The following is a 57671-nucleotide window of genomic DNA, read 5'->3' on the forward strand; positions in this document are numbered from 1 at the left end:
AGCCCGCACAGCAGAACCATTCTGCGCACGCGAACGCTCAGCCTCGCGGCGAGCGCACTCGTGCTCTACCTGTACCAGCAGTATCTGACGGCACCCGATGACCCGATTGTCACCACTCAGGACATGATCGACCACATGCTGGCCTACAAGCGGCCCGAGGACACCGACGAAGGTAACTTCCACAACAAGATTCGAGCGGCGATCAAAGCACTGGGCGAAGCGGCGATCATCAAACAAGTTCCGGGCACCAACCGCTACGTGATCTACGGCGTGATCACCTCCCTTCTCACCTCCGACCGGATCGAAGCATTGGAGCAACGCTACCGCGCGATCGCATATGCCGAACCATTGCAGGACGCTGACGGCGAGGAGGCGCACGGTGCCTGATCTGCACTCCGCGACAAAGGCCAACACCGCCGGGCGGACCTCCCCGTCCGCCGGTGGGCCACACCACCCGCGCCGCGCGATCCATCTCGGCCAGTACCGTCTGGCCCGGCTGCAGATCGCCAATTGGGGAACCTTCGATGGGTACAAGGACCTGCCTGTTGACGAGCGCGGTGTGTTGTTCACCGGTCCGTCCGGGTCAGGCAAGTCGTCGCTGATGGATGCACACTCTGTGGTTCTGCTACCCACGCACGACCAGCGGTTCAACGCTTCGGCAGATCTGACCGCTCGCGGAGCCAAGCAAGCAACCCGCTCACTTGCCGATTACGTCAGAGGCGCGTGGTCGGAAACCAACGACGAGCACGAGCAATCCCAGGTTCGCTATCTGCGTGCCGGGAAATCGACCTGGTCCGGAATCGCGGCCACCTACGCCGACGGACTCGGTTCCATCACCACGGCAGTAGTCGTCAAATGGTTCGCAGGCGGCGAGGTCGACGGCGGCTCATTGAAAACCATGCACCAGCTCCACCAAGGAGACTTCGACCTGCGGGTGATGGAACAGTGGGCTGCACGCGGCTACGACCTGGCCTGGTACAAGAACAATTACCCGGACACCCACTTCGATACCCAAACCCGCTACACCCTTGAGCTGGCCAAACGGATCGGCCTCGGTACTTCCAAGACCGCGCTGTCTCTGCTGGGCAAGGCAAAAGCGATGAAGAACGTCGGAGATCTCAATCTGTTCATCCGCGAAAACATGCTGGACGAGCCGCCGACCTTTCAGGCAGCGCAGAAAATGGTCAATGCGTTCATACCGCTCAATGAGGCATACAACACCGCAAAACGCGCATTCGACCAGGAACAAGTACTCCGGGAAGTTCCTGAGAACTGGCAGAACTACCAGGCGGCCATCCGCCTGCACAGCCGAGCCGAGTCGCTGTCAGGCATCTCGATGGAGCACTACCTGCGCGGGGTCTACCTGCGGGCCGTCGAAGACGGACTCGACCGCATCGACGATGCCGTGCGGGATACAGATCTCGAACTCGGTAAGCAAACGACCCGCCACGACGACGCGCTCGAGACCTACAAGGCGCTCGACCGGGAGCTCGATCAGAAAGGGGCAGGTCTGCGAGATCTCGAATCGACCCTCAATTTGAGGCGGTCCGAAGCCGAATCGGTTCGGAAGGCACACACCGCGTATACCGCGCTGGTAGGCCAGATCGGGCGACCTGCGCCCGAGTGCCCCGAGGATTTTGCAGCACTCCACGACGAACTCGGCGATATCGCTGACCGGGCACAGGACGAGCTGGACATCAAGAAGCCTCAGCTCCATACGCTTTATGCGGCAGCTGGAGAAGCGAACAACGCATTCCAGGCCCGGAGTGACGAGTTGGCGGCGCTGCGCTCAGCGCGCACGCTGATCCCGGAGCAGCATCGCGCTCGACGCGAGTTGATCGCTCGAGGCGCGGGTGTCTCGACCGATGCCCTGCCGTATGCTGCCGAGTTGATCGACATCGCCGACGGCGAAGAGCTGTGGCGACCGGCCGCGGAGAGGGTGCTACGAAACTTCGGCCTCCGTCTCTTGGTACCCGAAGAACACCAGGATTCGGTCAAACGGTTCATCGATGAGCACGATCTGCGCAGCCTGGTCGAATACCACGTCGTTCCTAATGCGACAACTGTGCCCGCTCGCGTCGAGGCCGACTCCTTGGCGGCGAAACTCACCGTCGACCTCTCTCACCCGTTTACCGGGTGGCTCACTGCACAGCTCGCGCAAAAGTTCGACCATATCTGCGTCGACAACGCACGCGACCTGGACGAATACCCGCGGGCGGTGACCATCCGCGGCACCGTGAAACTGCCGGGAGGCCACTATCGCAAAGACGATCGGGCCGCGGTGACCAGCCCTACCTCCTACATTCTTGGTGGAAACGTCGCCGCGAAACGTCAAGCCCTCGAAGATGAAGTCGCTGCTCTCGAGGAGAAGGCGACACGAACAGCTCACGATGCCGACCAGTTCAACCGCACCGTTACTTCGCTTACAGCCACACGCGAGGCCGCGCGGTCGCTCACCGCATACACCAACTGGAGCGAGATCGATCACCGATCCGCCAGCATGCGAGTCGCAGACCTCAAGCAGCGTATCGAAGAGTTCAAAGCCGACAACATCGGCCTGCATGCATTGCAGAAGCGTCGTGACGACGCCGAGGACCGCTGGAGGAAACTCGTTGCGGCCTGTGCCGCACTTCAGAACAAGCTCAATGAGAACAATGAGCAACAAGAGAAGCTCATCGCGATACTCGATCAGGAACAGCTCAAACCTCACACCATCGACGACCCCGAGGACCGCGCCTACCTGGACGAAATACTCGCTGCCGTCGAAGTTCCGGCAACTGTCGACTCGATGCCACAGGTTCGCAGCGCCTTCCGCAAGGAACTCGAACACCGCCGCGAGAATGCGAACAGCCAACGCATCCTCGCCCACTCGAAGATCAAGGCAGCGATCGCCCGATTCCTCGAGCAATGGCCGGACAGCGCACCCGACATCAGCGGCGACGTCGCGCACAGCGGTGGCGATTTCGCACAGCTACACGCCGACATCGTCGAGCGAAAGCTGCCGGAGGCGATGGACAACTTCCAGCGCATGATCAGCGAGAACATGGTGCCGTCCATCAGCCTGCTGCACGGCACCATCGAAAAGGCCACCAACGACATCAGAACGCGCATCGACATGGTCAACGCCGGCCTCAAACGCGTGGAATTCGACCCCGGAACCCACCTCCAAATCGTACGCAAGACAAACGAACCCGCTGAGGCGAAGGAGTTCCGCAACCAAGTCGATACCCTGTTGAGGGACGCAGCAACCACTCGCGGTGATCGCAGCCGTTTGATACAGCAAGTACACAGAATCCGCGACCTGATGGCACGCTTCACCGGGACCGACACTGAAGCACGACGCTGGCGAACCAACGTACTCGACGTCCGCAACAGCTTCACCTTCTACGGCCGTGAAGAAAACAACAACGGAGAGACCACCAAGGCATATCGCAACACCGCCTCCAACTCCGGCGGCGAACAAGAAAAACTGGTTGCCTTCTGTCTCGCAGCCGCATTGAGCTACAACCTCGCAGACCGTGACTCCGACGGACGACCAACCTTCGCGCCGCTCATGCTCGACGAAGCATTCAGCAAATCCGACGAGACCTTCGCACAGCAAGCATTGGCAGCGTTCGAGGAGTTCGGCTTCCAACTGATCATGGCTGCGCCGATTCGGATGTCCGGGATCGTCGAACCATTCATCGGGCAAGCCGTGCTCGTCGACAAACATGTCACCGCAACAGAAGCTTGCTCGACCGCGCAAATCGCTACCTTCGGCGAACTCCTCACACGCAGGATGAGCGAGCAGTACGAGGCGGCCCGTGAGTCCGCGTGAACACCGCAAGTCCCGGAAAGGTTGAGCGATGCGCCATCCCGATGACATCGAGCGCGACATACGAGAGCGATTCGACCGCGACTACCCCGATTGGGCCCGCGGAAAAGGATCGTGGCCGCTTCGAATCAACCTGAAGCCACCGACCAGAGCCGAACGATCCGAGAACCCCGTCGCATGCCATGCCTGGGCCGACGACTGGGCACGCTACAGCGGACCTGGGGTACTCGACTATGCCAATGCCCGCTTCCCCACCGGCATCCACAGCATGCCCAAGACACTGACGTTCAGCTCACCCGGAGCGGCTGCCACCGCCGTTCCCGACACGCAGGCGATATGGCGCCGCTGCGGCACGCGGCTGACCGAACTCGCACGGACCTTTCCCGGGGCACAATTCGACCGCATCATCCGCCGTCTCACTGACCTACCCGACCAGGACTATGAATGTCTGTCCTCGACCGCACGCTGGATTGCCGATAACCCCACCTCCGGCATGCTGCTCCGCCAGCTGCCGATCGAAGGAATCAACACCAAATGGCTCGCCCGCCACGCCACACTGCTGCTGGCACTCCTCGGTGATGAACAACCCCGCGAGGACCTCGAGTACGAACCATCCGACGAGCAGAACGCAGACGACGACGCTCCGGTGTCCCGACGCATCCAACTACACCAACGCCTCGGATTGCGCATCCCGCCCTACCTTGTACAGGTCGCGGTCATCGATCCCGTACTCCGTCAACAGCTCGCCGGTATGCGGCATTTCGCCGCCGGTGTCGATGACCTCAACCAATGGCCTCGAACGCCGGACACCGTCGTGATCCTCGAAAACAAGGAAACCGGCTACGCGATCACCGATGACCACCCTGGAACTGTTGTGCTTCACGGCGCGGGGTTCAGCGTCGCTCACTATGCCCGAATCGCATGGGTCCGTTCGGCACGTAAGGTGATCTACTGGGGCGACATAGATCTACCGGGCCTTGCGTTCATCAGTGACCTGCGAGGACTCGGTGTTCGCGCCGACACCGTACACATGGATCTCGCAACTCTCGACCGGTTCCGCCACCTCGCCGTCGAAGGGGCGACTGCGACGCGGATCGATTTACCGCACCTCACCAACTCGGAACGGCGCCTCTATGAACATCTCCTCGACCACGCAGCCAACCACCAAACGGGCCTACTCCTCGAACAGGAACGTATCGCGTGGGATCACGCATACGAAGTTCTTGCCGATGCCATCCGATCGTGAGGGCGATTCCCGATCTCGCGATTCACTCCTTGAACCGCCCTGGACTGGGTGGGGTCTCCAAGGGACCCAGGCGGTTCAGATCGCTCGGTGCCGTATCCCGGGTCGACGACAACTACCCGGCGCCCCCGGCTACACCGGGTCCGGCCTTCGGGGAAAGTTCGCCCTGCCCGACCAGCGCCGTGACGGCGGATTTCATCGTGTTGTGTCCAGGAGATCACTGCTGACATTGTCGGATTGGCAGGGCGACGGGTTGCCTTGAGTGCTGCGGTGATGTCGCCGGGTAGTGCGGAACCAGGTACTGCGTGCCTTGTGTCCGGGTAGGCGGCCTGCCCTGAGTTGCTGTTCGTACCAGCGGCGCGACTTCCGCACTGCGCGTGCACCAACGGAAACGGGATAGGTCGGCTCATGCGGCAGAGGTGGCGCCGACTGTGCCCGCCTTGGCGTGGTCAGCTCCGGGTCATTGTCCACAATGCACTCCGGCGGCAGGGTGATGTCGTGGCAGTGCCGCCCGCAGACTGCCGGGGCGGGCTGAGCGCGGCGGCGTGGCTGCCACACATCACATTTCGGAAGTCAGACATGGAAGATTCCTCTCATTCATTATGTGCAATTCCGTGGCGTTGTATAGCAAATCGCGGCGGCGAAGGCCCCAAGCGGTCAGTTTATGGTCCGGCCCGAACGCGACGCGAGCTTATGGATGGCGTGCCATTAGATAGCTGGAAGGCGATCTAGGCGGGCGCAGACGGTGGCGGCGGGGTCGGGATCGTCGGCTTGAGACGTGTGTGGTTCTCACGGCGGATCCGAAGGCTATGGGCGTGTCGCTTCGGCGTGTCGCGAACCTGTCAACGGGTGATGTATCGCGGGTCCGGAGTAGGGCTTTCGGATCGCGGTGACGAGCAACACGTGCTCGGTTTGGGTGACGTTAGAGATGCTGAGGCTGTACGACACGGGGTCTCCAGATGCGGGGTCTCGGAGGTGTAGTAGGTCGGCGGTGTCGCGGCCGTAGGCGACGCGGAGGCTCGAGATCCACAAGTCGACGAACTCTGGGATATGTCCCAGGACCTGGATGAAGTGCAGGGCTTGCGCTGAGTCACGGTATCGGCCGAGGATGGGTTTGCTCGAAGCGACCGCGTGGGTGGCCTCGCTGGGCCAGTCGAGGAAGACGTCTCTGGCGGCCGGGCTGAACAGCCAGGCAGCGATCAGCCCGGTTTCCGTCAGTCCTGGCACCGCAGCTCGAAAGGATTCGTTGCAGGCCAGCAGGTTCCAGAACGGATCGAGGTAGGCGGCCAAGACGCCGCGTTCATCGAGGTCGCGCAGATGAGCGATCGCGTCCGTCTTCTCGCGCACGCACTGACGCAGGTAGTCGGTTGGCGGAAGTTCGTCGGCGGGGGCCCGAAGTTCGCGTAGGTGCCGCGCCATCAACGGGTCGACCTCGTAGCCGGCGATTATCCGATCGACTGTTTGGAGGGTGGGTGGACGGCCTTCCTCGATCTGCTGGAGGCGGGATCTGGAGATTCCGAGGCGAGGGAAGGCGTTGGTAAGAGACAGCTTCCGATCCTCGCGGATCAGTCGGCAGGTGCTGCCGAAGGTCGGGATGGCGACCAGTGGTCTGGGTCTTCTGATGATTGGTGATCGGCGTGTGGGATTCTGGCCCATGCCAGTTCCCCCCTTTTCCAATTGTCTTCCGTCACAGGACTAGTAGCGATACGATAAGCGGTTACCCCCGGGATGATGCTTCGTTCCTACCAGACCAGGTAGCGCCCCGGCAAGGGCTTTCGGTCCCGTAGCTCGCCCAGCGATAGCTGGCCCAGACGCACGTCGCGCATGCCCACCTCGCCTGTTTCGGCTGGTGCTCGTAGGGGCGTACCGAAAAATCGGTACGACAGTTGGCTCGTCAAATCATCGGCAAACGCCCTGGATACGGCGTGTATCGCTGTGATGAAAGGAAACGTACCGATTAATCGGTACGCCAGAACCCTAGCGCTCCAACACCTTTCGTGGTTTGGATAGAAGAGCAAGTCCGAACCGCCTGAAAGGAAACTATTTTGGATCCCTTCGTGATTCTCGGTTGGGTGAACGCCGGTTTGTCGGTGCTGTCAAACGGCCTGGCCGTGGCAGCGCAGGCGCTGGCGCTCGCTCTGCCCTTCATCTGACGCAAGCACCCTGAGAAGTGTTCTCCCAGAGGCAAAGTCGCCTCTGGGAGCCGCAAATACCGCGCGGCCCTCGCGCATTCACCGATTCCAAAACCCCAATTCCTCCCTATGATGAAAAGGGATTATTTCGCATGCCCAAATACGGAAAGTCGAGCGCCAGTCGCGTGCTGCTGGCCGGTGCGGTTCCGATGGCCATGGTGATCGCCGCGGCCGGAGCGGCCAGCGCCGCCACCGACACCGCAGCGGTGATCGCCGACCAGCCCGGGGTGACCGGGCCCGCGCAGCCCGGTACGACGCCGCCCCCGGCGCCACCCGCCCCGCCGGTACCGGAACCGGAACCCGCGCCGCAACCACCACCGCCGCCGGTCGTCTACTACTCCCAGCCGCCGCAGGTCCGCAACGAAGCCCCCTCACGCCCGGCCCCGCCGCCGGACGCGCCGGTCGAGCCGATCCGGATCGAGGAACTGCACCTGCCCGAGCCGGTGCCGCCGGTCGCGCCGATCGAAGCGCCGGAGAACACCATCCGCATCGGCCAATGGCAGACCCCACGCCCCGAATGGGTCCCCCCGCACTGCGCGGAGGTCATCAACGACGCCGCCGCGGCTGCCGAGGCGCAGGTCGCGACCGCACTGGACTCGATCGGCATCCCGGCGGGGCGCTCGGACCGAGTCAGCGGCGCCACCCTCGCCGGCGCCGGGATCGGCGGCGCGGCAGGCGCGACCCTGGCCGGGGTACCCGTAGGCACCGCCGGCGCGGTCGTAGGCGGCTTGATCGGCGGAACTATCGGCGGAATTGCCGGAGCCGCGCTCGGCACCTTCGTCCCGGTACCGGTGATCGGGACCGTCACTTCAGGGGTTGCCGGGACTGCGATCGGTGCCGCCGCCGGTGCCGCTGCCGGTGCCGCGGTCATCGGTGTCCCGGCCGCAGCGGTCGGTGCGGTCGCCGGTGGCACTGTCGGTGCGGGGTTCGGTGCCGGAGTAGGGGTCGGCCAGCCATGAACACCTCGACCAACGCCCGCGCCCGCGCTGCTGCGGCTGCCGCTGCGGTGATGGCCGCCGTCGGCCTGGCCGCGGCGACGACCAGCACCGGCCCTGTTTCGGCGGTGCCGATTGGGCCGGGCTGCCCGGCACTGTATGTGCTGGGAATTCAAGGCACCGGCCAGTCGTCGCCGACTGCGGATCCGTTGGCTGACACCGGTGTGGTCGGTGCTTTGATCGCGCCGGTGTTGTCGGCAGCGCCGGGGTTGGTGCAGCGCAGCTACATCCCTTATGGCGCCGGATTCGGCGGCGCGGTCCCCGGCGGCGGGCCAGACCCGTATGTGGCGTCGGTGAGCGACGCGCGCGCCCAGCTAGATGCCGCCGTCACCCAGATCGCCGAACAATGCCCCGCGACGATGATCGCCGGGATCGGCTATTCCCAAGGTGCACAAGCGATGTCGTCCTTCGCCGCTGACGTCGGCGCCGGAGTCGGACCAGTCGAACCCGACCGTATCGCCGGTATCGCGTTGTACGCGCACGCCGACCGCGCGATCGGTGCTCCGATCTTCCCGGGCCGCCCTGGTCAGACGGTGCCCGACCCCGTACCGGGGACCAGCGGGGTCGCGGTGTCGGCGGTGCAGATCACCAACCCGCCCGCCGCGGGTGGCGGTATCGCCGACGGTGCGACCAGCTACGGCGCGTTGACGGGGCGGGTGGCCGACATCTGTGTGGATGGGGACCTGGCCTGCTCGGCGCCGGACCGTGCCGCGCTGCTGCGTGTGGGGGCCGAGATCGCCGCCCAAGCCGACCTGCGCGACCCGATCGCCGCGATCGGCTCCCTCAACGCGCTGCTCCACGCAGCGCTCGGTGATGCGTGGACCACGGTGATACTCAACGACTTTCAGGTCGGTAGCGGCAACGTCGACTACGCCCCGCAGCTGCCGCTGGCTGGGCGGTTGATCGACGCCGCCGACCCCCGCACCCACTCCCGGTGACGTTGGTGCGGCGGCGGCGCGATGGAACGAGGTCACCGCCACCGTCGCCGCGAACCCGCTCGGGTTGCTGCCCAAACTCGCCGGACAGCTCGGCGCGGCGTGGGGACAGCTGGTCGCCGACAACGCCGACCTCGTCAATCCGGCGATCTGGCTGCGCTACGCCGACACCGTCGCCCGCCACAACGGCTACGCCCTGACCGGACAACTCAACTCCGGCGTCGCGTGGATGGTCGCCGCCGCTCACGACATCGCAGGAACCCGCCGATGACCAACCCAACCGAACCCCTCCCAGTCAACGAGGTCGACGACTTCTTCACCGGCAGCCAGATCGGCTTCGACCCCCGTCCCGGCGACATTCTGCGCCGCCGCAGCATCGAACTCACCGACATGGACGAAGCCGGACGAGCGTGGCAGCTCGTTTACGCCACCCGTACTGGTTTCTCCGCACCCATCCCCGCCTCCGGCACGGTCATCACCCCCGTGAGCGCCGAACGGGGCGGTCCCGGTCCAATGCTGGTGTACTGCCCGTCGTTTCACGGTCTCGGCGGAGGCTGCGCACCCTCGCGCCTCTTGGCCGACGGCGCCGAACCCGAAGCGGTGTTCATCTCCGCGGCCCTGGCCCGCGGGTGGACGGTCGCGATCGCTGACGGGATCGGCCTCGGGATGACCCGATTGGGGCCGCACCAGTTTCTGGCCGGTCGCGCCGCCGCGCACGCGGTGCTCGACCTCGCCCGCGCCGTGCGCGTGCTCCCCGAACTCGACGCGGTCGACGTGCCGCTGGTCGTGTGGGGATACGCCGACGGCGGGCGGGCGGCGGTGTGGGCGGCCGAACAACAGCCCACCTACGCCCCCGACCTGGACCTGCGTGGTGTCGCGGCGGGGGCGGTCGTCGCCGATCCCGGGGCCTTGGTGCTCGGGCTCGACGGCGGGGCGTGGGCGGGGCTGGCGTTGGCCGGACTCACCGGGCTAGGGCGCGCGTACGCGCATCTGCCAGCCGCTCACATCCTCACCGACGACGGCGAGCAGGCGGTGGAAGCGGCCAGTGGCATGAACCTGGCTGGACTGCTGGGCACCTATCGCGACGTGCCGCTGGGGCGGTGGTGCGAACGCCCGGATCCGTGGAACGACCCGATCTGGCGATATGTGCTCGGCAACGAAACCTGTGGCCGCGCAACACCGTTGGCGCCAGTGCATCTCTACCACGGCACCCAAGACACTCTCGTCCCCGTCGGCATGGGCCGCGGGCTGTTCACCGAATACCGCGCCCTCGGCGTGGACCTGTCCTGGCGCGAATACCCGACCGCGCACCGCGACACCGCCCAAGCCGGAGCCAGCGAGGCCATCGCTCGATTGGCCAGCTACCTGCTGCGCCGCCCCACCACCCGCTCGGCCCCGCAGACAACCTGAATCGCCTGCCCGCACCCGGGACCCCTCGCCGGGGTGCGGGCAGGCAACCCCATCGAGATCGAGGTAATCACCGTGTACCGCAGAAACTTTCAACCTACGACCAGGCGACTACTTCGCCGTGTTCTGGCGGTGGTGGTGAGCTCTGCTGCGATCTCGACGACGGTCCTCGGCAGTGCCCACGCCGACCCTGATGTGCCGATGGGCAAAACCTGCCCAAGCCTGTATGTCCTGGGCGTCCAGGGCGGGCAAGAGTCCTCGCCAGGTGTCGCGTCCACCAGCGACTCTGGTGCGTTGGGGCAGGTCTTCGGGCCGATGGCCGCTGTCGCAGGCGAGCTCGTCCAACGGGCCTATGTCCCCTACGGCCGCGAATCTGGCCGTGCCCAGCCACCGTACGACGAAGCGGTCACCGCGGCGGCGGAGCAGCTCGAGGAGATGGCGACCGAGGTCCTCACCCGCTGCCCGAACACCAAGATCGCCGCCGCTGGCTACGCCCACGGCGCACCTGCCGTATCGACTTTCGCCCACCGAGTCGGCACCGGTATCGCGAGGGTCGGTGCGGACCAAGTCGCGGCGATCGCGTTGCTGGCCAACCCCGCCCGGGCAGCGAGCACCGCGGTGCTGCCGGGATCCGGATCGACTACACCATCCCCGGCGCCCGGCACGGCGGGGGAAAAGGTCTCGGCGATCGCCCTGACGAGCCCCGCCTTGTCCGGGGCTGGGATCACCGCCGCGCCGCAGGCGCCCGGGTACGGCGCGCTGACCGGACGGGTCGCCGACCTGTGCGTTCCCGGCGATGCCACCTGTGACACCCCGACCGGCTCGCTGTTGGCGAGAACGGTCGCCAACATCGCCGCCCGATCCGACCTGCGCGACCCGATCTCGGCGATTTCCACTGTCGCGCAGTTGCTTTCGGCAACCATTTACACCACTGCGGTAGGTGTGGTCAACGAGGACCTGAGCGGTACCAGCTTGGACCAACTGTCCTACCAACCAGCCAAAACTCTCGGTGAGCGCATCGCGCAAGCCTCCCAGCCGAATTCCACACCACCCGGGCCGCACGAAGCGTTGGCCGCGCTGTTCAGAATCGGAAGTATCGGCCTGAACGCCGTGATCTCGGTGGCGCAGAAGGTGTTCACCCCGACGACGGTCGCGGAGCTGGCCACCGTTGGTTTGGCCAGTCCATGGGCGGCGGTTGCGACGCTGGGAGCCAAACTCGCGGGCGCGGTGGTGGAGTTGGTGCCACCGCAGACAGCCAGCCGCTGGATCAACGACGCCTTCACCGCGATCACCTCCACGATCACCGACCCCCGTGAGCTCTACACCCTGTCCGCCTCAGCCCAGTACAGCGACACCACCGGCCGCCACGGCTCCTACCGCAGTGTTCCCGCCACACCGGCGGGCCGCTCGACCTTCGCGGTGACCGCGGACTGGTTCACCGCCGCAGCCCGCGACCTCGCCGCCACAACCTCGGGGTCGGGTGCCGCCACGCCGAAACCGCTTTCCCGCGCCACCACGTCCACACCATCCCACTCGACTAGCAGCGCGCCCGCGGCGACGTCCACCCCGCCGGGCGGGCCCTGAACCCCTTCGGGCGGAGAACCGATCAGCCGTCTCGGGCCCGCGAGCGCTGATTACCCCGGCACTTCCGCCCGAAGGGCCCCACCGTCCCCCCCGAACACCGAACGCCGAGGAGGTGACCACCAGCCATGGCCGACATCCCCACACCGTACCCGCAAACCGACATATCTCCCCAGCACGGCTTGGGATGGATCGAACGCACCGAACCGGCTGTCCTACAAGCGGTTCCCACCGACGACAGCACAGAGGACGCCGACGGTGGCGGAAGCGAGTGGCGGTGGGTGGCACACCCACCCACCGCTGCGCCTGCTGCCCCCAGCGGTGTCCGCACCACCTGGATGCCGCGGCGTGTATGGCTGATTCTGCTGACCGCGCTCAGTGTGGCCGCGGTGCTCGTTGTCGCCGGGATCGTCTCGATCGCCGACCGTGATTACACGCCCGCGATGATCCCGACGCTGACAGCGAGCCCGCCGACCACCACTACATCGGCTGCGGCCGGGGCGTGCGCGGGCCTTTCCGGGCAGACCGTCACCGACGGCCAAGGGGACACCCATAGCCAGGCGGGGGTGATCGCGGCGTTCGAACACGCCTACTACGTGCAACGCAACGCCGAGGCCGCGCTGCGGCTGATCGCACCGGAAGTCGGAATCATCCCCGAGGCATTAGCCGCCGGTATCGCCTCCATCCCGCCGGGCACCGTGCACTGCGTGGCGATCACCCCGATCGCCGACGGTGCCGCCGACGTGCATCTCGTCGAGCTGCATCCAGACGGGCAGCGCATCGACTACCTGCAACTGATCAACGTCGGCCACAACCCAGACGGTGCCACGGTGATCACCAACGTCCAGAAGCGGGGCTGAACCATGGCCGCACCGCTGCACCTGCACACCACCGGCGACCACACCTCGCAACCCGGCGCGGACCGCCGCTTCGATCCCGACACGATCACCGCACCCGCAGCCGAGCGCAGAGCGCCGGTCCGTGAGGAGCCGCTGCCCACGACTGGAGCGCATCCGCCACTGTTCGCAGTGCTCGGCGCCCACGGCGGCGCGGGGACCTCGACCTTGGCGCGATGGTGGGCCCCGGCGGCCGACACCGGCCGTGCCTGGCCTGCTTCACCTGCGACCACTCAGCGGGTCCTCGTGGCGGCCCGACTGTGCATGCCGGGTCTCACTGCCGCGGCCGAGCGGTTGCGGGAATGGCATGTCGGGCTGGCGCCTGACGGTGTCACCGTCATCGGCTTGGTGCTGTCGGCGGCGCGGCCGGGGAAGGTTCCCGCCGCGGTGCGCCGCTACCGCGACGTCGTCGCCGAGCTGGTGGAGACGGTGTATGAGATCGGCTGGCACGACGAGTTGGTCGTGCGGGAACTGGGCGAGCTGGCGCAGCACCTCCCCTTCGACCCGCCGCCGCGCAGGCGGCGGCACGCTCGGCTGAGCGAAGCGGTCCCCGACGACGTGCACACCGCGGGCACGCAGATCATCACCCACCTGGTCGCCACCCGTACAACTGCTGCGGCACAACCCGATTCGGAGCACACGTCATGACCACTGCCTCCGCGGTCGGCGAGACGCTGACCGTTCTCGCCCAGGAAATCAGGATCACCCCCACTGAACCGCCTGGGGCTCCGCAGCTGCTCAACCTGGTCAACTACTTGTCCTGGATTGTCATGCTCGCCGGGATCGCCTCGCTGATATACGCGGGCGGGAAATTTGGGTGGGAACGCTTCCACGGCGGGGCGGTCGAATCTCCCAAGATCATCCTCGGCGCTCTGGTCGGCGGCATCATCGCCACCGGCGCCGGCGGGATCATGAACGCCGTCGTCACCGGAGGCGCATAACCCCATGCCCGCCAACCGGAACCATCCCCACCTAAATACAGCCACGCGGTACGCAGCACGCAGCCCCGGCCAGAGTTTTCCTTGCGTAGCGATCGGCTCACCTGGACCGGCCACACGCGTAGAGGTCGAGCAGGTGAATATGGCTGCCGCGGACGGGATCTCGCTGTCGGCGACGCGACTTGGGCCGGTCTTGTCCCCGGCGAGCGTGGTCTACATTCCCGGACTGCTCACCGACTCCACCTACTGGACGCCGCTGACCGCCCACCTGCACGCTCGCCTCGACGGCGGCATCACCCAGATCGTCTACTCGCGCCCGCAACGCCACCTCTACGATCGGCACCACGCGCGTTCAGCCGTGCCGGTGCTGGTCGAGGACCTCGACACGATCCTGACCCTCGCCCACGGTGCGGTGATCCTGGTCGCGCACTCGGCCGGATCGCTCCTGGTGAGTGCCTGGGCTCAGCACTACCCGCGCCGGGCTGGCGCATTGGCGGGACTGGTCCTGCTCAACCCGTGGCCAGACCTTCGCGACGTCACCGCGCTGCTCGAGGCCCACGGTGCCCGTGGGGCTCGACGGCGCGAACATCTCCTGCTCGCCGAGCTGACCAGCAACCTCTACGACCCACCCAACGGTGGTCTGCCCCGCTGCAGCCGCATCGACACGAGCAAGGCAGACGTCGATGCCCTCGGCACCGCGCTGAGCGCCTACCAGGGAACCCCGTTCGGTGACGAGGTGGTCAGCGTCCTACGCAGGATCCCCACCTGGGTGTTGGCCGGGCAATCGGATCCGATCATCGCCCCGCGCCGAGCACAGTGGTTGGCCGAGCGTCTGTGGGCCGACTACGACGCCATCCATGGTGCCGGGCACTCCCTGCCGCACGTCGACCCCGCCCGAGCTGCCGAACCGATCCTGGCCGCACTTGAGGTCGCCTACCGCGACCACCAACACGGGAGAACGCCATGGTGATCGCCGAACCCCTTCCCGCGCAGGTCCTTTCGCCGTTGACGCAGCTGCTGGGCTGGCTGGCATGGCTGGTACTGCTGCTGTGCATCGCTCGCGCGGTCTGGGTCGCCGGGCTGCTCGCGATCCGCAGCTACCGCGAAGAAAGCCTCGAAGGACTCCTCGGCGCACTGCTCGGAGCGGCCCTCCTCGGCGCCGCCAGCTCGATCGCCCTCGCCGTGCTCCCCATTTGACTTGCCTACCAGGAGAATTGTGAACACCACCCGCAACCACCGCATCGGCGTCACCGCCGTGCTGGCCTTCACCGGACCCATCGCCGCCGCCGGGCTCCTCGCCTGCACCAGCGACGACACCACCTCATCAACCCCGACACCTTCGTCGGCGGCGATCGCGACACCTCCGACTGGGGTGGTGTGGCGGCCCTTCCAAGGCATCGAGCTACCGGTCGCCGATCAAGGCCCCCACCGTACCGAGGGCCCGGTCGCGGGTGGGTTCGATCGGTCCCCGGCCGGTGCCGCGCTGGCTGCGATCCACGCCACGGTGCGGCTGTCGGTCGCCACCGACAGCCAATGGGCTGCGGTCGGTCAGCAGATGCTCGCGGCTGGGCGTGGCCGCGATGCCTGGGCCACCGCGCGCGCCCAGATCTCGATCACCACCCCAATCGCCGAGGGCGCACCGAAAATCCTGGGCTACCAGGTGACCCGCTACACCCTCGACGCCACCGACGTGGCGGTCTACAGCCTGCATCCGGACAACTCCGTCACCCGCAACACCACCCAGGTCCTGTGGCAGCGCGAGGACTGGCGGCTGCGACTGCCCGATGACCCCACCACCAGCCCGGTGACCGCTGTGCCGGTAGCACCGGCCGACATGGTCACGTTCACGCCCCGGTGAGGAGACCTTCCGAATCATGAAAACCCAACGCCTGCTGATCATCCTGCTGCTAAGCATCACCGCCGTTGTGATCGCAGCCTTCGTTCTCACCATCACCCGCGACGACCAGCCTCGCGACATCCCCGCTGATCCCGGCCACGGACCCACCGAACGCACCTACCCCGAACCGTCGCTGACGACGCCACGGCCGCCGAGCACCGACCTGTTCGGCAACCGACTCGAAACCCCAGCCCAGGACTCCGGTGTTGTACTGCCGCAGGATTTCACTGCCCGGCCCGACCCAACACGCCCCGACTACCTGAGCGCGGCACCCGCGCGGATGCAGTGGCAACGCGGGTGGGGCGGTGCAGCACTGCCATTCTCGAGCAGCGACGGACCCACCGCCATCTACGACGGTGTCGCGATCGCGTTCGCGCGCACACCACAAGGCGCGGCGTTAGCGGCGGTCGATGCGATGGCACGTGCCCTCTCAGCGCCGGAAGGCGTCTGGCAGCAGGTGGTGCGCGAGCGCTACTACGGCGGCGGCCAAGCGTTGCTCGACCGCTTCGCTCGCTCACGCCAGCGCACCACCGACGCGGCTCGATACGTCGTGGTGCCCGACGGGGTCCGGGTTCAGCCCGGCTACCGCGACGACCTGGCCGTCGTGCAGGTCGCCACCCGCTCCGCCCACGGGTACACCGTCGCGGACTGGCCGATGGCCTGGATCAATGGTGACTGGCGTGTGCGAGTCCCAGACAACATCGAAACCCTCTGGGGCCCAGGCACCTCCGTCTCCACATTGACCGGGTTCGGGTCGTGGAAGGGACAGCCATGACCACCACGCTCACTTCAGCGCCCCACGGTGCGGAGTACTGGCGAACCCAGTTGCCGATGCCCGATGTCTGTGACTTACCGCTAGGGCCGCGACAAGCGTGCGAAGAAATTCAACAAACCGCGTCGGAAGCTGCCAGTTCGGTCCTGGACGACCTCGTCACAGAGCTTGGTGAGAGCTTCGGCACGATTCTGCGGTTTCTCATGACCTGGTGGACAGCACTGCCCTCACCACAACTGACCGACTCCAACGACGGGCCGGGCACAGCGCTTTCCGGCGTGCGCGAGTACACCAGTGGCCTTCAGGTAGTACTGCTGACGGCGGGCATCTTGTTCGCGGCAGCACGGCTGGCGCTGGCCAAGCGCGGCGGCACCGCGGGGGAAGCTCAGGAGACCTTTCTGATGCTGGCCCGCGCAGTCTTTGCCTCGATGACCTTCGCCGCGGTGATCACCGCTGGTACTCGCGCAGGCGATGGGTTCGCCGAATGGGTCATTTTCGACGCCTCCCGCGGAGACATGCACGGCGCAGTCGCCGAACTCGTGGAATTCGACCTCGAGTCACGGTCCGGGCTCGGGACCGGTGTGCTGTTGGTGCTGTTCCTACTGGGCATCATCAGCACCCTCATCCAACTGGTCATGCTCGTCATCCGGCAAGCGCTGCTGATCCTGGTTGTCGCTGTGCTTCCGATCGCAGCAGCCGCTTCGGGAACCGGGCCGGGTTCGCAAGCCTACAAACGGCTCCTAGCGTGGTCGTTGGCGTTTGTGCTGTGGAAACCGGTGGGCGCGCTGGTGTACGCGATCGCGTTCACTGTGGCCGGACGCGACCAGCAAGACCCGCAGATGGTGCTGCTGGGACTGATCTTGCTCGTGATGTCGGTCATCGTCCTGCCCGCCCTGATCCGGTTGGTCGCCCCGGCGGTAGCCACCCTCGGAGGAGGCGGTGGCGCGACAGCGGTGCTGGCAGGCGGCGCGGCGGGTGTGGCGATGGCCTCGATCGGAGGAGGTTCGGGCGGCCGCAAGGTCAGCGAAGGCGAAAACGCTCCCAGCGGCTCACCACCGAGCACACCGTCTGGTTCCTCGGCCGGTGGTGGCGGACGCCCGATGACAGGTGGTGGTGGTTCGGCAGGACCCAGCACGAGCGGTGAGTCTGGCGGCTCCGCGATAAGCCACAGGGCCGGTGGAGGCGGCAGCGCACGCCCGAGCGGCGGTACTGGTCAGGGGAAAGCCGCCAGCACCAATGCCGCTGGTGCCGGCACCGGTGCCGGTGGCGGTGGCGGTGGCGGTGGCGGGGGTGCGGCAGCGGGTGCTGGTGCGGGCCCGGCCGGTGCCGCGGTGATGGGCGCTCAGATGGGAGTGGACCTCGCCCAGCACGGGGTGTCTGCCATCGATAGCCAGGTCCGTGATGCGAGCGAGGCCGGGTGGGATCCGGACGCACTGGGCCCGGGGGAGGTGCGGCGATGACAGCGCGCATGTACGGCCGGTGGGAAAAGCCCCGCTCGGCTGGGTTTTTCGGCTTGACCTGGGGCGTGTCGATGCTCGGGCTCGCCATGATCATCGCGGTGATGGTCGGGTTCCTCGTCACCCGTTCGCTATCGGTCGCTATGGGGTTGATCGTCGCGTCCGCGGTGGTATTCACCCCATTGGCGATCACCCGCAACGGCCGCACCGGCTGGGAAATCCTATTGCTGCGGGTGCAATTCGCCGCCGCCCAAGCCCGCGGCGAGCACCTCTACCGCGCGGGCCGCTTCTCCCGAATCCCCGGTGTCGCGAAACTGCCTGGGCTGCTGGCCGATTCGCAGCTCAGTGAGTACGAGACCGCGGGCGGCAAACGGTTCGCGATGATCCACATCCGCCGCAGCGACCACTACACCGTCGTGCTGCGGGTGATCCCGCGCGGCAAGGAACTCGTCGACCAGGCCCAAATCGACTCGTGGGTCGAAGGGTACGGCCAGTTCCTGGCCACGCAGAGCCGTGGCGGGGAAGTGGTGGCGGTGACCGCGGTGCTGGAGAACGTGGTCGAAACCCGGCTCAAGCAAGCGCGGGAGGTCGCGCGCCTGGTTCGCCCGGACGCGCCTGCGTATGCGCAGTCGGTGATGCGGGAAGCCGCCGCCGACGTCGGCGGGGTCGGGGTGCGGATCGAAGCGCGGATCGCGATCACCTACCGCGCCATCGGCAAAGGCCGCATTCGTCGCGACGAAGCCGAGCAGGCCCGCGAGATCGGGCAACGCCTGCAAGGCGTTCTCTCCCAACTCGCCCGCGCCGGTCTACCCGCGACCCCGCTGCAGGCGTGGGAAGTGCTGGGGCTGGTGCGTACCCGCTATGACCTGGCTGCTCAACGCGATGTCGAAGCCGCGGGCGCGGACATCACGTCGAGTCAGTCGTGGGACAGCGTCGGTCCGATCGCCCATCAGGATCGGTGGGATCACTACCTCCACGACGGTGCGCGCTCGATCACCTGGGAGATGGACGCGGCCCCGCGTGGGGCGGTGATGGAGACCGTGCTCGAGGAACTGTTGCGTCCCCGCGCGGACGTGCCGCGCAAGCGGGTCGCGATCGTCTACCGGCTGCATTCGGCCGCCGAGGCCACCAGCCTGGTGGACTCCGACTTCCGCGACGCGGTCGCCGCGGAGCAGACCGAACGCGGGATCGCCTCGGCCTCAGCGCGGATCCGCGTGGCCAACACCCAAGCCGCCCGCGAGGAACAAGCCCGCGGCGCCGGGCTGACGCGGTTCGGGGTGCTGGTGACGGTCACCGATCACCTCGACGGGGACCTGCCCGGGATCGAAGCCTCGGTCAAAGGGATGGCCGCGGCCTCGCGGCTGGGGGTGCGCCGCTGCTACGGCAGCCAAGCCGCCGCCTTCGCCGCCTCGCTGGGGATCGGGTTGATCCTGCCCGAGCACACCTCCATCTCGAAGCGGGTATCGAGTTGAACGAGTTCACGGAAACTGAAGCGTCGTCAGCGGGAACCCGAGTGCTCTCCCGTGATATTCGGGTGGGTGCGTGCTCGGGTTGGTGCGGAAGCTGGCGAGTCGGCGGCGTCAGGGTCGAACAGCAGTTGCCGGGCGTTGGCGGCCCATCGGATCGCATTGGTGTCGGAGATTCCGAACATTGCCGACAGATGCAGCGGGTCCGCACCGCAGGTGATGGCTTCCTCGAGCTTGCGGTCGATGCGCAGTCGTTCCAGAGTCGCCCCCAGACCACGCTGGGATGGGGATGGCAGGATCTTGGTGCTGACCGGTCCAGTGCGAAGAGCGGTCTCCTTGCTGATGAGCAGATGCGGATTTGCGGTGCGTGGCCAGCGGCTGCGCCGGTGGTCGAGCCATTCGCGCAACACAGCAGCGGTGACCTCGTCGATCGGAAGGACACGGCCGCCGATGGTGATGCGCCGCTTGCCCAGGTCCACGTCGTCGAGCAGCAGTGCCCGGATCTGCCCGGGCCGGGCCGCGTAGATGGCGGCCAGCACAACAGACAGACGCGCCTGTGGAGTGTCTGCGGCGCGCACCGCAGCAGTCATCTCGTCGTCGGACAGAGGCTGGTAGATCGGCCGGACGTGCGGTGTGCCCGGGATCCGGGCGCAGGGATTCCGGAAGACCACGCCGTCGCGTTTGGCCCAGGCGAACAACGACCGCAGCGCTCCCAGCGTGTCAAGCCTCGGCTTACCGTTCAGTTCGGCGAGGTAGGCCAGGACCTCGCCACGAGTTATCTCACGCAGATGATCGTGGCTGGTCGACCAAGTCTGCAGTGCGGGCCGTACCGCATTGAAGTAGCGCATCGCGGTCGCAGGTGCGCGGCGGCGCTGGCGGGGCCCACCGTCGTGCAGGGCGCGAACCCAGCGTTCGGCCTGATGGGCGATCGCGGGGGCGAGGCCGTCGAGTTTGGCGGCGAGCCAGATATCGAACACCGCGGGCCGGTCGTCGGCGAGGATCTCCATCGCCGACAAGATGTCGATGACGTGGACGAGCGCGCCACCACCCCTACGCGTACAGACCAGCGAGTGGAACTGCGAGACGCGGACGAGTTCCCCGTCGGCGTGCGTGGCCAGCAGCATGACCAGGTTCCGGTTCAGCGCCGAGCGCACCTTGAGGCCGAAGCCGCGGCTCTCGGCCGTGGTCCAGGCCAAGTGAAGGGCCCAGGCCAGCCATGGATTGTCCGGCGGGGCACTCGATCTCAGATCGACACGGCCACGCCGATAGGTGCGTGGCAGGTCTGGCAGCAACATCAGCTGTACGGAGTCGAGACTGGGTCGAGACGCGACCGGCGGCGCTTGCTTGGGCTGGCGGCCTTTCGCCCCGCGTCGGCGCGGCGTTGTCGGTGGCGGCGCGTGGCGCTGAGAGAGGTCGGCCAGAAACAGCTGGTGGTACCGAACTTTCGCTGCGTATGTGGCGAGAACCGTTCTGTCGCGGGCATTTTCGGCGGTGGCGGCTCGGTCGAGTCGGGCCTGGCACCAGCACAGGCGGCAGTAGCCCTTCATGACCGGCAGTCGGCGGTGGCAGGCCAGGCAACAACCGATGCTGCGGCGGTAGCCGATAGCGAAGTTGTAGCAGGGCAAGCAGACGCCCTGAGCATAGGTCAGGCCCCATGCCAGGCATTCGGAGCAACTGGTCACCGAGCGTGCGATCTCCGGTCGGCGGGCGACGCCATGTTGGACGGCCATCGGTCAGGTCGGCGGCATCGAACGCCCGTCGCGGCGGCGGGGCACGACCGGGGAGCGAGGTTGTTGTTGGCCTGCGGCGACAACGTCGCTGCCGGAGGCGGGACATGGCACCGATTCGGGTTCAGGGATCAGCAGTTCGCCGACCTCGCAGCTCAGCACGGCGCAGACCACGTCCAGATCGGCGAGTTTGATCGAGGCGGGCTGGCCCGACCACAGGTGCGACATCTTTCCCGCAGAGATGATCAGGCCGCGTTCGGCGAGCAGGCGCTGCAGTTGCGAGGCTTGCCAGATGCCGCGGTTCGCTGCGGCCAGACGCAGATTCCAGCGCATTCACATCAGTCCCTTCAAACGCGTGCCGACGCGATGCTGACCGGCGATCCAGGCGTCCTCGATCCGGCTTCGGTGCACGTGAACGTATTTCATCGTGGTGCTCACCCAGGCGTGGCCGTACATTTCCTGGATCGAGATCAGGTCCACGCCGCCCAAGTAGAGTTGCGAAGCGCAGTAGTGGCGCAGGACGTGCGGCGACATCCGCCCTGCCCATGTCGGCAGGTGCGTCCGTGTCGCCTCAGCCAAGCTACGACGCAAGGCGTTGTAGCCGACGCGATTTCGTGTTCCGTCTGCGTTGATGCGTTCGGTGGGCAGCAGAGGCGCGCCGGGGCGGGTGTGGTCGTCGCCGAACTGTCCCCACACGTCCTCGACATACCAGCGCAGGGTGCGGTCGGCGCCGTTGAGCAGCGGAACCATCCGTTGCCGCGGTCCCGACCCTCGTGCGCCTTTTCCGATGCGGACGTGGAGTTTGCCGAAATATCCGAGCTCCCAACGGATGTCGTCCAGGTCGAGGTGGCGGGCTTCGTTGATCCGCAATCCGACATCGGCCATCAGGCGCGACGCGGTGTAGTTCCGGGCGGCTGGTGCGAACTTCCTGCACGTCGTCAGTTCCTGTGCCCACCCCGCGAACAAGGTCTGGACCTCCTCACGCAGTGGTGGGATCCGCACTCGGGTGTCGCGTTGGCCGCGAGGACGATTCATTTCGTCGATCGGGCATTCCACCACCCGGCCGGTCATTGCATGCAACTCGACCTTGTGTCGAAGCTCGAGGAACTCGAAGTACACCGACAAGGCCGCGCAACGCGCGAACTTTGTGCTGCTCGGCGATCCGCGCAGCACCCTCCCGAAGTAGGCGTCCGCGTCGGTCGGCTCCATCTCCCACAACGGACGACCGAACCACGACCGCATCTGCTCGAGATTGCTCAGGTCACACCGGATCGTTTCATCGACAAGACCTGCGGCCGAACGCGCAAGTACGAACTCGGCCAGCACATCGGTCTCGAACTGCTCCAACTCCTCAGCCGAGGCTGCCGGCCGCACCGACCGCAGATCCTGGACCGCCCTGACACCCAACCCACACACCTCGCTTTCACCCGACGTGGAAGGAGATCGAGACACATGAGAACGCTTCAGAAAAGCCGAGACAACCTCAACACGCCGGTTACAGCACGAATCACGGTAAAGGCCCCTGGTCTGCGGCTCGTTGCTCCCGTCCACCTCCAATCGAACCTGAGTGATGGAGAGCTGGCATGAACGCCAAGCAGTCCAAACAGGTACGGCCTGCTCGTACCGAGATCGTCGCGGGCGTGCGTGTGCTCACCTCCCAGGCGCGCGCCGCGGCCGAGGCCGCCGCCGCTAAGCCCGGGCTGCGTGGTTGGCGGGCGCGGCTGGCGATATCGAGCGATGATCATCGACGCGCCACCGCCGCCCGCCGCGCGGAAGACCGCGGCCGCGATGGCTTCGACCGATCGCTGGCCCACCTGACCGACCGCGGTTATCGCGGGCCCGGCGGCGGTCGCGCCGCCGTCGTCGCGGCCACCCCGGAATGGCGGGCCACCACCGTCCAGGTCGCCGGGTTGTTCCCGTTCAGTGTCGGCGCCAGCGCCCCCACGGTCGGCACGCCGGTCGGTGCGCATTACATCACCGGCGCTCCGGTGCATTTCGACCCGATGTCGTGGTTCCTCAAGGGGTTCATCACCGCACCGATCGCATTTGTGCTGGCGCTCAACGGTTTCGGTAAGTCCAGCCTGATCCGGCGGATGGTGACCGGTGCGGTCGCGGCCGGGGAAACGGTGCTGTGCATGGGCGACACCAAACCCGACTACCGCGACCTCGTCGAACGCCTCGGCGGTCAGGTCGTCGACGTCGGATACGGGCACGGCACCCTCAACCCCCTCGACGTCGGAGCACTCGGCGCGATAGTCGAGCGGCTCACCGACCCCGATCAACGCCGCCAAGTCACCGCGCGCGTCGAAGCCGGGCAGGTCAACATCGTCGCCGGGCTGATCGAGCTGGTGCGCGGGTCGCGGGTCGCCGACTACGAAGAAGTCCTGATCGCCGCCGGGCTGCGCGAACTCTACAGCGGAACAGGCGGTTTCAGCTATGACAATCCGCCGCTGCTGGAAGATCTGCTCGCGGTCATCTCCGGCGGCGGCGAGCAACTACGCCGGTTCGCCGAGGAAGACGACGAAGGCGCCTACCGGGCGAGCACCAAATCCCTGCGTAGGTCTCTGCGCGCGCTGGTGGAGGGCCCGTTCGGGGCGATCTTCAACGGTCCCACCACCACCCGTCTGGATCTGACGAGCGCAGCGGTGTGCGTGGATGTCTCTCGTATCCCCGAGGGCGATACGAAACTGCTGGCCGCGGTGCTGATGGTCTGCTGGAGTGAAGGATTCGGCGCGGTCGCCGCCGCGCACGCGCTCGCTGATGCTGGGCTCGCGCCGCCGCGCACGTTCGAGGTCGTCATGGACGAGATCTGGCGGGTGCTCGGGGTGGGGGAGTTCATGGTCGACCGTGTCGATGCGTTGACCCGCCTCAACCGGATGCTCGCGACCGGGTTGATCATGTGCAGCCACACGATCAAAGACCTCGCCGCCTTCGACTCCCCGGCCGCGCAAGCCAAAGCGTTGGGCTTCTTCGAACGAGCGCGCGCCAAACTCATCGGCCCGGTGGGGCCGGAGGAGATCGACCGCATCCGCAACGCGGTCGGGATCACCGACACCGAGAAACTGCTCGTCACCTCCTGGGCGGCACCGCGGCCGCCCTCGGATGACGACCTCGACCCGTCGAGACGTGAAACCCCTCCTGGCACGGGCTGTTTCCTGCTCAAGACCGGTGAAGCCAACGAGCCTGGGATTCCTTTCCGGATGGTGTTCACACCGGCCGAGCGTGATGCGGATGTGCACAACACCAACCGCCGGTTCGACAACCTCCCCACTAGTGGTGAAGCGAGCAGGTGATGGATTGTGGACACCTCCTCGCGCGCGGTGACCGCCACCGCGCTGGGCTTGCCAGCGGTATTGCTGCTGTTGTTGCTGATCGTCGTCGGCGCCGACCCTGCCATGTCCTGCGCTACACCGCTGGCGTCCGGTGGTGCCGCGGGGGTGAGTGGCCCGACGGGGCAGACGGTGGCGGGGCTGTCGGAGCGGCAGTTGCAGTTGGCGCGCAACGGGGTGGCGATCGGCAAGCAGCGTCGGATGCCGGAGTCGGTGATCATCGCCGAATTGGCCGCGCAGGCCACCGAATCCAGCTTCCGCAACCTGGCCAATCCCGCAGTTCCGGAGTCACTGAACTACGCCAACGACGGGCTCGGCTACGACCACGATTCAGTCGGCCCGCACCAGATGCGCGCCAGCATCTGGGGATCGGTCGGCATCGCGGTCCTGATGGATCCGGTTTATCAGATCAACTGGTTCTACGACCAAGCCGAACGACTCGGCATTACCGCGGGGGCGATGTCCCCGGCCGAGCTGGCCCAGGAGATCGAACGTTCGGCACCGAACGCCTACAGCGGGCAGCTCGAGCTGGCGCGACGGCTGTATGTCCTGTTCGCCGACATCGACCCAGCGTCGATGCTCCGCACATCAAGCGGGGGACCGGCAGCAGGCTGTGGGCCGAACGGCTCCGGCGCCCCGCTGCCGGCGGAGGCGAGCGAGTTCGGGCGTGCGGTGATCGAGCATGGAGCCCGCTGGATGGGCACCCCGTATGTCTGGGGCGGCGGGGACACCACCGGCCCGACCGGCGGCGGCTTCGACTGCTCCGGGCTCACCCTCTACGCGGTCTATCACGCCTCGGGCGGGCGAATCCGGTTGCCGCACTACACCCAAGCCCAGCAAGACCACCCGACCGCCGAAATCGTTCCGTTCGCCGAGCGGGCGCCGGGAGATCTGATCTTCTTCACCGCCCCGGGCGATGCGGATTCCCATCATGTCGGCATCTACTACGGCCGCGACTCTCAAGGCCGCGACCTGCTGCTGCACGCCCCGCAGTCCGGGCAAACCGTGACGCTCACCCCGCTTTCGGCGTGGGACGGCGAGCACATCGACGTGCGCCGCTACTCCGCCGCCGCCGCTTCGAGTCCCGACACCAGCCTCCCAGGAGGTCGCACATGAACACCCACCCACTACCCAGACCAGTCACCGGTGGCCGGGTCACCCCGGAGAAACTTGTGCGGTTGCGTGCCGCCGAGCTGCGCAAGCTCACGAGGAAGCGCCAGTTCGACCAGGTCGCGATCGGGCACGGCTTCAGCGACTCGGCCAGTTTCGAGCGGTTCGTGACCGCGCTGCACGATATCGCCGGGATCGACTACGAAGGCCTGCGCCAGGTCGAGGCCGCGCGCCGCAGCGTGCACCGCCGACTGGTGACCATGGCGCAGCGCGGTCCGCAGCTGAGGCTGTTCTCGGCGGCGACGATGACGACCTTCACCATCTGCCGCGCCGACGGGCATGTCATCTGGCACAACCGCTTCCCCCGCGAATGCGTCATCGACACCGGTACCGCGGCGGCGGAAACCTCGGCACGGCAGGCTATTTGGCTGGCGGGGCAGGCTCGCGTCCAGTGGGGCGCCGACGCCGCCACCTTGCACCTGGTCCTGGCCCGCAACCGCGGGGTCGAACTAGTGAAGCTGCACGAGACCGCGGTCGCTGCCGCGCTGGTGTTGGAGGTGAGCACCGACCCGGTGCACCACCCCGCCGCCGAACAATGCACCCGCCCCACCTTCATCGACTGGTGCGGCACCGACCTGGGCGGACTGCTCGAGCCACCGCAGGAACCGGCATGAACAGAACAATTCTGGTCATCACGACGGCCGCGGTACTCACCGGCGCGGTCGGCTGCTCGTCCACCAGTCCCGACACCACGCTGGCAACCTCCGAGTGCCGAGCGGATCGGTTCGCCCCGCCCTTCCACGACTTGGATCCGTGCTCGGCCGAGGCGGTCCTGACCGCGGCGGTGAGCACGGTCTTCGGTTACCGGCCGCGCGAGCACGCCGACCCACGGGCCGCGTTCCGCGCCGCCTCGGCGCTGACGGACCCTCGCTTCGCCGAACAAGCCGAACCGGCCGCGCTGGTGTGGGCGCCGATCACCACCGAGCAGTTCCAGCACTGGCAGCACGACGGTGTCGAGCTCACCACGACGGTGCGGATCACCGCCGATGATCACCCGCCCGACACCGCCACCACCACCAGCCGCGTTCTCGCCGCCACCCTCCAGCCAGAAGGCCAGGCCGGCATCGACTTCGCCGTCTACGCCGATGTCCGCCGCGCCAGCGCGAGCTCGGCGTGGCTGCTGTCGGGGATGGAGGTGGCGGTGTGAGCGGGGATCCGGTCGAAGAGAGCAGCCAGGTTGTGCGGCAAGGGTTTGTGCAGGCGTTGCAGACCGCGCACACCACCGCCGCGCTGATGCGCGGACGCGGCGGGGAGGCGCGTACGAAAGCCGAACACCTCCAGCGCATGAACCACGCCACCGCGAAGGAACAACGCTCGATCACCGAACACCACATCCGGGTAGTCGATGCGATCGAATCCGCCCGCCAGATGGGGGATTTGAATACCGCGAAAGTCGAGGAAGTCCGTGCCCGCATCCGGCGCGACGGAGAGCTGCACGAGCTGGAAACGCGGCAGAAGGAGCGTCAGATCGAGCGGGCCGATACCGATCTGGCACGTCGCCAATCCGCGGGAGAGCTCGAGCGGGAGCACAAGACCGAAATCCACCAGCATCGGATCGACGGCTACATCAACCGCGAAACCCGCGCTGTCGAGGTCCACCAGCTGGAGGTGGAGTACAAGCAGCTGCTCATCGAGATCCGCCGTCGCGCTGCCGGTTTCAGCGATTCGCTCACCGACCTCGGTGATTCAGGGGCGGGGATGGCTTCAGCGGCGGCGTTCGCCAGCGCACAAGCAGCGGAGAGGCTGTCGGATCAGCATGCCCAAGCCGCGGCGGCCTACCGGGAGCGGTTGGCCGAGGACACCGACCTCGACGTCGACGAACTTCTCGAACATGATCTCGCCGAGCTCGCCGCCGCGTTCGAGGAAGCCGGGCCGTGGACAGGCTCGCTCGACGACCTTGCCGGCCTCACTGAGGAACTGAGCTACGCCACACACCTCGAGCACGATCTCGGCGACGTCGCCGCCGAGGCGGAGGTAGAGGTCCTCGACGGCGAGGTCGTCGAAGAAGCCGTCAAGGCGACGGGGGTGACCGACGTGGATTACCGGCTCGTCATCGACGCCGAGATCGTCATCGATCCCGTGGAGCCCGAACTGGGACCGGTACCGGATCTAGGGCTAGACCAATGACCGCCCGCGAAACGGTCGTGGCGGGTCCACGGTGGGGCGGGGGTCGGTGAGGTGGACGCTCCGACGCCGTTGCAGGCGCATCTGCTCAAGGCGATCCAGAACCTGGCGCGCGACAACCAGCAGCTGCGGGAGTCCGCTCGCGCGGATGGCCCGGACCCTACGTCGCCAGAGTTGCTGCGCACCCTCGATATCGGTGAACACTCCGGTGAGCAACTCGAAAGCGTCGCGTTGGCGATCGGGGTGCCCAAGGCGTGGATCGACTACGCCCGCGCCGCCGGTCACCGCGGCCTGGCCTGGCAGCCGGGTCAGGTCCTGCTCGGCTCAGGTCGCGTGGCGCGGCAGTCGTTGATCGCCGCGCTGGCCCGGGAGGTCCATGGGTTGCAGGACATGGCCGGAGTCGGCGCCGCCCACATCCGTCGTGAGGAGGTCAGCGCCGACACGGTCGCGCAGTTTCGGCGGGTCATGGGCATGACCTGGCAGCGCCTGGGTGCGGTCTCGCATGCGCTGACGCTGACTGAAGAGGAACGCCATCAGGTGTGGAGCCGTGGTTCCCAGCACTGGAGCACCGTGGTCGCCGGGCAGGTGCGCGGCTACAGCGATCAGGAACTGTCGATGCGCTGGCAGCAGGTAGCAGGCGTTGAGTTCCCGGTGGTGGCGGCTCCGGTGCTGGTGTTGCAGTGGGCCGGGATCACCCAGGAAGACATCGCAGCCCAGATGCCGACCTCACCAGATCGCATGGTCGAACTCGCCGCCACCGCCTCGAACGACCATTCCCCGAACGCCGCTGCGCTGGCTGTCACCGACCCCGATCCCGGCCGCGACCATGCCACCGCCACCGCGATCGCCACTGCGATCGATGCGGCGGGGGTGAGCGCGCCCGCTGCCAGGTACCTCGATCCGGCCGGTGACGCCGCCGATCTCGCTGCCGATCAGCGAGAACTCGACCCGGCGCCGGGGACGGAGCTCCTGTGAGCGGTCAAAGGCACTGCGGTGCAACGTTTTCCATCGAAAGGAACACCTGATGAATCACTCGCTATCCGGGCTGGAGCGACTACCGAGCTGGAAAGTGCGGTTGCTCGAACGCATCCAGAACCTTTCCGCCGTGCACGCTCGGGTACTGCTGCAGGAGCATCCGGAATATCAGCCGCACTACGGGGAGGGGCATATCCCGATCCGAACCTGGCGGGCTCATCTGCGGGAGTTGGAAGCCGACCGCACCGAGATCGAGCTCCACGCCTCCGCCGTCGGGGTTCCCGCCGTGGCGATCGCCGAGGCGCGGGCGGCGGGGCAGCGCGGCCTGCAATGGGACGACAGTGCCCATGCCGCGCCCACACTGCGACACGGCGAGGATCCCGCTCGCGCGCAGCTGATCGAAGAAATCGCCTCGGATGCGTGGCAGCTCGAGCACATGGCTGTCATCAGCGTGGAGCACCGGCTGCGCGGGTTCGACGGCCGAGTCGCCCGCGACGGCGGGGCCGATGCGCAGTTCGACGCGAACATGGTCGCGTTGTGGGAACGCGCCAACACCGCCGCGCACGTCATCGGCTTGACCGGTGAGGAAGCCAGCCAGTTGTGGGAACGCGACCCGGCCGGATGGCAGCAGCTGGCGGGGATGGTGCGCGGCTACGACGACGCCGCACTGCATGAGCGGTGGCGCACCTACGCCTGGCCCGGCATCGAAGCGCAGGCCCGCCGCGGCAGCGACAACCTCGTCTTCGCCCGCGAAACAGGCACTCAGCTCGACTTCGCACCACCGACCCCGGCCGTGCTGATCCATCACGCGACCGAAGCGATCCCCACACTCGATCCCGCGATGTCGGCGACCGCCGCGGGGATCGGGTCAGCGGTCGAGGCCGCACTCCCGAATGACTCGGGTCGAAGCTGGGGCAGCGAAGCCAGCGCGCAAACCGACCACCGGACAACCGATCCCGGTCCAGCGCCTGGCTATGAGCCCTGAGGCGGCGGCGATGACCACCCCCGACTCGTCACCGCCGGACACCGTGGCCGGCTGGCAAGCCCAGCTCTTGTTACGGATCCGGATGCTGGCCGCCGAACACACCCGCGTCCGCAACGCAGGCTACGAAATCACCGAGGACCCCGATCGCAACGTCGAGCACCGCACCGCCTACCTAGCACACCTGGACACCCTGGAAGCCGAGCGCGAACTGGCCGAACAGACCGCGCTGTCGGCGGGGCTGGATCCCACCTGGATCGAGGACATGCGTGAACTCGGTGGCCGTGACGCCCCTTCGCCCATCCGGTCGTCCGCACGGCACGCACCCGCGCGCGACAACGCCGCTCAGCAGATGTATGTCGACATGCTCGGGCTGGATTTGTGGCATCTGGAACGTATGGCCAGTCTGTCCGCGGCGCGCGCGGACCGCATCGCCACCGGCCGGTGGAGCTTCGGCACCGACCCGCTCGCCGAACAACGCTTCGCCCGCAACATGGCGGCTCGCCACCAACGCGTCACCGCCCTGGCACACGCCGCCGAGATCACCCCCGCCGAGGCCGAAACCCTCTGGGGCGCGAGCGCTGAAGGCGCACGCCGCGCGCATGCGGTGTTCGTCGAAACCTACGACGAGCTCAGTGTGGTCGCCGAATGGAACTCCTACGCCATCGCCAGCCCGGATCTGGCGATCCCGCCCTACCTTCCCGCCGACTCCGCTACCGCCACCCCCACCGCTGGCGCGCACGCCTCGCCACCGACGCCGCGGCAGATGATCGACGCCGCCAGCGCCTCGCTGCGCGCGCGCTTCGTCGACGCCGCCTTGTCCGACAGCGGTGTAGTCGAGGACCACACCGCTATCACCACCGCTATCGAGGCCGCGCTGCCCGATGGCGCCGCCGCCGCGCTGCCCGTCGCCGACACCGCCGGGGCCGGTGAACTCGACTATCCCGCCGACTCCTACGAGCCTGGCCTCGCGAGCGATTTCGGCACCGAGATATGACCACGACACCGGAAAGGCTCTACTGCGCACCGACGAACTGAACCTTTTCCTGCCTAATGCGTTTCGTTGACGTCTGGTCACGGGCCAACAGACCGTGACGTCGAACCCTCACTGCCGGGACATTCCTGCGCCGCACCACCACTTGGCGGTCGCCTGGCGCTACGCCTTCCACTGTCCGGAGGTCGTCGATGTCCACCACCACCGCATCACCACACCTGTCCCACTCGCCGGGAAACGTTGAGCTGGAGCCGGGGGCTCGGGCATGAGCTGGCCCGATCCGCCCCGCGGACCGACCGACCCCGCCTACTGGCGCGAGGCCTCGACCAGTCTCGAAGCCGAGGTCCGCGCCGATTTCTCGCTCTACTACCAGCTGCGGGAGATCGCCCCGCACAGCGAGACTGCTGAACACAGGCGCGAACTCACCGCCCGCGCTGACGAGCTGGCCGCCAAGCACGGCCGCCACGAATCGGTCGAGGCTCGCACGTTGTGGGGGCAGATGCAGGCCGCGGTCGCCGGGTGGGAAGTCCGCCCCGAAACCACACGCCAGCTGTTCAACCGACTCGATCAAGCGCAAGCAGCCGGTGATCTACCCGTCGACGAGCTGGTGTGGCGCAACCTGCGCCAGGCCGCCGAACTCACCGGCCACCTCGAAGTCATCGTCACCGGCTCGGACCAGGACGGTGCTCGCTGGCAACCACCACAGCGCTCTCTGGCCCCCGAGGCACACCGCACAACCCTGCTCGACCGAGCCCTCGGCGGGCGCGGGCCGGAGCTGGACTTAGCCGGTGTCGACATGATCATCGCCGAAACCGATCGCCTGCTGGCGATCGAAGAACAGGCCGGCGACCTCGACCGCGGCGAGCACGAGCACACCGACTTGCTGCCCGACCGGCTGCGGTCGGCACCGGTGGCCGACACCAGCGCCAGTGCGCAATCCGAGCGAGAGACCCGCCAGATCGCCGCGCTGCGCGAGGTGCAAGACCTCACCGCCGAGCACACGCGGTTGGTCGAAACCTGGGACGGCTCACCCGAGCACGACCAAGCCCAGATCGCGCGCCTGGAATCGCTACTGGATGCCGCGCGCGCCGCACGCGTCGAGGCCGCCGAAGCCGGGGCCGCGCTGGCCGATATCGACGCGGTCTACCTCGCCGGCCGCGACGGCCGCTACTGGCACCAACAGCCCGGCTACCCCCCATTGGCCCACCGCGACTCGCAGGCGACCGAACCAGATCCACTCACAGGCGGCGCGCAGACCGAGGCCGCGATCGAGGCCGCGATGCCGGACGGCGAGGTCGCCGACTGGAGCACCGAGCACGCCGAGGACGCCATCGCTGGGGTGGAGCACCGCGACCTCGGCGTCGACGTTTCCTCGTGAAAACCACCTCGTACCAACCCAACTCACCACGAAGGAGTTCTGTTCATGTTCTCGACCCGCGAAACCCGCCGCCGCACCAAACGCGGGATCGGTGAGGAGACCGCCCTGCTGTTACTGGCCTTGGCGGTGATCGTCGTGGCGCTGTTGGTGTGGGCGGCGCTGTGCGTGGGCAGCTGGTGGGCCGGACAATCCGTCATCGCCCACCCCGCCCGCGCGCTGCTGGCAGTGCTCTCCGGCCAACATCGGTGGCCTTGGCAGTCCAGCATGGTGCTGGTCGCCTTCCTCGCCGTCGGCATCGCCGCGGCGGTGGCCGGGTGGCGAGCGCTGTCGGCCGGAAACGAAATCGACGCTGCCGCGCGCACCATGCAACGCCCCGGCCAGATCCGGCTCGCGCGGGCACGCGACAACATCGCCGCCAACCGGCGGCTGCTGCGCGACGCCGCCCCGGACATCCAAGCGATGAAAGGCCCACCCCTCGGTAGAACCGTGATCGGTGGGGTCGAGCTGTATGTACCCACCGAGCTCGGGGTGACGATCGCCGCGGGCACCCGCACCGGCAAGACCATGGCCTGGGCCATCCCCGCGGTGCTCGCGGCGTGGGGGCCGTGCCTGGCCACCTCGAACAAGCCCGACTTGTTCCGGCACACCGTCTACGGGCGCGAACAGCGCGGCCGGATCTGGCTGTGTGACCTGCAAGCGGTCACCGGAAAAGTCGAATGCGGGTTCTGGGTGAACCTGCTCGCCCAAGTCGACAACTTGCCCGCGGCACGCAAGCTGGCCGGGTTCTTCGTCTCCGCCGCCTCCGGCTCGGCTTCTCAGGCCGCCAACGCCAAGGTCGATTCCTATTTCGACGGCGGCGCCCAAGAACTGTTGGCGTTGTATATGTATGCCGCCGCCTGCGCGCAAGGGGATCTGCTGCATGTGGCCGAATGGCTCGGCCGCGACCAGGACCAGACTCCCTCGCTGATTCTGCGTAGCTACGGCCACCCCCGGCCGGCCGAACGCATCCTGGAATCCCAGGCCCTCTACGCGCGCCAGAGGGATGGTCTCTACGACATGGCGCGCCGCTACCTCAACGTCTTGACCGATGAGGGCTACGCCCGGATGGTGACCCCGCCACGGCGGCGACGGCTGGCCGTGCGCGAGGAAACCGACAAGAACAGCCGCGGCAAAACGCGGCTTATCGTGGACAAATCCGAGCAGGACCCGACCCACAGCTTGCCGGAATTCGAACCGGTGAAGTTCGTGACCTCGACCGACACGCTGTATGCGCTGTCGATGGCTGGACCCGATGGTGCGACACCACTGACCTCGGCGCTGGTCGGCCAGATCTTGGAAGCCGCCCTCGATACCGCCCGCGCCCGCCCAGACGGCAGGCTGGCGGTGCCGCTGTTGGGCGTTCTCGATGAGGCCGCCAACTGCGCCCGCATCGCTGAACTGCCCAGCTACTACACCTACGCCGGGGGCTGCGGCATCATCCTGATGACCATCCTGCAAGTGTTGGAGCAGGGCGAAGACCTGTGGGGCGCCAGCGGGTTGAAGACCATGCGCGCGCAGTCGATCGAGGTCTACGGCGGCGGAATCGCCGCCACCGACTACCTCGAGCACTGGTCGGCGATGACCGGCCCGCACGATGTGGCCGACCGCTCCCGCAGCCACGGGGCCCAAGGCGTCCAGCGCAGCCTGTCCTGGCGCGCCGAACCGATCCTCGATGTCGCGCTACTGGGCGCGTTGCCCAAGGACCGCGCTGTGGTGCGGCTGCCGGGCCATGGGCCGGTGGTGGTGCGCAAGATCTGGTGGCAAGACACCGAATACGCGCCCCTGATCCATAAATCGTTGGCGCGCTTCGACAAAGCCGCCCAACCGATCGTCCTGCCCAGCGACGGTCGCGATTCCACGGCGGGGCAGCAGCCATGACCAGCCCGACCCCGTCCACTGCGGGCGGCACGAAGAAGCCGAAGCCGCCGCAGTTCGCGCATTTCACCGACTTCGTCGAGGGATGGCTGCTGCCGGTTATCAGCGTGCGCCTGGCCGAGGCGAATCGAGAGAACACTTATACCTGGTGTTCGCAGTGGTGGGCCCACCGCGCGGTCGCGGTGCGGATGGCCCACCTGCACAGCGCCTTCGAAGCCCAGGGCCGCGCCCGGACCGGAAACGCGTTCAGCTCGTACCTGCTCTCCCACGTCGATGCCCACTTCAAGGTCATCGGTGATGCGGCCAACGGACCGCTGCACCGCTGCACCCGCACCACCCACGTGGCCACACCGTCGCTGCCGTTCGACCCGGTCCCGGCCAGTTGGGGCAACCTGGCGAAACCCAAGAACAACACCGGCAGCAGCAACGGCGAGAAGAAGCCGCCGCCGCGGTTCGCGCATTTCAGCCAGTTCGTGCAGGAGTGGTTGCTGCCGGTGACCTCGGTGCGGATCGCGGCGAACAACCGTGAGGGCCAATACACGTGGTGTCGGCAGTGGTGGGGCCACCACGGGGTCGCGGTGCGTCTGGCCGGGTTGCACGCGGTGTTCGAAGCCGCGCTGCGCGCCGAGGACAAGATGGCGATGAGCACCCTGTTCACCCGCCACATCGACCCGCACATGCGGCTGATCCTCGATGCCGCCAACGGGCCGCTGCACCGCTGCACACCTGAGCAGCACAATCCCACACCCGGGCTGCCCTCAGTGCCGATCCCCGCGAACTGGTTCGGCCCGCCGGGAGCCACAACCTCGATCGACCGGCTCGGGTTCGGCCCCGACTTCCGTGCACTTGGTAACAACTCGGCGGCAGGCCGGTCGTGAAGGAGCCGACACCAGCGCAGGTCAAGGTGCTCGAAAGTGTGCAGAACCAGTCGGTGCTCCTGCGTGCCCTGCACGCCACCGCGACCGAACACCAGCAGCGGACCGGTCAACGCCCACCGCCGTCGTGGTATGCCGAGTTCCACCACCACTCCGTCGCGCGCGAGGCGTTGAGCGAGGCGGCGCTGGCCGCGGCTGTGCCGCGGGCGTGGATCGACCACGTCCGTGAGCGGGGCGAGCACGGCATCACCTGGCACCCGGACCTGTACTTACGTGCCCCGGAACCGATCGAGTGGGACCGGATACTGGACGGTCTCGACCGCGACGTGCAGCGGCTGCGCGAGTGGACCGCACTCGAGGCCGCCCACCGCCCCACCCCTAGCACTGCGGACGGCGCCGGGCTCGACACCAACCTCCACGCGCTGCACACCCGAACCGTGGGGGTGGCGAACCTGTTCGGCCTCACCGCTGGACAAGGCCACCAGTTGTGGGGCACTACCCAGGACTGGGTACAGGCCTCGGTGGCGATGCTCTACGGCGTTTCCGCCGAGGGAATCGCTCAACGCTGGCAGCACGCCATGCGCACCGACACCAGCAGCTACGCCCTGCAAGCCACCGCTCTGGCCGAGGCCGGAATACCGATCGACACCGCCGCAGCGTTACCGCGGCTCGAGACTCTGCGGGCTCGCATCGGTGCCGCGGTGCAACCGCCGCAGCCGCTGTTCCAGCCAGCGCGCAGCGCCGCCGAACAGATCGAGGCCGCCGTCGACGCGGCGAACTTGACCTACAGCGCAGAGTTCGGCCTCGAATCCGCCGCCGCGCCACCGGTATTCAGCGATCCCGAAGGCGCCGATCCCTGGACCGAGATCACGCCCCTGCCAGCGGTGGACGGGATGGAGCGATGAGCGGCCCGAACACCGAACTGCGGGTAAGGGATTTCCGGCCCGAGCACGCCACCCTGTTGCGCGAGATCCACCGCTTCGCCGCCGAAGGTGCCCGACTGCGCAACACCATGCACAGCGCCGCCGACAGCGCCGCGGTAGTCGACCAGCTCGGGCAACTCGACCGGCAGCGCGAACTCGCCGAGATCGCGGCACGAAGCCAAGGTATCCCCCCTGGCTGGGTCGCCCAGGCACGCCAAGCCGGGCAAACCGGGCGCGCCTGGACCGACGAGCAACTGCTGCGGAACCCGACACGCCAGCAGACGGGCCGCAGGACGGTCAAACGGGTCATCGCCGACACCGCCCAGCTCGTCGACATGGCCGCGATCACCGCCGCCCGCGAACACCTGCTCACCCTCCACGGCTTCACCAGCGAGCCCGAACCCGCTGCCGCCCAGCAATTGCGGCGCAACATGGATGCGCTGTGGACGCGCGCCACCCATACCGCGGCAGCGCTCGGGATGAGCGGGCGCGAACGCGCCCGCGCCTTCACCATCACCGACGAGCGTTTGCAGCAGCACACCGAGCGGCACCTGCACGACGGATTCGATGAGCTCAACGCCGAATGGCGCAACCACGCAAGCCCCGCGGTCGCGGCCAGTGTTCGACGTTCACTGTCGAGCCTGCGCCGCGACGTCCGCACAGCGAGGACCCCGTCCAGCCCCGATCTCGACGCCGACCTGCCCAAACCCGCAGAGCTGACAGAGCGCGCCCGCGATCGCCGCCGCCATGCCAGCCCATCTCGCTTCCGACCTCGACCTCGACGCGAGCCTCGACGGCGGCGAGGCGAGCACCACCGAGGCCTATCGCGATGCCGGCCCAGACCCCTAACCCCAGGGCGGCGATCTGGCTTGCCGGAACCAGCTGCCCGCAAACAGGACCCATGCCTTGCCACTCGATCCCCACATGCGCGCACCGACCCGCCCCCACGACATGACCAGACCACCACAACGGCGAGACCTTCGCCGCCCACCGACTCGGTCCCGCCGCCAGCGACGGCGGCCGCACACACGCCCCCACCGTTCCCCACGAACAGGAGTCCCCGCAATGCCCCTCAGCCTTCACCGCAGCGCCCGCCCGGCCGCCGTCCACAGCCAGCGCATCGGCGAGCACACCATCACCTATCTGCCCGACGGGGTCGCCCTACTCGAACCCGACGCGTGGCTGCCAGAGGCCGACGAGCACGTGTGGACCGAACACGCCAATCTGATCAACGGCGACGGCTACCTCGTGGCCAGCGTCGGCGCGTTGCTGGTCGAGCACGACGGCCGGTCGATGCTGATCGACGCGGGCTTTGGCCCGCTGGCGGTGCCAACGGCGGTCGGGCTGCTGCGGGGCGGGCAGTTGCTCGACAGCTTCGCCGCCGCGGGCAAGAATCCCGCCGAGGTCGACCTCATCGCGATCACCCACCTGCACATGGACCACATCGGCTGGCTGTGGGCCCACCCACCCGGCCACACCGCCCGCCCATTCGCCGACGCCACGGTGGTGGTCGGACACACCGAATGGCAACACCCCGAACTCGCCGCGGTCGACGGCACCCCACGCGAAGTCCTGGACATCTTCGCCCACCAGGTCCGCACCATCGGTTCCGGCGAGGAAATCTTCCCGGGCGTCACCGCGATCCCCACCCCCGGACACAGCCTCGGCCACACCAGCTACCTCATAGAATCCGATGGGCGGCGGCTGATCGCCTTCGGCGACGCGCTGACCACGCCCGCCCAGATCACCCACCCGCATCTGACCACCGTCACCGACGATGAGCCCGCGCTCTCGCGCGCGACCGCGATGCGACTACTCGACGAACTCACCCGACCCAACACCCGCGGCTTCGGTGTCCATTTCGCCGACCTCCAACTCGGGCGCGTCACCACCAACTCTGACGGGCAACGCGAGTGGCAGCCCGAATAGTGCTGCGACCCATCAACTTTGGCGTCCGTGCCGCTTGGCCAGTCGTCAGCGTCTTCCCTCTCACACAGGAGATCCCATGACCCCCTCGCCCAATTCCAGCGGTGTGACCGTTGAGGTCCGACCCGCCCGTTTCCGAGCCGAGCTGCGCGAGTTCCAGCGTTGGCATCGGCTCTGCGGTGTCCCACACGCGCGCCGCGCGGCACGAAACCTGCTCCACGCCCACGACAACAAGGTGCTGGGGACCGGCTTGTCCCGCGACTACGGCCCCCAGGCACGCGACGACCTCGCCGCGGTCGGTGGCGTGTCCACGGTGCTGGCCGCGCGAACCATGGCGCTGGTCGCCCTCGCCGAGGGCCGGGTGGTCGGCGGGTTGGCGGCCGGGCCCTCGATCCACCTGGTCTCCCAGCTGGCCGTGCTGAGTCAGGCCGCGGTCGTGCAGGCGGCGCTGACGACGATCAAAATCCATGCCCTGGCAGTGCTACCCGCCTACCGTGGTCGCGGCCTCGGGCGAGCACTGTTGACCGAAGCGTTCACCCTCGCCGCGCAAGCCGACGCCCGAATCGTCTACGGCCAATTTCCCACCTACGCCGCCGGTGTCGCGGCGTTCTACCGCCGATGCGGGATGAACCTATGCGCACCCGGTCTACCGGTGGACCTGCGAACCTGGGCCGACCTGCCCGCCGTCGTCGCCCCCTTACCCGAGGAAACCCTGTTCCACCGGGCGGTGACACGGTGAGCGCCGTATCGGTACAGCCGCGCCGGACCGGAACCGCGACCGGTGAGCGCTACGTACTGGAAGTCGCGGTCGTGGGTGCCGGGTTCGGCGGACTAGGAATGGGCGTCGCGCTGCGGCGTGCCGGAATCACCGATTTCGCGATCTTCGACCACGCCAACGACGTCGGCGGGGTGTGGCGTGACAACACCTACCCCGGCTGCCACTGCGATGTCCCAGCCCACCTGTACTCACTGTCCGCCCAGCCCTACCGCGACACCCGCATCCGGTACCCGAGCCAACCGCAGATCCTGGAATACCTGCATACCGTCGTCGCCGACCACGACCTCGGCCCGCACCTGCGGCTGGGCACCGCGATCACCCACGCCACCTACCTCAATGACCAAGCGCGCTGGGAACTGATCACCGGCGACGGCGAGCGTGTACTGGCCGAAGTAGTCGTCTTCGCTGTCGGCCAACTGCACCGGCCCCACCTACCCGAGATCCCTGGCCGTGAGACCTTCGCCGGACCGGCCTTCCACACCGCGCGCTGGGACCACAAGGTCGATCTGCGCGATCGGGATGTCGCGGTCATCGGCACCGGCGCCAGCGCCGCCCAAATCCTGCCCCACCTGACCCAGGCCTCCCGCCGAGTCACCCTGTTCCAGCGCACACCGCACTGGGTGCTGCCCAAGCCCGCCACCAGTTTCGGCTTGATCACCCGGACGGTGTTGCGGCTGCCAGGCGCGCACCACTTCTACCGGCAAGGCCTCGGCGTGGGCGCCGACGCCGTGCTCGCGCCGATCATGCGCCGCGGCTGGTCGTCCCGACCCGCCGAATCGGCCGCCCGCCGATACCTGCAACACCAGATCACCGACCCGGTGCTGCGCGCGAAGATCACCCCGCACTACCGGCTCGGCGGCAAACGCATCATCTTCGACAGCCACTACTACCCGGCGCTGACCAGACCCAACGTCGAGCTGATCACCGACCCCATTACCGGCATCGACCCCGCCGGCATCCGAACCGGCGACGGCGAAACCCATCGCGCCGACGCGATCATCTACGCCACCGGATTCAAAGCCAGCGAGTTCCTCGTCCCCGTCGATGTCCGCGGTAGGGGAGGAATTTCACTGCACCAGCAGTGGCGCAGCGGGGCACGCGCTTTCTTCGGCCTGGCCGTGCACGGCTACCCCAACGCCTTCCTGCTCGCCGGACCCAACTCGTTCAACCCCGCCGGCAGCAACCCGGGGATGAAGCAACATCAGATCGACTACATCATCGACTGCTTACGCTGGCGCAACCAGATCGGCGCGGCCGCGATCGAAGTCACTCACGAGGCGATGCGGGCACACCAACGCTGGCTCGACGACGCGCTCGGACATACCGTCTGGCCCGCTGTGGGCCCGAGCTGGTTCAAACACTCCACCGGCCGCATCACCAACCCCTGGCCGGCCAGCACACGCCGCTTCCAGCGGCTGCTGCGTCGTCATGCGCCCGCGCGAACCTTCACCGCACACGGCCCCCGCACAACCGCGGCGACCCCGAACCCCGCCATCCCATCACGACAACCCGAAAGCCTCTCCGTTCACCGACGAACGGCGTGCTGACCCACCCATCCCACAGAAAGAGAAACGCCATGTCCACACACCACGACAACACAGAAGCCCTGACTCGAACCGGTCAAACTCTTGACCGGTCAAACTTTTTACCGATAGCCTGGCCGACATGGTGACCGACAACGACCGCGACAAGGTATTGGAACACCTCGACGTCGCCGTGGAGCAGTGGCAATTCGCCGATGCTGAGCTGGTGGAGGTGATGGCATATGCGCTGCAGCGCGGCGTCACCCGCAACGAAGTCGCACGCCGGGTGCCCATGTTTTCCCGACCTACCGTGCTGTCGGTGCTGTCGCTGATCGACCGCAAGGACAAGGTCAACCAGATCCTTGCCGACGCCGGGGTCGCCGTCCTCACCTCCGACGACACGGAGCAAGTTTGGGTGCACACCGTCAGCAAACCGAGGCGCGGGCTCACGATCCAGCATGACTCGAACAACCTCGACGACTACGGCGATCCCGGAACTCCCGGGCGCGCGGCCGCCGCCGAGCGCGTTGCGGCCAAGGTCGTGCCAGCGCTCTACGACGCCGGATTCGAAATGGTCTCGGGGAGAACCCGGCTCACCCGCACCGACTCGGCGATAGCGTTCGCCGACCCGGACGCGGTGCTCTGGATCAAGGAAGCCTCGAAGCCTTGACCGCGCTGCACCACGACCCGACAATCTGACTACGAAGGGGGACACCACGACGCCCAAGAAGCTCGCCGACATCGACCTGCGATTGACCGCCACACCCGAACAACGGTTCTTCTCCCTGACCTTCCGAACCTGACCGATTCCCTTGCGGGTGCGGCATACTGGCCCGCTGTGTCGATGACCTTGGCCGAACTCGCCGCACACGCCCGTCGCAGCGGTGCCGACACCGTGAGGCTGAGCATGCCCACGGCGCGGTACCGCAGCCTCAATATCAGCGAATACGACGCGGCCCTGGACTGGTGCGCGCAACTGACGATGAGCGTGGACGACCCCGCGGAAGTCGAAGACGAACGAGTATGTGTCGGCTGCATCGACTTCCTCACCATTCGACTGGGCGAGGAACACGTCGCCGACAACGTCCTCGACTCCTACTCCCAAACCGCCGAAGAATTCTCCGCACTCTTCGACGGCAACTGGCTCGACGACGACATACAACAGCAATTCGACGCCACACCGATCAACGACGCTGTCGTCGTGCTCCACGCCGAAGTTGCACCACCCCTGCGCGGCCACCAACTCGCAGCCTGGATGCTCACCGAAATCGCCTACCGGATGCTGTCCTCCCACGACGGACTGATCGTGCTATCCCCAACCCCCGACGATGTCGACCCCACCAGCCTCGCCGGCTAACGTTGCTGCTCGCTGACTGTCCAGCTACTGGCGAAGCTGCGGCCTGGTCCCGGTCCCCACCCATCCAGGCTTTCTCGCACAAGCCAGCGCCTACACCGCGCTCGACGCCGCCCGCACCGCCTTGTCCTCGATCGTCGACCACGAAATAACGCTCACCGCGGCGGGACTCGCGCGCTGGTCAGAGCCATTTGGTAGCCACGACGAATGGAGCTGACGGACTACGTTCGATGACTACGACATCACCCCGACGGCGCTGGCGAAACCGTTGCTGGGCGGCACGGCACAGCTCGGGTGAGACCGTCCCTGCAGTCCACTGCGGCTGCTACTGGGCTGCCTCGTAGCCGACTGTTCTGGCCCGGACCACGCGATCATTCTCTGCTGCGCCGAATCAGGCGTAACCCTCACAGGCCCGTGGTTCGTGAATACGGCCCGTGCCTGGACTGGTGTGTACAGTTGTGGATTGTTGTGGAGGAACTCGACGGCTACGAATTGCGTTATGGGCCATGGCGAATGCGCAAAACCGAGGGGCCCTTGGTAGTCCCCGTGCGCGCCGTCTGTCGGCCCGAAGGAGATTCTCAGCTGGTTGACGGCGCTCAGCTGACGTCGAATGTGTCGGGTCGACTGTTCCCAGTGCGCCGGGATAGGCCCGCCGACCGTGTCGTGACGTGCTCGAACCACTGGTGGCCGGCGATGATCTACGCTGCCGTGACCAGGCTGTCGAATCGGCTTCGGAATTGGTTGGCGTCGTCGCTGCGGCTCTGGGCTGCGGCGAGGTGGACCGGCCGCAGTTCGTTGACCAGGCGTGGTGATTGGACTGGGCCTTCGAGCATCGTGAGGGCGGCGAGGCCTTCATCGACGGCAGAGGTGGTGTCTCCCAGGCGGGCGAGGGATGCGGCGTAGTAGGCGCGGTATGACGCTTCGTCACGGGGCGGATGGCTGCCGCTTGTGACGCTGTCGTGGTAGATGGTGACAGCTTTGTCGTGTTGGCCGAGGTAGCGGCGGGCGTGGGCTTCGATGGTGCGGATCTCGGCTTCGGTGATGTAGTTCAGCTGTACCGGGTCGTTGGGGTTGTCGAGACCGCGGTCGACTTGGCGCCAGGCCGCGGCGAGGGCGCGTTCGCCGACCATGGGATGCGGCCCCCGCGGTTGACCCACACCCAGTTCGGCCCGTCCTGGAGCGAAGACCGGATCGGGTCGATGCTCACCGCGTGCGGGATCGAATTCCGGCATACCGACGACCCTGCCGCCACTGCAGCCGATCCGCTCGCTCGGCAGCAGATCGTGGCCTGGTTCCAAGGCCGCATGGAGTTCGGGCCTCGCGCGCTGGGCGCGCGCTCGCTACTGGCCGACCCCTCCACAGGCGAGATGCGCCGCCGGGTCAACATGATCAAACGCCGCGAGCAGTTTCGGCCCTTCGGCCCGTCCGTGCTGTCGGAATACGTCCCTGACCTGTTTGGACGCCCGATTGACGCGCCGTTCATGTCCTTCACCCTGCCAACCGTGGACAACACCGCGATCATCGCGGCCACCCACGTCGACGGCACCAGCCGCCCCCACACCGTGAATCCGGGAACCGGGCTCTACCGCCGTCTGATCGAGCAGTTCCACCAGTTCACCGGGACACCAGCGGTGCTGAACATGTCCCTGAATTCCGGGTGGGAGCCGATCATCGCCGCCCCCGAACAGGCCGTGGCGTTCCTGTTCTCCTCACCCGCCGACGCCGCAATCATCGGCCACCACGTCATCATCAATAAGCCCTGAGCATCGCCCGGCAGCCGACGAGCGCGGGGCCCGTCGGCTGGTTACTGGGCTCCGATGGGCCGCTGGCTCCAATCGAACCCGAGTTCGCCCTTCTCAGCGAGGATGCGTTCCCACCAATCGCGGTTGTCGCGGTACCAGCGGACGGTCTCGGCGATTTCCGGTTCGAACTGCCGCATCGGCCGCCACCCGAGCACAGCTTCCAGCTTCTCGGGGTTGATCACGTAGCGGCGGTCGTGATTCGGGCGGTCCTCGATATGTTCGATCCACTCGGCCGGATCCAAACCGAGTTCGGTCACCACCATGCGGGCGATATCGAGGTTGGTCACCTCATGGCGCGCCGAGATGTCGAAGATCGGCAGAAGACCGGGATCGGTCGCCGCCGCCTTCGGGATCTCACCCAGCTCTGCGTGCAAGACCTGGTGCACCGCATCACAGTGGTCGAGCACGTGCAGCCAGTCCCGGCTCTGCAACCCGTCGCCGTAGACGGGGATCTTGCGGCCCCGCAACACATTCGTCACCGCCAAGGGGATGAGCTTCTCCGGCAGCTGATACGGCCCGAAGTTGTTGGCGCAGTGAGTCAGCCGGATATTCATCTCCGGGTAGGTCGCCATGTAGGCGCGCACCATCTGATCCCCGGCGGCCTTCGCGGCCGAGTACGGGGTTTTGGCGTTGAGGGCGCTGCGCTCGGTGAACCACTTATCACCCGGCGGCAGCTCCCCATACACCTCGATCGTCGACACGTGCACGTGCGAGCGCACTCGCACCAGGCGGCTGGCTTCGGCCATCACCTGCGCGCCCATGGCGTTGGAGCGCATGAACGCCGACGGGCCGAGGATCGCACGGTCGTTGTGGGACTCGGCCGCGAAATTCACAACGTAGTCCGGCTGGAAGCGGCGGTAAATCGCCTCGATCACCTCGAGGTCGGCGATATCAGCCTTCTCGAAGCTGATGCGGTCGATCACCGGGTCCAGGTTGGCCATGTTCCCGGCGAACCCGATGTAATCCACCGCCACGACCTGCGCATCCGGCTCCCGCTCCAGCAGAAAGTGCACGTAGTTCGCGCCGATGAAACCTGCGGCGCCGGTTACGAGGTAAACGGCCATGACTGGCGAGCCTAGCGGACCCCCGCACAGGTGCGAAGCCGCAGCGACCTGAGCCTCAACGCCCCTCTGAGCACGACTCCGCCGGGCCGGGACGCCGCGTTCAAGATGGCATTCAAAGTGAGCAATTCGGCTGATCTGACGCTGGCGATGTCACTCGGGTTTCGACCACAACACCCCGGGCTCCTACCTGGTGCTTCGACGACTCCGGCGACATCCATCGGCAACTACAGCCGATGTGATCCGCCACAGTGGTACGTGAACTCCTCGATCTTCTCACCGCAGATAGGACTCACGCCGTGGCGTGGGCACCTGGTCCTCCGATGTCAGGGCCGTGCGGCCAGAGTTGTTGGAGTTCGTTGGGTGTGAGTGGGCTGCGGTAGGCGTTGTGCAGGACCGTTTGGATGGTGGTGGCAGGGGCGGTGGCGAGGTGGGTGAACCAGTCGATGCCTGCGGCGTATGCCCACATGTAGCTTCGTAGCTGCGGGTTTGTGCTGCGGTCGGCGAGGATGTCGGCGATGTGGTTGTCGTGCCACCAGGGGACGCGGGAGTGAGCGAGTTTGGCGCAGTCCTCGATTGGTGTGCCTTCGTTGAGGGCGAGGTGGAGTTCGGCGCGAACTAGGTGGGTGTAGTGGTCCAGACGCACTCGTGTGATGAGGTTTTCGTCGTCGGGGGTGATGAACAGGGGCATGGCTTGGGCCCAGCCTTCGAGCAGGACCTGTTGGGGGCCATGCACCGACAGCAGCCGCACCCAGGAGACGTCTTCGGCGGCGCAGCGCGCGGCGATGCTGGCGCTTTGGAGGCCGTGGCCGAGGACTTCGTGGAGTGCGAATTGGCGGGCTTGGACTTTGGTGTAGCTGGCGTTGCGGAGGTTGAGGCGTAGGCGGACGCGGTCACCGGCGCCGTCGAGCCAGTAGGCCCAGTAGGCGTCGACGTCGGCGGTTTCGATGCTCAGGTCGTAAGGTGCGTGCGAGCCGGTGGCGGCGCGGACGGCCGGCTCGTATTCGGTGGCGGCGTCGCGGATGGCATCGGGTGCGTCGGTCGCGTCGAGGGGGCCTTCGATGGCGGCGAGATCGGCCATGGTGTTGGTGCCCCACGCGACGCCGAGACGGTCGAGGCATTCGCGGGCGATCTCGCCTCGGGTGGTGATGTAGTCGGGTGGCCAGCCGTTGGCGGGGCAGCCCTGGGTCGCGCGAATGTAGTCGTCGAGCGTGGCGCGTTCGCCCATCAGTGCCCGCAGGTAGGCGAGGTCGGCGTTGATGCGCTGTAGGACGGCGGGTTCGGTGGTGTCCTCGCGTAGTTGGGTGAGTCGCCGGAAGGTGGTGAGCCGGTCGGCGGGATCGTGGTGTCGGGTGGTGGGTGGGTGAAAGTCGAAGTCGATGACCGCGGGTGCGCCTCGGTCGAGCTCGTGCTGGTTCCATGCCCGAAGTGCTGCCTCGACGGCGTCACGGGTGCTCACGGGTAACCTCCCAGTGCAAGGTGACCGACTGATTCGGGCGAAGATGGTCACGGGTGAGGGTAGCGACGACGTCGCGGCCGTCGTGATCCCAGACGAGGCCTTCGGTCGCGGAGTTCTCCGCGCCGTCGGGGTGTTCCTCGCTCGCCGAGCAAGTCAGGATCCTCCCGGCTCCGGCGTGGCGCAGGTGAATGCTCAATCGTCGGGTGTGGCGGTAGATCGACTGCCGCCAGTACAGGGCGTCGACGAAAAGACCGCCCTCGCAACAGTATCCGATCCTGGCGGTCTCGCCTGGCTTGATGGGTGGGGAGATTTGGCAGGCGAACTTGGCCAGATTCGGGGTGTCGTGGATGCGCTGGATTCCCACCTGCCGAGTGCTCGACGCCAGCGCTTCGATGCTCAGTCCACCGGTGGTGTACTGGAACCACAGCTCGCGCGACATCCGCGTCAGCGGTCGGTCTGTGAGGTTGACCGTTTCGTAGCGGTAGAGCACTCGCGCGGCGCCGTCGTCGCTGATCTGCAGATCGATGCGCAGATCGAGATCGACGACATGGCCCGCTAACTCTTGCAGGCCGCTCAACGCAGGACTGTCGCCTTCCCCGGCGGCAGGGAGCTGGGGCGTGTGGTCACCGCCGCGGTGCGCCGGCGGTGAGAGTGTGGCGTTGATGCCGAAGATGTCGGTTCCGTCTGGCCTTCGCGGCGGCGGTGATGAGGCCGCTTGCCCGGCTCGGGCGCGGCGCAGAATCTCGGCGAAGCGTGCCTTCGCTGCGTCGTCGGCACGTGCGAAGGCCTCGTCGAGCACGCGCTGGGTGAGCGGTCGCAGGGTGATGGCCGCTCCGCGTTGGCTCCACTTGGTGACCGTGTTGTGGCCGACGCCGAGGTCGGCGGCGAACTCGCGGATCGATCGTCGGGTGGCGGTCTTGAGCGCGATGGCTTCCAAGCCCGTCCATTCCACCGTGATCCCCCTTTCCGCCGCGGTCGCGGGCCCAAGTATGCCGCCAGGAGCGCCCTGGTGTGACGGTAGTGGTGCGCTAGAGGCTATTTCGTGGCGTCCGCAGTAGGCAGAGTAATCGCCACAGCATCTTTTGACCCGCACAACCGATCCTGCGCCCTCGGATATGAGGCCGCGCCGAAACACGCTGTGCGGCAGACAGTTCGCCGCAGCACGACCAGTCCTGGCCGCTGCCGTCGAATCCATCCCGCACGCCCGCTGCCGCCCAGGAGTCTCTGCGTGATCACCAGCCAGCCCGAAACATCCCTCCGCAGGTGCCCAGTCGCGCACGGGCATTCCTCCGATACCCTCGGCCGGGTCTTCGCCCTGTATTCACCAGAGTTCGCGGCGGATCCGCATGCGGTCTACGCGCAGATGCGCCAGCGTTACGGCGATTTCGTGCCGGTGGAGCTGGCGCCCGGCGTGCCCGCAACCTTGGTGATCGGCTACTACACCGCCCTGAGAATTCTTCACGACACCGAGCACTTCCCGGTGAATCCCCGCACGTGGCAGGAAGCCATCCCGCCCGACTGTCCGGTTCGGCCGATGATGGAGTACCGGTCGAACGCGCTGCGCAGTGACGGCCCGGAACACCAGCGATACCGCGCGCCGACCGTCGCGGCACTCAAGGCCGTGGACCGGTATGCCCTGCACGGTGTCGTCGCCGAAATCGGCGCACGGCTCGTCGCCGCCTTCAGTGGCCAGGGCAGAGCGGATCTGATCACCGACTACGCCTATCCGCTCGCGTTCGACACGATCAACGCGTTGCTGGGCTGCCCAGCCGACATCGGCGCCGAGCTTGCCATGGGGTTCGCGTTGATGTTCGACGCGACCGCCGGCTCGGATGAGGTCAACACGATCCTCGACAACGCATTCACTGCCCTGATCGCATCGAAGCGGCAACAGCCTGGTGCGGATGTCACCACCACATTGATGGCGTACGCGGTCGGGATGAGCGACTACGAGATCTCCCAACAGCTGCTGACGATGTACGCCGCGGCGATCGAACCGCTGCAGTACCTCATCGCCAACACAGTGCTTTTGCTCGTGACGGACAACCGGTTCGAGGGCGACCTGGTCGGCGGTGCCCTCACCACCCGCGACGCGCTCGACGAGGTCCTCTACCGCAACCCTCCGCTGGCGAATCTGTGCGTTCGCTACCCGCCCCAGCCGATGGTGATCGACGAGGTGATGCTGCCCGCGCACCAGCCCGTGCTCATCGGCATGGCAGCCTGCAACACCGACCCCAACATCATCCGCACACCGGACAATTCCGGGTACGTGGACTTCACCCACAACGCCGCGCACCTGTCGTTCAGCGCGGGCCCGCACGCCTGCCCGGCACGAGAAATCGCCTACGAGATCGCCGAAGACGCCATCGACCAACTCCTCGACTGGCTGCCCGAACTGCGACTCGGCTGCGACCCAGGCGACCTGCAATGGCGGCCCGGCCCCTTCCACCGTGCCGTGGCTCAGCTGCCCGTCGTGTTTCCTGCCTCGAGACGACGGCTCCATCGATGAACCCCGCGGCCGGACTGATGTCCCAGCCGGGCGCGCCCCCGGCGCGGCACAACCTTCTGCGCTCGATGAACTGAATCCCACTACCCTGCAAAGGAGATCGACCCATGAAGACGGCTACGACCGGCTCGGTTGACGCGAACGGAGCGATGCTCGCCTACACCGCCGCCGGACCCGAGGACGGCACCCCTGTCGTTCTGGCGCATTCACTGTTCATGACACGCGAGATGATGCACCCGCTGCTGAGGCGATTCGCCAGCGACGGATTCCGCGTCGTCGCCTACGACCATCGCGGCCAAGGCGGCAGCTCGCCCGCCATGCGCCAGGAGCTGGAGCTGCCCGCGCTCACCGAAGACCTCGCCGCATTGATCACCGAACTCGGCCTGACCCGACCGCACGTCGTCGGGAACAGCCTCGGCGGCATGATCGCGCTGCGCTTGGCCGCCTGGCACCCCGACCTTGTGCGCACCGCCACCGCAATCGGCGCCTCCGCCGAACACGAACACCGACGCGACGAATTCGATCTGCTCGTCGACCACCTCACCGCCTACGGCACCACCGGAGCGCTCGACATCGGCAACGGCACCATGCCGGTGCGAGAACTGCTCGCCCACATCATGTTCGGCGACGACACCCTCGCCTACAACCAGACATTGACCAGCCGCTGGATGGACTACTTCGACCAGCTTCCGCCCAGCATCGGCGACGCCGCCGACGCGGTCGTCGCCCGCGACAGCGTCGTCGAAGACCTCAAGGACTGCCAGGTGCCAGTGCTGGCCATCGCAGGCGCGCAGGACCACGCCTACCCCGATCCGATCTCCGGGAAGAACATCGCCGAAGCCGTCGGAGCCGCCGGACACCACATCGTGATCCCCGGTGCCGGGCACAGCCCGGCGCTCGAGCAGCCCGCCTTGGTGTACGCGGCGCTGACCGAGCATTTCCCCCGCGCCGCGTAGGTACGCACTACCCGTCGCACCGAACACGAGCAAACCGACGATCGAGTCAGTAGCCGATCCGCATCATCGGGCAGGATGACCGGTCGCTTCGCGCGGCGAGGATGGCGAGACGACTGCGGCTCACGTTCTCGTCGGGGTTTCCAGCGACCCGAAGAAGGCTTCGAGGATCGCGTTGTCGGCGTATGCCAGCTCGGTGGTTGCCACGTCATCAGCGGTGAACCACCGCAGAGCTTGCCCCTCGATCAGGGTGACGTCATCTAGGTCGAAATCAGCGGCTGCAGTGAAGGTGTGCTCGATGCCGAAGTCGAGATCGCGTGTGCACAGGTACGTCACCCTGGCCGCGTCGAGCTGGACACCGTCCCCGGTTTCAGTCCAGTGCAGCTCCTCAGCGATTTCGCGGACGATGCACCCGAGTGGGGTCTCGCCCGGCTCGATCATGCCGCCGAGCAGACTCCACATGTTGGAATAGAGGAGCTCGGGCTTGTCGTCACGCAAATACATCAGGACCTCGCCGTGCAGATTGGTCAGGATGATCTGCGTGCCTTCCTTTTTCGCCATGAGGCGGTTGTCCTTTCGGCGCTGGTAGGCGGTGGCGATCTTGCGGACTGCGGCGGCGACGTCGTGTCGGTCAGCGCCGGGGTAGAGCGGCAGGCTGAGGATGCGGTCCGACACCGCCCTGGCGATCCGTGCGTTGTCGGCTGTCATTGCCTGTTCGCGCTGATAGTACGGCTGGCTGGCGAGCGCGATGAAGTGAATGCCGGTGTTGACGCCTTTGGCATGCAGTGCGGAGACAGCCTTGTCGCCCTTCGCCCACCTGGATCGAGATCATTCCATTGCATGGACCGCTTTGTGGAATCGCCAGGCGTCGCCGACGATGGTGGCGAGGTCGGGTCGCTCGGGTTTCCAGCCCAGCTCGCGATGTGCTTTGGCGCTGGATGCGATGCAGACGGCTGGGTCGCCTGGTCGGCGGTCAGCGTGGTGGACGGGGAAGTCGGCGCCAGTGACGTCGCGGACGGTGTCGAGGACTTCGCCGTTGGTGTAGCCAGCGCCGTTGCCGAGGTTGTAGATCTCGTGGCGGCCGGGTTGGACGGCGTCGAGGGCGAGGAGGTGAGCGGCGGCGAGGTCGGCGACGTGGATGTAGTCGCGGATGCAGGTGCCGTCGCGTGTTTCGTAGTCACTGCCGAAGAGGGTGAACGAGTCACGTTGTCCGCCCGCTGCTTGCAGCAGGATCGGGATCAGATGGGATTCGGGGTCGTGGCGTTCGCCCAGATGAGTTCCGTCGGTGCTGACTACTGCGCCCGCGGCGTTGAAGTAGCGCAGCGATGCGGCGCCGAGCACGGTGGAGGCTCCGCATTCTCCGGCGATGAGTTGGTCAACGGTTGCTTTCGTCGCGGCGTACGGGTTCTTGGGTCGTACTTCGGCGGTCTCGTCGAAGGAGGTCTTGCCATCGCCGGTGTACATCGACCCGGTGGAGGAGAAGATCAACCGCGGCACCTTCGCGTTGCGGATCGCGCGCAGCAGGGCCAGTGAGCCCTCGATGTTGTTGTGCCAGTACTTTTCCGGGTTCTGGACGGATTCGGCGACTTCGATGGAGGCGGCGAAGTGCAGGACTCCGTCGAAACCGGCGTCGGGGGTAAGGATCTCGGCGGCCTGGTGGATCGACATGTGATGGAACGTGGCCGCGGCGGGCAGGTTGGTCGCGAAGCCGGTGGAGAGGTTATCGATGATCTCCACGTCGTGTCCGGCGTCGAGGAGTTGGTGGGCGACGATCGAGCCGATGTATCCGGCGCCGCCGGTCACGAGCAGCTTCACAGAGCCAAATCTCCTTGAGTGCAGTGTTATTCGCTGACGATAGCCGTGGCGACGTTATAGCCCTTGGGGTCGCGCCACACCTGGCCAGGGTGCGCGGAGAACCAGCCCTCGACATCAGCGGTCACCGCATCGAGGACCGCGCCTCGATGGGGACTGTCGACACCGACACCGCAGAAGGAGAACAGTACCTCAGCGAAGTACGTTCAGCTGGCTGGGATAAGTTGGCTGAAGCGTTTTCGGAATTCGTCTGCCTCGTCGCTGCTGATGTGTCCAGCGGCGATGTAGACCGGTCTGAGTTCGGAGACCAGCCGTGGCGAATTGACCGGGCCTTCGAGCATCGTGAGAGCGGCAAGTCCTTCCTCGACAGCCGTGCTGACGTTGCCGAGGCGGGCGAGGGAGGCTGCGTAGTAGGCGCGGTAGGAGGCTTCGTCGCGGGGTGGGCGGGTGCCGCCTGTGACGCTTTCGTGGTAGATGGTGACGGCTTTGTCGTGCTGGCCGAGATAGCGGCGGGCGTGAGCTTCGATGGTGCGTATTTCGGCCTCAGTGATGTAGTGCAGCCGTACGGGGTCGTTGGGGTCGTCGAGGCCGCGGTCGACTTGGCGCCAGGCGGCGGCGAGGGCGCGTTCGCATTGGCTGCGGTCGCCGACGGCGGCGTAGGCGACGCCTTCGCGGGCGGCGAGCAGGGCTTGCAGGCGGGCGGATGGGTCGTAGCGGCTGCGGTCGCTGGCGCGCAGGCTGAGTTGGAGCGTTTCGCGCATCCGGCCACCGGTCCATGCCTGCTGCCGTAGGGCGTCGATGATGTCGGCGGCCAGTGAGCCGTCCCCGCCTCGTTCGGCGAGGATCAGCGCGTCCTTGTAGCAGGTGGCCGCCGTGGTCTGATCGCCGCCGTCGTAGGCGAGCCAGCCGCTGACCAATCCGAGATTTCCTGCGACAGCGGTCAATTCGGTGCCGGTGCGGCGGTCGTAGTCGGCGTGGTCGAGCAGCCGTTTGGCAATGGCGAACTGGTCGAGCGCGGTCTGGACCAGGCCGCCGCTGCCGAAGTCGTTGTCGTGTGCCCACAGTTGATCGGCGAGACCGGCCAAGTAGCGTACGTGGTCGGATTCCGCGAGCCGAGGAGTCGCGGCGTGGGCGGTCGCTGCGGCCGGGGTGGTGGTGAGGGCGGCGGCGAGGATGAATGCACTGGCCTGCCCGAACTGCCTACGGTCCACGTCGGCTCCTTCGCTGTCGGTGATTTCGATGGTCCCAACGTCGGACGATTCGAGGAAGGCGGGCAGCAACGCGAGCCGGGGGATGCCCAGCGCATCGGCGGTGCGACCCATCTGGTAGATATCGCAGATGCTGGTGACCTCGTCGCGTTCGACGCGCCCGGCGTGGGTGCGGTCCCAGTGCATGAGTTCACCGAACCGGGCCTGGGTCATTCCGTGGCCTTGCGGACTAGCATGAACGCCCGTCCGGGACGCCGGGCGGCCAGGTGCGCGCGGAACTCGGGTGTGTCCCACGCGAAGGTCGAATTCTCGGCCATGTCCACCCCTTGACCTGCGCTGATTTGCGTTCAATACGGACACACCGTAGGCCGTTGCCGGTGGTGTCGACCGCAGAATCTGCGCATCCGGTTGTCCGATCGACGCTGTCGCCCCACCACATTCGCTGCTGCCACGCTGAAGTCAGCATCAGGTGCCGGGCATGCGCCCGAACCGAACCCGGCTTGCCCGGGGGGGATGAGGCTCCGGTAGTTCAGACGCCGTCCGGTGAGCGTCCCGGCGCCTGGTGCGCCGATGTCGGTACTGATGCCGGCCTGCCGCCGACTGCGCTCGCCCGGAGCGTGGCGCTCAGCGGGACTCACGTCCTCGTGTTGTTCTCCATGTGATGCGGTGGTGACCAACGTGGCTCGGTTTTCTCGCCTCGTGCTTGGAGTTCGCGAGGCAGCAGTGCACCGTAGATCACCGAATGCGTTGGGGTCGGCACGCCGAGCCATTCGCCGTAGTGGACCACTGCGCCGGTCTGGTCGTACAACTCCGATGGTCTGCCAGCCGAAAGATCCCTCATCATCGACGCCGTGGCAAGCGGATCAGAGTCGTCCAGGCGCGCCACCGCAGCATCGACGTCGGCATCCGTGACATTCGCCGAGGCTGCTCGAGCGACGGCAGCCACCTCAAGTACAGCAGACCGGAACAGTGCTCGAGTCCGTGGCTGGCTGCGCACGACCCCAGCCGCAGCGTTGGACAACGCGGTCACACCGCCGAACGACGCGATGAACATCAGTTTCCGCCACAAGTCTCGTCGAATGTCGGAGGAGATCGTCGTTGCGATTCCTGCGTCCGTCAGCATCGACGCGATCGTCTCGATTCGGTTCGCCTCTGGTGAGCGGCAGGGCAAGCCGCCGATACGCAGCGACGGCGGATCGCCGAGCCGTTGCACCGACATCGGCGCGGTCCGCCGCGCAAACACAGTACATACCCCGCCCACCACATGATCGGCGCCAAGTGCCGCACGAAGACGATCGGCGGCATCGACGCCATTCTGCACGGGAACCACAACAGTATGGTTCGAGATCACCGGTGCCACCTGCACCGCAGCCGCGGCTACCTGCCACGACTTGACACACACCAGCACCACATCGGCGACCGGCACACCGTCAAGGGTCGCGACCGCCCGACATGCGGTGACCACCCGGGGCTCCCGGCCCGTTTCCTCAATTCGTAGGCCCAACCTGCTGATCGTTTCAAGTGTTTCGCCGCGGGCGACCAGCGTCACTTCGTGTCCGTGCTCAGCCAACAGGGCCGCGAAGTAGCTGCCCACACCTCCGGCACCGATCACAACCACATGCGCCACGAACTTCCCCGCCTTCGCTCTTTGCCATACCGCTATCGATGCCAATATCTGACTCGATGCGGAAGGTCCGCTGCGCCCGCCGCGCTCACGTCAAGTGCGGACCAATCGTAGCGGCCAGAGCGACGCAATAACCCCGCAGCCGCAGCCACTCACCGGTAGGATGCCTCGTGGATCAGATCGTGAAAGTGGTTGCTATATAAGTTCTTTGGCGGGACTCACTCGCGGAGACCGTCGAACGCACAGGGGGTGCACGTGCACGGTACCGCAGTTCAGGGTTCACCAGAGTTGGACGGCCACGCCGACCCACTACCGCCGCCAGGCGTTGCATCGGCCAACGATCGCATCGCCTGGGTTGCGGAGGCCGCCCAGTCAGATGACCGAGCGACCGCACGACAATCAGTGAGCGACCTTACGAAGTCCTGCTTGGCAACAACCGGACGTGGAATCGACCTAACAGCGGCTGATCTGAGCGGCCTGGATCTTTCCGGATTCGATCTCCGGCGGGCGACGCTGAATCGCACCGCCCTCTACGGCACCGACCTCACCGCGGCAGATCTGACCGGTGCGTCGCTGGTGTGTGCCGGGCTGGAACGAACCAACTTCACCGACGCCACCCTGCACGGCGCCTACGTTCACGCGTTGGCCGCACAAGCAAGCGTGTTCGTCCGGGCCGACCTGACCGGGCTGATCGACGCGACAGGGGCGCTGTTCCACGGCTGCAACATGTCCGAAGCCCGGCTGGACCAGTCCGAACTGGCCGGTGTGACGTTCTACCAGTGCAATCTCGCCTCGGCGCGGGCCAAGGGAGCCGACCTGCGTGGTGCAGTCTTCAACGAATGCCGGATGGACGACGCAGACCTGTCCTCAGCGGTGGTCGGCGACTGCGCCATCACCCGCTGCGGCCTCCGTGGAATGGTTCTGGATCGTGCACGCGGACGCGGAATGGTAATCCAGCGACCAAGCGCTGCCGACACATTGCGGCTGTCGGGTGCCTGCCTTCCCAATCTCCGGTTGTCGGAAGTCCGCGCCCAAAGGATCGTGGCCACCGAACTGAGCGCCGTGGGCATCGACGTGCTCGACAGCCAGCTGGTCGACGCGAATTTCCGCGGCGCTGATCTCACCGGCGGTCGGTGGTCACACGTCTGCCTGGACCGCGCGAACTTTGCTGACGCTGCACTCGCCGACTCGTGGTGGCACCATGTCAGCGCTTGCGAAGCCACCGTCACCGAGGCAACCGGTGAGAGCATGACGGCAACCGAATGCAGTTTCGCCCGAGCCAATTTCAGCGGATTCGCCGGTCGCTACGCGACCTTCCGCAACTGCGACTTCAACGCGGCTGACCTGCAACGCGCCTACCTTTATCGGGCATCGTTCATCGGCGACCCTCCCGCGTCTGCATGTATGTCGTCTGTCAACCTCGACGGCGCGAACCTGACCCAGGCGTATCTGGCAGCTGACTTCACCGAAGCGAGCCTGCGGCATGTCACCGCAACCTACGCGAGGGTCAATCAGTCCATCTTCAGCGGAGCCGACTTGTCCGGGCTGAGCATGTTCCGAGCCAGCGCCGTGAAAACTGACTTCACGCGCGCGCAGGTCTCAGGCACCCTCGGCTTGATGTTCGCCGACCGCTGCACCGGACTCCTCGCCGCGTTGGCCGCCTCAGACGATCCTGAGAGCCTGCGACTCACCAAGTTCGTCAACGACTTCGAGGCGTTGATCGCCAGCGACACCCGGAAGTCGACATGAGCGCTACGGCTCCAGACCATCGACGCCTCAGAATAAGCCTGGTCGACCTATCGGGTGAGACCACCGTGCGATACACCCCACTCGGGGCGATGTACCTGCGAGCGGCTCTCGAATCCGACCCGACCCTGGCCGACAGCACCACCACAACTATCCACTCCTACCTGGCCGGTATAAGCCTGGCGAGAATCGCAGAACAGATCGCCGAGGCGAGTCCTGGTCTCATCGGGTTCTCCTGCCAAGGCTGGAACATCGCAATCTACCGACAGCTGATCCCCACGCTTCGACAGCTGCTGCCGAATGCGACGATCGTGCTCGGCGGAAACCACGTCACCGATCAGGGCGTGCGCTGGTTATCGCAGATCCCCGAAGTCGACATCGTTGTCAACGGCGAGGGCGAGCAAACCATCACAGACCTCGCGCACTGGCTGATCGATGAACAGCCACAGCTGGCCGACATCGCCGGAATTACCTTCCGCGATGGAGGCCAACTAACATCCAGCGCCAGCCGACCGCGGGCGCGATCGTTCGACGAGATCCCATCACCGTATCGGGCGCCATCACCCGAATTGACCACCGCCGATGTCGCGCTGTGGGAAACCAACCGCGGATGCCCCTACCACTGCTCGTTCTGCTTCTGGGGCGGCGCGGTCGGCCAGAAGCTGAGCAAGGCAGAATTGACGCGCCTGCGCCACGAGCTAACCACCATCGCCGAAGCTGGCGTACCAGCAATCTTCCTGTGCGACGCGAACTTCGGAATACTCCCACGCGACGTCCAAATCGCCGAAATGGTCGCCGAGATGCGCCAGAAATACGGCACACCGCACACACTCCACGTCAACTGGGCCAAAAACCATGCCAGCCGCGTCGAAGAGATCCTCGAAGTTCTTCACGCCGGTGGCGTGAGCACCAACGTCTACCTCGCGCTACAGACGCTCAGCCGCCAAGCCCTGACCCTGGCTGGCCGAGATGAACGCGGCAGACCAGAGATGCTCCAGCTAGCCCGCCACATCGTAGATGCGGGCGGGGAGGTCGGCGCCGAGCTCATCTTCGGGCTCCCGGGAGAAACGCTCGAAGACTTCCGAAATGCCTACGATCAACTGTATTTACAGTTCCCGAAGCTTCTGGTGCATCCGTTGTGGGTGCTTCCAAACACCACCTACGACACCAACCGTGACCAGTTCGGTCTCGTCACACTGCGCCCCGACTCGACAGTCGACTACGAGGGCGTGCTCGAACACCACACGCTGCCTCGCAAAGACAACCAAGCGGGGCTGAGCCTGCTGCTGGCCGACGAGATCCTCACCGGCACAGGGTATGCCCGAACCACGATGCGTGGCCTCGCAGTCTGGGCCGCCATGGCGCCGACCCAAACCCTCGACGAGTTCCGAGCATTCCTAGCCGGTCGCACCGATCAGATGGCCAAGCAGTTGGCCGATGCCTTCGACTACGTCGACGCGGAATGCTACTTCCACCGCCACGTGCGCAGCACGATCCGGCGAACACTGTTCACCGACCGAACGCAGTCGGCCCAGCTACTCACGGACTTCGTCACCTCAGTGGTCAACGACGCAACAGTCCGTGCCGCATGCCATGAACTGGTTCGCTACGACACCGCGTTGCTACCTCGAACTGATCTCGATGACGGCGCACCGGTCGATGAAGTACTGAGGACGACCTTCAACGTTCACGCCATAGCAACGCGATTGCTACGCACACCAACAGACACCCCTGTGCCACCCGATTCCACCACAGCAATCCGCATCCGGCATCGCGCCGGGTTCGCCCGCCACGCCAGTGACGCCATCGATCTCGCTGAGCAATGGCGCGGTCAGGTCATCGACGCAACCCCAGTCCCGTCGATCAGGAGCTCACAGTCATGACAAGTGCACAGGTCATCCGGTCTATCTCTGAGGCACGACCGGTCCTTCGCAA

Annotated in this window: 52 protein-coding genes and 1 pseudogene (2 of these 53 running past the window's edge); 40 read left to right on the top strand and 13 right to left on the bottom strand. The window is 66.7% G+C overall.

The features are described from left to right. The 3 genes in view from ABZV58_RS28610 to ABZV58_RS28620 are tightly spaced (at most 28 nt apart) and all read left to right on the top strand, a layout consistent with a single transcriptional unit that may run on beyond the window. Positions 1-387, top strand: partial view of a DUF4194 domain-containing protein gene (locus ABZV58_RS28610; RefSeq protein WP_355003277.1) — the 3' portion only. It extends 360 nt beyond the left edge of the window; only the last 387 of its 747 coding nucleotides appear in the window; the start codon falls outside the window, past its left edge; its stop codon occupies positions 385-387. After that, entirely contained in the window at positions 380-3817 is a 3438-nt protein-coding gene (locus ABZV58_RS28615; RefSeq protein ID WP_355003278.1) for an SbcC/MukB-like Walker B domain-containing protein, read from the top strand. Before ABZV58_RS28610 ends, ABZV58_RS28615 begins: the two co-directional genes overlap by 8 nt. Positions 3818-3845: 28 nt before the next feature. Continuing rightward, positions 3846-5060 carry a Wadjet anti-phage system protein JetD domain-containing protein gene (locus ABZV58_RS28620; protein ID WP_355003279.1) on the top strand — a complete coding sequence of 405 codons (1215 nt, stop codon included), beginning with the start codon at positions 3846-3848 and terminating at the stop codon, positions 5058-5060. Between the two features lie 804 nt (positions 5061-5864). Here ABZV58_RS28620 and ABZV58_RS28625 read toward each other — a convergent pair. Continuing rightward, the gene (locus tag ABZV58_RS28625) at positions 5865-6713 is read right to left on the bottom strand and encodes a helix-turn-helix domain-containing protein (protein ID WP_355003280.1); all 849 of its coding nucleotides are present in this window, start codon (positions 6711-6713) and stop codon (positions 5865-5867) included. Between the two features lie 628 nt (positions 6714-7341). On the opposite strand from ABZV58_RS28625, the gene ABZV58_RS28630 reads away from it, so the two are divergent. From ABZV58_RS28630 to ABZV58_RS28695, 14 genes are all read left to right on the top strand, one after another. Beyond that, positions 7342-8208 (top strand): hypothetical protein, encoded by an 867-nt coding sequence (locus ABZV58_RS28630; protein WP_355003281.1) that lies wholly within the window; start codon positions 7342-7344, stop codon positions 8206-8208. Beyond that, on the top strand, positions 8205-9182 hold the full coding sequence (locus ABZV58_RS28635; RefSeq protein WP_355003282.1) for a cutinase family protein: 978 nt from the start codon (positions 8205-8207) through the stop codon (positions 9180-9182). Before ABZV58_RS28630 ends, ABZV58_RS28635 begins: the two co-directional genes overlap by 4 nt. A gap of 64 nt (positions 9183-9246) precedes the next feature. Then, complete coding sequence (locus ABZV58_RS28640) at positions 9247-9450, top strand: hypothetical protein (RefSeq protein WP_355003283.1); 204 nt, start codon at positions 9247-9249, stop codon at positions 9448-9450. Next, positions 9447-10589, top strand: coding sequence for a lipase family protein (locus ABZV58_RS28645; RefSeq protein WP_355003284.1), 1143 nt, complete (start codon positions 9447-9449; stop codon positions 10587-10589). Before ABZV58_RS28640 ends, ABZV58_RS28645 begins: the two co-directional genes overlap by 4 nt. 132 nt (positions 10590-10721) lie before the next feature. After that, positions 10722-12170: a cutinase family protein gene (locus ABZV58_RS28650; protein ID WP_355003285.1), complete on the top strand. Its 1449-nt coding sequence runs from the start codon at positions 10722-10724 to the stop codon at positions 12168-12170. A 125-nt stretch (positions 12171-12295) separates the two neighbouring features. Next, entirely contained in the window at positions 12296-13027 is a 732-nt protein-coding gene (locus tag ABZV58_RS28655) for a hypothetical protein (RefSeq protein WP_355003286.1), read from the top strand. A 3-nt stretch (positions 13028-13030) separates the two neighbouring features. Next, positions 13031-13711 (top strand): hypothetical protein, encoded by a 681-nt coding sequence (locus ABZV58_RS28660; RefSeq protein ID WP_355003287.1) that lies wholly within the window; start codon positions 13031-13033, stop codon positions 13709-13711. Further along, positions 13708-14004, top strand: coding sequence for a hypothetical protein (locus ABZV58_RS28665; protein ID WP_355003288.1), 297 nt, complete (start codon positions 13708-13710; stop codon positions 14002-14004). Before ABZV58_RS28660 ends, ABZV58_RS28665 begins: the two co-directional genes overlap by 4 nt. 139 nt (positions 14005-14143) lie before the next feature. After that, on the top strand, positions 14144-14971 hold the full coding sequence (locus tag ABZV58_RS28670; RefSeq protein ID WP_355003289.1) for an alpha/beta fold hydrolase: 828 nt from the start codon (positions 14144-14146) through the stop codon (positions 14969-14971). Then, a complete protein-coding gene (locus ABZV58_RS28675) occupies positions 14965-15198 on the top strand; it encodes a hypothetical protein (protein ID WP_355003290.1) in 234 nt (77 codons plus the stop codon). Before ABZV58_RS28670 ends, ABZV58_RS28675 begins: the two co-directional genes overlap by 7 nt. Positions 15199-15217: 19 nt before the next feature. Beyond that, positions 15218-15859, top strand: a complete 642-nt coding sequence (locus tag ABZV58_RS28680; RefSeq protein ID WP_355003291.1) for a hypothetical protein — start codon at positions 15218-15220, stop codon at positions 15857-15859. Positions 15860-15875: 16 nt separating this feature from the next. Further along, positions 15876-16673 carry a hypothetical protein gene (locus ABZV58_RS28685; RefSeq protein ID WP_355003292.1) on the top strand — a complete coding sequence of 266 codons (798 nt, stop codon included), beginning with the start codon at positions 15876-15878 and terminating at the stop codon, positions 16671-16673. Then, positions 16670-18130 carry a hypothetical protein gene (locus ABZV58_RS28690; protein WP_355003293.1) on the top strand — a complete coding sequence of 487 codons (1461 nt, stop codon included), beginning with the start codon at positions 16670-16672 and terminating at the stop codon, positions 18128-18130. The genes ABZV58_RS28685 and ABZV58_RS28690 overlap by 4 nt, the downstream gene beginning before the upstream one ends. Next, complete coding sequence (locus ABZV58_RS28695; RefSeq protein WP_355003294.1) at positions 18127-19599, top strand: SCO6880 family protein; 1473 nt, start codon at positions 18127-18129, stop codon at positions 19597-19599. The genes ABZV58_RS28690 and ABZV58_RS28695 overlap by 4 nt, the downstream gene beginning before the upstream one ends. Before the next feature lie 26 nt (positions 19600-19625). Here the strand turns inward: ABZV58_RS28695 and ABZV58_RS28700 are convergent, their stop codons facing one another. The 3 genes from ABZV58_RS28700 to ABZV58_RS28710 form a co-directional block, all read right to left on the bottom strand. Then, positions 19626-20888, bottom strand: coding sequence for an integrase (locus ABZV58_RS28700; RefSeq protein ID WP_355003295.1), 1263 nt, complete (start codon positions 20886-20888; stop codon positions 19626-19628). Between the two features lie 438 nt (positions 20889-21326). Further along, entirely contained in the window at positions 21327-21653 is a 327-nt protein-coding gene (locus ABZV58_RS28705; protein ID WP_355003296.1) for a helix-turn-helix transcriptional regulator, read from the bottom strand. Continuing rightward, positions 21654-22727, bottom strand: a complete 1074-nt coding sequence (locus tag ABZV58_RS28710) for a tyrosine-type recombinase/integrase (protein ID WP_355003462.1) — start codon at positions 22725-22727, stop codon at positions 21654-21656. It lies immediately after the preceding gene. Between the two features lie 176 nt (positions 22728-22903). Between ABZV58_RS28710 and ABZV58_RS28715 the strand changes: the two genes are divergently transcribed. The 17 genes from ABZV58_RS28715 (at position 22904) to ABZV58_RS28795 (ending at position 41568) form a co-directional block, all read left to right on the top strand. Beyond that, positions 22904-24613 carry a hypothetical protein gene (locus ABZV58_RS28715; protein WP_355003297.1) on the top strand — a complete coding sequence of 570 codons (1710 nt, stop codon included), beginning with the start codon at positions 22904-22906 and terminating at the stop codon, positions 24611-24613. Positions 24614-24619: 6 nt separating this feature from the next. Then, complete coding sequence (locus tag ABZV58_RS28720) at positions 24620-25765, top strand: NlpC/P60 family protein (protein WP_355003298.1); 1146 nt, start codon at positions 24620-24622, stop codon at positions 25763-25765. Continuing rightward, positions 25762-26433 (top strand): hypothetical protein, encoded by a 672-nt coding sequence (locus tag ABZV58_RS28725; protein WP_355003299.1) that lies wholly within the window; start codon positions 25762-25764, stop codon positions 26431-26433. Before ABZV58_RS28720 ends, ABZV58_RS28725 begins: the two co-directional genes overlap by 4 nt. After that, positions 26430-26966 carry a hypothetical protein gene (locus tag ABZV58_RS28730; RefSeq protein ID WP_355003300.1) on the top strand — a complete coding sequence of 179 codons (537 nt, stop codon included), beginning with the start codon at positions 26430-26432 and terminating at the stop codon, positions 26964-26966. The genes ABZV58_RS28725 and ABZV58_RS28730 overlap by 4 nt, the downstream gene beginning before the upstream one ends. Continuing rightward, positions 26963-27946 (top strand): hypothetical protein, encoded by a 984-nt coding sequence (locus ABZV58_RS28735; RefSeq protein WP_355003301.1) that lies wholly within the window; start codon positions 26963-26965, stop codon positions 27944-27946. Before ABZV58_RS28730 ends, ABZV58_RS28735 begins: the two co-directional genes overlap by 4 nt. A 51-nt stretch (positions 27947-27997) precedes the next feature. Then, on the top strand, positions 27998-28918 hold the full coding sequence (locus ABZV58_RS28740) for a hypothetical protein (RefSeq protein WP_355003302.1): 921 nt from the start codon (positions 27998-28000) through the stop codon (positions 28916-28918). 49 nt (positions 28919-28967) lie between these two features. Beyond that, positions 28968-29903, top strand: coding sequence for a hypothetical protein (locus tag ABZV58_RS28745; protein ID WP_355003303.1), 936 nt, complete (start codon positions 28968-28970; stop codon positions 29901-29903). A gap of 10 nt (positions 29904-29913) precedes the next feature. Further along, entirely contained in the window at positions 29914-30897 is a 984-nt protein-coding gene (locus ABZV58_RS28750; protein WP_355003304.1) for a hypothetical protein, read from the top strand. Positions 30898-31159: 262 nt separating this feature from the next. Next, positions 31160-32272: a hypothetical protein gene (locus tag ABZV58_RS28755; protein ID WP_355003305.1), complete on the top strand. Its 1113-nt coding sequence runs from the start codon at positions 31160-31162 to the stop codon at positions 32270-32272. A 45-nt stretch (positions 32273-32317) separates the two neighbouring features. After that, entirely contained in the window at positions 32318-34189 is a 1872-nt protein-coding gene (locus tag ABZV58_RS28760) for a TraM recognition domain-containing protein (protein WP_355003306.1), read from the top strand. Beyond that, the gene (locus ABZV58_RS28765) at positions 34186-35064 is read left to right on the top strand and encodes a DUF4913 domain-containing protein (protein ID WP_355003307.1); all 879 of its coding nucleotides are present in this window, start codon (positions 34186-34188) and stop codon (positions 35062-35064) included. The genes ABZV58_RS28760 and ABZV58_RS28765 overlap by 4 nt, the downstream gene beginning before the upstream one ends. Next, the gene (locus tag ABZV58_RS28770) at positions 35061-35966 is read left to right on the top strand and encodes a hypothetical protein (RefSeq protein ID WP_355003308.1); all 906 of its coding nucleotides are present in this window, start codon (positions 35061-35063) and stop codon (positions 35964-35966) included. Before ABZV58_RS28765 ends, ABZV58_RS28770 begins: the two co-directional genes overlap by 4 nt. A gap of 1083 nt (positions 35967-37049) precedes the next feature. Beyond that, positions 37050-37913 carry an MBL fold metallo-hydrolase gene (locus tag ABZV58_RS28775; RefSeq protein WP_355003309.1) on the top strand — a complete coding sequence of 288 codons (864 nt, stop codon included), beginning with the start codon at positions 37050-37052 and terminating at the stop codon, positions 37911-37913. A 76-nt stretch (positions 37914-37989) separates the two neighbouring features. Beyond that, complete coding sequence (locus ABZV58_RS28780; RefSeq protein ID WP_355003310.1) at positions 37990-38649, top strand: GNAT family N-acetyltransferase; 660 nt, start codon at positions 37990-37992, stop codon at positions 38647-38649. Next, positions 38646-40235 carry an NAD(P)/FAD-dependent oxidoreductase gene (locus ABZV58_RS28785; protein ID WP_355003311.1) on the top strand — a complete coding sequence of 530 codons (1590 nt, stop codon included), beginning with the start codon at positions 38646-38648 and terminating at the stop codon, positions 40233-40235. Before ABZV58_RS28780 ends, ABZV58_RS28785 begins: the two co-directional genes overlap by 4 nt. A gap of 118 nt (positions 40236-40353) precedes the next feature. Continuing rightward, on the top strand, positions 40354-40881 hold the full coding sequence (locus ABZV58_RS28790) for a hypothetical protein (RefSeq protein WP_355003312.1): 528 nt from the start codon (positions 40354-40356) through the stop codon (positions 40879-40881). Positions 40882-41055: 174 nt separating this feature from the next. Beyond that, on the top strand, positions 41056-41568 hold the full coding sequence (locus tag ABZV58_RS28795) for a hypothetical protein (RefSeq protein WP_355003313.1): 513 nt from the start codon (positions 41056-41058) through the stop codon (positions 41566-41568). 695 nt (positions 41569-42263) lie between these two features. Here ABZV58_RS28795 and ABZV58_RS28800 read toward each other — a convergent pair. Further along, positions 42264-42695 (bottom strand): hypothetical protein, encoded by a 432-nt coding sequence (locus ABZV58_RS28800; protein WP_355003314.1) that lies wholly within the window; start codon positions 42693-42695, stop codon positions 42264-42266. A gap of 18 nt (positions 42696-42713) precedes the next feature. On the opposite strand from ABZV58_RS28800, the gene ABZV58_RS28805 reads away from it, so the two are divergent. Next, entirely contained in the window at positions 42714-43328 is a 615-nt protein-coding gene (locus ABZV58_RS28805; protein WP_355003315.1) for a carbamoyltransferase C-terminal domain-containing protein, read from the top strand. A gap of 41 nt (positions 43329-43369) precedes the next feature. On the opposite strand, the gene ABZV58_RS28810 is transcribed toward ABZV58_RS28805, so the two are convergent. The 3 genes from ABZV58_RS28810 to ABZV58_RS28820 form a co-directional block, all read right to left on the bottom strand. Then, on the bottom strand, positions 43370-44431 hold the full coding sequence (locus ABZV58_RS28810) for a GDP-mannose 4,6-dehydratase (protein ID WP_355003316.1): 1062 nt from the start codon (positions 44429-44431) through the stop codon (positions 43370-43372). 289 nt (positions 44432-44720) lie between these two features. Continuing rightward, a complete protein-coding gene (locus ABZV58_RS28815; RefSeq protein WP_355003317.1) occupies positions 44721-45887 on the bottom strand; it encodes a hypothetical protein in 1167 nt (388 codons plus the stop codon). Then, entirely contained in the window at positions 45874-46839 is a 966-nt protein-coding gene (locus ABZV58_RS28820; protein WP_355003318.1) for a hypothetical protein, read from the bottom strand. Before ABZV58_RS28820 ends, ABZV58_RS28815 begins: the two co-directional genes overlap by 14 nt. 276 nt (positions 46840-47115) lie before the next feature. Here ABZV58_RS28820 and ABZV58_RS28825 point away from each other — a divergent pair, with 276 nt between their 5' ends. Both ABZV58_RS28825 and ABZV58_RS28830 read left to right on the top strand, forming a co-directional pair. Next, positions 47116-48396, top strand: coding sequence for a cytochrome P450 (locus ABZV58_RS28825; protein WP_355003319.1), 1281 nt, complete (start codon positions 47116-47118; stop codon positions 48394-48396). Between the two features lie 104 nt (positions 48397-48500). Beyond that, positions 48501-49349, top strand: coding sequence for an alpha/beta hydrolase (locus ABZV58_RS28830; RefSeq protein WP_355003320.1), 849 nt, complete (start codon positions 48501-48503; stop codon positions 49347-49349). A 120-nt stretch (positions 49350-49469) separates the two neighbouring features. On the opposite strand, the gene ABZV58_RS28835 is transcribed toward ABZV58_RS28830, so the two are convergent. The 5 genes and pseudogenes from ABZV58_RS28835 to ABZV58_RS28855 all read right to left on the bottom strand — a co-directional run bounded on the left by ABZV58_RS28835 (position 49470) and on the right by ABZV58_RS28855 (position 53993). Beyond that, positions 49470-49907: an NUDIX domain-containing protein gene (locus ABZV58_RS28835; protein WP_355003463.1), complete on the bottom strand. Its 438-nt coding sequence runs from the start codon at positions 49905-49907 to the stop codon at positions 49470-49472. Positions 49908-49958: 51 nt separating this feature from the next. Next, positions 49959-50144, bottom strand: a pseudogene (locus ABZV58_RS28840) (DegT/DnrJ/EryC1/StrS family aminotransferase); the annotation flags it as partial. Between the two features lie 30 nt (positions 50145-50174). Then, the gene (gene galE, locus ABZV58_RS28845) at positions 50175-51161 is read right to left on the bottom strand and encodes a UDP-glucose 4-epimerase GalE (protein ID WP_355003321.1); all 987 of its coding nucleotides are present in this window, start codon (positions 51159-51161) and stop codon (positions 50175-50177) included. 203 nt (positions 51162-51364) lie between these two features. Beyond that, positions 51365-52579: a hypothetical protein gene (locus ABZV58_RS28850; protein ID WP_355003322.1), complete on the bottom strand. Its 1215-nt coding sequence runs from the start codon at positions 52577-52579 to the stop codon at positions 51365-51367. Between the two features lie 421 nt (positions 52580-53000). Further along, positions 53001-53993: a 2-dehydropantoate 2-reductase gene (locus ABZV58_RS28855; RefSeq protein ID WP_355003323.1), complete on the bottom strand. Its 993-nt coding sequence runs from the start codon at positions 53991-53993 to the stop codon at positions 53001-53003. A 423-nt stretch (positions 53994-54416) separates the two neighbouring features. On the opposite strand from ABZV58_RS28855, the gene ABZV58_RS28860 reads away from it, so the two are divergent. The 3 genes in view from ABZV58_RS28860 to ABZV58_RS28870 are tightly spaced (each overlapping or abutting the next) and all read left to right on the top strand, a layout consistent with a single transcriptional unit that may run on beyond the window. Then, entirely contained in the window at positions 54417-55739 is a 1323-nt protein-coding gene (locus ABZV58_RS28860) for a pentapeptide repeat-containing protein (protein ID WP_355003324.1), read from the top strand. Continuing rightward, entirely contained in the window at positions 55736-57619 is a 1884-nt protein-coding gene (locus tag ABZV58_RS28865; RefSeq protein ID WP_355003325.1) for a cobalamin-dependent protein, read from the top strand. The genes ABZV58_RS28860 and ABZV58_RS28865 overlap by 4 nt, the downstream gene beginning before the upstream one ends. Further along, positions 57616-57671: the 5' end (the start) of a pantoate--beta-alanine ligase gene (locus tag ABZV58_RS28870; protein WP_355003326.1), read on the top strand. Its footprint extends 865 nt past the window's final position; 56 of the gene's 921 nt are visible here — the first part of the coding sequence; the start codon lies at positions 57616-57618; its stop codon lies beyond the right edge, outside the window. The genes ABZV58_RS28865 and ABZV58_RS28870 overlap by 4 nt, the downstream gene beginning before the upstream one ends.

Source organism: Nocardia sp. NPDC004654 (assembly GCF_040609595.1).
Taxonomy (GTDB): Bacteria; Actinomycetota; Actinomycetes; order Mycobacteriales; family Mycobacteriaceae; genus Nocardia.

Bases quoted from the DNA above. Each gene is read 5' to 3' on its own strand.
- ABZV58_RS28620 (WP_355003279.1), top strand. From the start codon at position 3,846: ATGCGCCATCCCGATGACATCGAGCGCGACATACGAGAGCGATTCGAC.
- ABZV58_RS28625 (WP_355003280.1), bottom strand. From the start codon at position 6,713: ATGGGCCAGAATCCCACACGCCGATCACCAATCATCAGAAGACCCAGA.
- ABZV58_RS28630 (WP_355003281.1), top strand. From the start codon at position 7,342: ATGCCCAAATACGGAAAGTCGAGCGCCAGTCGCGTGCTGCTGGCCGGT.
- ABZV58_RS28635 (WP_355003282.1), top strand. From the start codon at position 8,205: ATGAACACCTCGACCAACGCCCGCGCCCGCGCTGCTGCGGCTGCCGCT.
- ABZV58_RS28645 (WP_355003284.1), top strand. From the start codon at position 9,447: ATGACCAACCCAACCGAACCCCTCCCAGTCAACGAGGTCGACGACTTC.
- ABZV58_RS28655 (WP_355003286.1), top strand. From the start codon at position 12,296: ATGGCCGACATCCCCACACCGTACCCGCAAACCGACATATCTCCCCAG.
- ABZV58_RS28660 (WP_355003287.1), top strand. From the start codon at position 13,031: ATGGCCGCACCGCTGCACCTGCACACCACCGGCGACCACACCTCGCAA.
- ABZV58_RS28665 (WP_355003288.1), top strand. From the start codon at position 13,708: ATGACCACTGCCTCCGCGGTCGGCGAGACGCTGACCGTTCTCGCCCAG.
- ABZV58_RS28670 (WP_355003289.1), top strand. From the start codon at position 14,144: ATGGCTGCCGCGGACGGGATCTCGCTGTCGGCGACGCGACTTGGGCCG.
- ABZV58_RS28675 (WP_355003290.1), top strand. From the start codon at position 14,965: ATGGTGATCGCCGAACCCCTTCCCGCGCAGGTCCTTTCGCCGTTGACG.
- ABZV58_RS28685 (WP_355003292.1), top strand. From the start codon at position 15,876: ATGAAAACCCAACGCCTGCTGATCATCCTGCTGCTAAGCATCACCGCC.
- ABZV58_RS28690 (WP_355003293.1), top strand. From the start codon at position 16,670: ATGACCACCACGCTCACTTCAGCGCCCCACGGTGCGGAGTACTGGCGA.
- ABZV58_RS28695 (WP_355003294.1), top strand. From the start codon at position 18,127: ATGACAGCGCGCATGTACGGCCGGTGGGAAAAGCCCCGCTCGGCTGGG.
- ABZV58_RS28700 (WP_355003295.1), bottom strand. From the start codon at position 20,888: ATGTTGCTGCCAGACCTGCCACGCACCTATCGGCGTGGCCGTGTCGAT.
- ABZV58_RS28705 (WP_355003296.1), bottom strand. From the start codon at position 21,653: ATGCGCTGGAATCTGCGTCTGGCCGCAGCGAACCGCGGCATCTGGCAA.
- ABZV58_RS28715 (WP_355003297.1), top strand. From the start codon at position 22,904: ATGAACGCCAAGCAGTCCAAACAGGTACGGCCTGCTCGTACCGAGATC.
- ABZV58_RS28725 (WP_355003299.1), top strand. From the start codon at position 25,762: ATGAACACCCACCCACTACCCAGACCAGTCACCGGTGGCCGGGTCACC.
- ABZV58_RS28730 (WP_355003300.1), top strand. From the start codon at position 26,430: ATGAACAGAACAATTCTGGTCATCACGACGGCCGCGGTACTCACCGGC.
- ABZV58_RS28745 (WP_355003303.1), top strand. From the start codon at position 28,968: ATGAATCACTCGCTATCCGGGCTGGAGCGACTACCGAGCTGGAAAGTG.
- ABZV58_RS28750 (WP_355003304.1), top strand. From the start codon at position 29,914: ATGACCACCCCCGACTCGTCACCGCCGGACACCGTGGCCGGCTGGCAA.
- ABZV58_RS28755 (WP_355003305.1), top strand. From the start codon at position 31,160: ATGAGCTGGCCCGATCCGCCCCGCGGACCGACCGACCCCGCCTACTGG.
- ABZV58_RS28760 (WP_355003306.1), top strand. From the start codon at position 32,318: ATGTTCTCGACCCGCGAAACCCGCCGCCGCACCAAACGCGGGATCGGT.
- ABZV58_RS28765 (WP_355003307.1), top strand. From the start codon at position 34,186: ATGACCAGCCCGACCCCGTCCACTGCGGGCGGCACGAAGAAGCCGAAG.
- ABZV58_RS28775 (WP_355003309.1), top strand. From the start codon at position 37,050: ATGCCCCTCAGCCTTCACCGCAGCGCCCGCCCGGCCGCCGTCCACAGC.
- ABZV58_RS28780 (WP_355003310.1), top strand. From the start codon at position 37,990: ATGACCCCCTCGCCCAATTCCAGCGGTGTGACCGTTGAGGTCCGACCC.
- ABZV58_RS28790 (WP_355003312.1), top strand. From the start codon at position 40,354: ATGGTGACCGACAACGACCGCGACAAGGTATTGGAACACCTCGACGTC.
- ABZV58_RS28795 (WP_355003313.1), top strand. From the start codon at position 41,056: ATGACCTTGGCCGAACTCGCCGCACACGCCCGTCGCAGCGGTGCCGAC.
- ABZV58_RS28800 (WP_355003314.1), bottom strand. From the start codon at position 42,695: ATGGTCGGCGAACGCGCCCTCGCCGCGGCCTGGCGCCAAGTCGACCGC.
- ABZV58_RS28810 (WP_355003316.1), bottom strand. From the start codon at position 44,431: ATGGCCGTTTACCTCGTAACCGGCGCCGCAGGTTTCATCGGCGCGAAC.
- ABZV58_RS28830 (WP_355003320.1), top strand. From the start codon at position 48,501: ATGAAGACGGCTACGACCGGCTCGGTTGACGCGAACGGAGCGATGCTC.
- ABZV58_RS28835 (WP_355003463.1), bottom strand. From the start codon at position 49,907: ATGGCGAAAAAGGAAGGCACGCAGATCATCCTGACCAATCTGCACGGC.
- ABZV58_RS28850 (WP_355003322.1), bottom strand. From the start codon at position 52,579: ATGACCCAGGCCCGGTTCGGTGAACTCATGCACTGGGACCGCACCCAC.
- ABZV58_RS28865 (WP_355003325.1), top strand. From the start codon at position 55,736: ATGAGCGCTACGGCTCCAGACCATCGACGCCTCAGAATAAGCCTGGTC.